This window comes from Marinobacterium aestuariivivens (genome assembly GCF_042661465.1).
Taxonomy (GTDB): Bacteria; Pseudomonadota; Gammaproteobacteria; order Pseudomonadales; family Balneatricaceae; genus Marinobacterium_A; species Marinobacterium_A aestuariivivens.
In genome coordinates, this window is record NZ_JBHSWE010000001.1 from 1,136,747 (window position 1) to 1,192,212 (window position 55,466).

The window sequence follows — 55,466 nt, forward strand, 5'->3', positions numbered from 1 at the left end:
AGCGCCTTGCCGCCGACCTCCAGCAACGGCTTGGGGCGCGTCAGCGTGAGCGGGCGCATCCGGGTGCCGAGCCCCGCGGCCAGAACCATCGCCCTCATCGAACCAGCCACCGCTGCAACTCGGCGCGATCGAAATACCCGCTCGCCTTCATCGCCGGCACCACCCGTTTCTGCAGCCAGGCCACCAGCCGGTCGAACTCCGGATACTGCTCCGCCACCCGCAGGATATAGCCCAGGGTGCGGGGGATATCGGCCAGATAGGCGGCTTTGCCGTCACGCATATCGAGACGGGCGAAGATGCCTACCGCCTTGAGGTGGCGCTGCATGCCCATCAGATCGAACCAGCTGCGGAACATCGCCTCGTTATAGCCCTCCACCATTTCGGCCTTGACCAGCGTCTGGCCGAAACGCGCCATCCAGTCGTAGACCCGCTCCTCGGGCCAGCTGATATAGCAGTCGCGCAGCAGGGAGACGAGGTCATAGGTGATCGGCCCGATCACCGCGCCCTGGAAATCGATCACGCCGGGAGTGCGCTCACGGCTGACCATCAGGTTGCGGGAGTGGAAGTCGCGGTGTACGCAGACCTGGGGCTGCGCCAGGGCGGAGTCGGCGAGCTCCTCGAACAGATGATCGAGCAGCTCCTGCTCGGCATCGGACAGCACCAGGCCGAGCAGTTGCCCGATGAACCAGTCGCGGAAGATCTCCATTTCCCGGCTCAGCATCCCGCGGTCGTACAGAGGCAGTTCGACGCTCCGCCCCAGCGCGCGACACTGCTGGATATGACTGAGGGATACCAGCGCCTTGCCATAGAGTTCGTCGGCATTCTGCTCGTTGAGCACATCGAGATAGAGCGTATCGCCGAGATCCGACTGCAGCATGAAGCCGTGATCCAGATCGCAGGCATGGATGCGGGGCACATGGATATCGAGCGGCGCCCAGGCCCGGGCAATGGCCACGAACTGGCGGCTGTCTTCATGCTCCGGCGGCGCATCGACGGCGATCCAGGTCATATTATGGCTGTGCACCCGGTAATAACGACGAAAGCTCGCATCCCCGGATACCGGTGTCAGCCGCCAGTCCGCGGCAAGGTCGATGCCGAGCTGCTCGAAAGCCCGCTCCACCCAGGTTTGCAGATCGGCCAGACGCTGGTCCATGCTTCAGTACCTCATACGGTTGAGTCGACAGTGAACAGTGTTGAGTGAACAGAACTGAGTTAACAGCTAACAGCAATGAGTGAACAGAAGTCACCGCTAGCTTTTACTGTCAACTGGTTACTGTTCACTTTTTAACTATTCGTTGATCTGGAAATCCTTCATGCATTATGCGGGTCGATGCATTATTATTCCCGGTTCGATTCTACCCGCACCGGGACTCAGCGCCCTATGGTACCGGGGTTTGGCAACAAACAGGAACCCGCGCTCACAGGCTTGCAACTGGATGTGACTGAATGCCTTTCACAAGACGCTCCGCTTACAAACTTACACTGGCGATCTCGGCCGCACTCTTTTCCCAGCTGTCCCTGGCCCAGACACCGGATGGCGGCGCCTGGAGCTGCACTCAGACCCGGGATGGCCAGTGGAGCTGCGATGCCGGCGCTGCGTCGCCACCGCCCGGGCCTGGGGTGCGGAGCCTGCGGCGCAAGCCCCGCAGCCCGGCGTCGGGCCCGGGGTCGCACCGCTGCAGCCTCCCGCCGGACGCAAGGCCGAAGCGGCAACGGCCGAGACGCCTGCCGCGAGCGGCCCGACGGACGGCAGCGCTGCGGAAACCACCGCCGTCGCGATCGCGGTCCCTGTGGACGGCGAAAGCAACCCCTATGCCCATCTCGACTGGTACCCCTATCCCGAAGGCGAGCAGCCGGGTATTTGCCGCGGGCGCTACATCGAGCCCGAAATGGAGGTGGCCGACAGCGGTATTCCCTTCAATCTGCAACCGGTGCTGATCGCCGCCGCCAGTTCCCAGAGCGAGCTCGGCGGCCTGACCCAGCTCGAGGGCGGGGTCGAGGTAAGCCAGGGCGGACGCCAGCTCAGCAGCGAATATGCCGAGTACGACCAGCTTACCCAGCTGGTGCGCCTCGAGGGGCAGGTACGCTATCGCGAGAAAGGGGTGCTGATGGTCAGCGACGCGGCCCAGACCAACCTCAACAACCTCGAGACGATCTTTTCCCGCTCCGAATACGTCCTGCATCCGCAGCATGCCCGCGGCTATGCCGAACGCATTCTGCGCCTCGAGGACGGTCGCATCCGCATCGAGGACGGGGCCTACACCCAATGCGAACCGGGCAGCAACAGCTGGCGCGTGGCTGCCGACAGCATCGTCCTGAACACCGAGACAGGTTTCGGCACGGCCCGTGGCGCGACCCTCGAAGTGCTCGACACGCCGGTGCTGTACATCCCCTATTTCTATTTCCCGATCGACGACCGGCGCGTGTCCGGTTTCCTCTACCCGTCGATCAACTACTCCAGCAGCGAAGGCCTCGACCTGGCGGTGCCCTACTATTTCAACCTGGCACCGAACTACGACGACACCTTCACGCCCCGTATCCTGACCGAACGCGGCCTGATCCTGGAGAACGAGTTCCGCTATCTGAACGACTGGTCCCACAACGTGCTCAGCAATGCCGTGCTGGTCGACGACAAGGTGACCGGCGACGATCGCTGGCTGCTCGGTTTCGACCATGAGGGCACCCCTGGACCGGCTGGGATAGCTTTGTCGACTACACCGCCGTCAGCGATATCGACTTCTTCGACGACCTGGATCCGACCAACCTCGAGGTCGGCTATCGCAGTCACCTCAACAAGCTCGGCGAGCTGCGCTACGAGGCGCTGAACTGGAGTTTCACCGCCCGCGCCCACAGCTACCAGTCGCTGACCGAAAGCGAGAAGTCCCCCTATCGCCGCCTGCCCCAGTTCCTGCTGGAGGGCGAGGTGCCGGAGCTGCCCGCCGGGCTGCTCGCCGACTATCAGGCCGAATATGTGCACTTCGACCGCGATGACGAGGACCCGCTGCTCGAGCCCGGCGACGAGGTACAGGGCGACCGGGTCCACCTGGCCCCCGCCATCAGCCTGCCGCTCGAGACGAGCTGGGGCTATATCAGGCCGTCGCTCAGGCTCTGGGCCACCCAGTACAATCTCGACAAGCAGCAGCCCGGACTCGACGAGAAACCGAATGTCGCCACCACCCTGACCAGCGTCGACTCGGGCCTGATCTTCGAGCGCGAGGCCGATTTCGGCAACCGCCGCTACCTGCAGACCCTGGAGCCGCGGCTGTTCTATCTCCACGTCCCGCACGAGGACCAGGACGACATCCCGGCCTTCGATACCGCGGAGCTCGACTTCCGCTACGACAGCCTGTTCCGCGACAACCGCTTCAGCGGGCGCGACCGCATCGGCGACGCCAACCAGCTCAGCCTTGGGGTTGCCAGCCGCTTCTATGAGGACAGCGGCCTCGAACGCTTCAGTGTCGCGCTTGGCCAGGCGTTCTATTTCGACGACCGCGAGGTCCAGCTCGACCCCGCCACGCCGGCGCAAACCGACAATCAGTCCAATTTCGCCCTGGCCGCGAACTGGAAGGTGACGCCGGACCTGCGCGTCAACCACGACAGCGAACTGGACAAGGGCAACCTCGAGCCGGTGGGCCAGAACTACCGCGTCACCTTTTCGCCGGGCGACGGCTCGCCGGGCGACGACCGCCTGCTCTATGCCAACTACCGCCAGAAGGACAACGAGCGCGAGCAGACCGATATCGGCGTGCGCTGGCCCCTCAACGAGCAGTGGAATGTGCTGGCCCGCTGGCGCCAGGACCTCGAGCGGAACGACACCCTTGACGCCCTGCTGGGGGTGGAATACAAGGACTGCTGCTGGAAGGTACGCTTCGGTTACCGCGAATGGCTCAAGGACGACGATGGCGACCGCACGTCGGACCGGGCCGTGCTGCTGCAGTTCGTGCTACGCGGACTGGGCTCCCTGGGCGACGACGAAACCACGCTGTTTATCAGAGAAATTACCGGATTTGACGAGGATAAGGATGAAGAGTTTTAAGCTAGCCCTGCGTCGGTGCCTGCTGCCGCTGCTGTCTGTCGCCCTGCTCAGCACAAGTGCCGCAGCGGAAGAGGTGCCGCTTGACCGCATCGTCGCCATCGTCAACGACGACGTCATCATGCAGAGCGAGCTCGGCAACCGCACCGAGCTGATCCGCGCCCAGCTGGCCGCCAGCCAGACCCGGCTACCGGGCGAGGGCGTGCTGCGCAAGCAGGTGCTGGACCGGCTGATTCTCGACAGCATCCAGCTGCAGATCGCCGAGGAGCAGGGGCTCAAGGTTTCCGACCGTCAGCTCAACGAAGCGCTGGAGCAGATAGCCAGCCGCAACGGCATGACGCTGGAACAGTTCCGCGAAGCCCTTATCGCCGAAGGCCAGGATTACGCCAGCGCCCGCGAGCAGATCCGCAACGAGCTGCTGCTCAACCAGGTGCAGCAGAGCAACGTCAACCGCCGCATCCGCGTCTCCGAACAGGAGGTGCAGAATTTCCTCGAGTCCGAGCAGGGCCAGCAGGCGGCGAGCCCCGACTACCTGCTCAGCAACATCCTCATCGCGGTGCCCGAACAGGCCACGCCGCAGATGCTGCGCGAAGCCGAAAGCAAGGCACTGGAGATTTATCAGCAGCTGCAGGGCGGTGCCAGCTTCGCCGAAACGGCCGTGGCCAACTCCAATGCCCAGAACGCCCTCAATGGCGGCGATCTGGGCTGGCGCAAGAGCTCGGAACTGCCGGAGGTCATCGCCACCATCGCCGGCACGCTCGAGCCCGGCCAGTTCAGCAAGCCGGTGCGTACCGCCTCCGGCTTCATCATCGTACAGCTGCGCGACCGGCGCGGCGGCCAGCAGACCCTTGTACCCCAGACCCTGGTCAGCCATATCCTGCTGAAGCCGACCGAGATCCGCAGCGACGCCCAGACCCGCCGCCAGGCCGAAGAGCTGTACCGCCGCCTGAAGGACGGCGAGCCGTTCGAGCAGCTGGCACGCCAGTACAGCGACGATACCGGCAGCGGCTCCCTCGGCGGCGATCTCGACTGGACCCAGGAGGGGCAGATGGTGCCGGAGTTCGAACAGGTCATGAACGACACCGCCACCGGCGCGATCAGCGAGCCGTTCGAGTCCCGCTTCGGCTGGCACATCCTCTGGGTCCGTGACCGCCGCACCCAGGACATGAGCGAAGAGATGCTCGAAAGCCGCGCCCGCTTCAGCATCCGCCAACGCAAATTCAACGAAGAGCTGACCAGCTGGTTGCGGGAAATCCGCTCCCAGGCCTACGTCGAACTCAAGAACTGAGGACATTCGGGTGAAAGCGCAGACCTCCACAGTACGCCGCCTGGCCATCACGCCGGGCGAGCCGGCCGGCATAGGCCCCGACCTCTGCGTCCAGATCGCCCAGCAGACCCAGCGCCACGAGCTGGTCGCGATCTGCGATCCGGAGCTGCTGCGCCGACGCGCCGAGCAGCTGCACCTGCCGCTGACCATCGAGCTGCTGGACCCGAACGAGGCCCCCTGCCCGAACGCGGCGCGCTCCCTCAAGGTGCTGCCGGTGGAACTGGCCGCGACCTGCATCCCGGGGCAACTCGACCCGCGCAATGCCCGCTATGTGCTGCGCACCCTCGAGATCGCCGCCCATGGCTGCCAGCAGGGACTGTTCGACGCCCTTGTCACCGCACCGGTGCACAAGGGCGTGATCAACGATGCCGGCATCCCGTTCAGCGGCCACACCGAGCTGCTGGAAACGCTGACCGGCAGCGACAAGGTCGTGATGATGCTGGCGACCGAAGGGCTGCGCGTGGCCCTGGCCACCACCCATCTGCCGCTTCGCGAGGTCCCCGGTGCCATCACCGCACCGCTGCTGCGCCAGGTGATCCGGGTGCTGCACGACGAGCTGCAGCGCTCGTTCGGCCTCACCGATCCGAACATCCTGGTCGCGGGGCTCAACCCCCATGCCGGCGAAGGCGGCCACCTCGGGCGCGAGGAGATCGAGGTGATCGAGCCGGTGCTGGCCGAACTGCGTCAGCAGGGCCTGCGCCTGACCGGCCCGCTGCCGGCCGATACCCTCTTTACCGAAAAATACCTGAGCCAGGCCGATGCCGTGCTGGCGATGTACCATGACCAGGGGCTGCCGGTACTCAAGTACAAGGGCTTCGGCAATGCCGTCAATATCACCCTGGGAATGCCGATCGTACGCACCTCGGTCGATCACGGCACCGCCCTGGACCTGGCCGGCAGCGGCACCGCCGACAGCGGCAGCCTGCAGGCCGCCATCGACTGCGCCGCCGAGATGGCGCGCAACCGTCAATCCGATTCCTGAGGCTTCATGAGCAAGAAACCCGTCGGCCACAGGGCCCGCAAAAGGTTCGGCCAGAACTTCCTGCACGATGCCGGCATTATCCGCCGCATCATCCGCTCCATCGCCCCGCGCGAGGATGACCACCTGGTCGAGATCGGTCCGGGCCTCGGCGCCCTGACCGAAGAGCTGCTGGCCGAAGCCGGCGCCCTCGATGCGATCGAACTCGACCGCGACCTGGTGCCGGTGCTGCGGACCAAGTTCTTCAACTATGGCGAGCGCTTTCGCATCTTCGAGACCGATGCGCTGAAGTTCGACTTCAACGAATTGAAGCAGGACGGGCGGCCGCTGCGGGTGGTGGGCAACCTGCCCTACAACATCTCGACACCGCTGATCTTCCATCTGCTGAGCCACGCCGGCCTGATCCGGGACATGCACTTCATGCTGCAGAAGGAGGTCGTCGACCGCCTGGCCGCCGAACCCGGCACCAGCGACTACGGCCGCCTCGGCATCATGACGCAGTACCACTGCCGCGTCGATCCGCTGTTCATCGTGCCGCCCGGCGCCTTCGACCCGGCGCCGAAGGTCGACTCGGCGATCGTGCGGCTGACCCCGTACGACAGCCCGCCGTACCCGGCGAAGGATCCGGTACAGCTGGAGCTCGTCGTGCGCACCGCCTTCGGCCAGCGCCGCAAGACCCTGCGCAACAACCTCAGAACGCTGCTCGATGCCGACGAACTGGAAGCGCTCGGCATCGATCCGGGCCTGCGACCGGAGCGACTTACGTTGGCAGAATTTGTTAAGATCAGCGATTTCCTAAGCGACAAGCAAGAATCGAGGCACAATGGAGCCGAGTAAATTGGGCGATAACGTTCAGATCGACGTCACCACGAACTACCTCAGCGAGCAGTCGGATCCGGACAGCAAACGCTTCGTGTTTTCGTACCATATCACCATCACCAACCGTAACGACCGCAGCGTGCAGCTGCTGAGCCGCCGCTGGCTGATCATCGACGGCAACGAGCATGCCCAGGAAGTGGTCGGCGAAGGCGTGGTCGGCGAACAGCCGCTGATCGAGCCGGGCGAAAGCTACAGCTACACCAGCGGCACCGTGCTGGCGACCCATGTCGGCAGCATGCAGGGTCACTACCATATGCGCGATGCCGAGGGCATTGAATTCGACGCCCCGATCGCGCCCTTTACCCTGGCCCAGCCCCACGCGCTGCACTGAGCGCCCGACACTGATGGCCACTTACGCGATCGGCGACATCCAGGGCTGTTACGACCAGCTGCAGGGTCTGCTCGGGCAGATCGGCTTCAGCGGCTCGGACCGCCTCTGGCTCGCCGGAGACCTGGTCAACCGCGGCCCCGGATCCCTCGAGACGCTGCGCTTTATCCACAGCCTGGGCGATCGCGCCCGCATCGTGCTGGGCAATCACGACCTGCACCTGCTGGCGATACACTACGGCGCCACCCGCCCGCGCCGCAGCGACACCCTGGACGAGATCCTCGATGCGCCGGACCGGGACGAGCTGATGCACTGGCTGCGCCACCAGCGGCTGTTGATCCAGGATCCGGACCTGAATTACGTCATGGTCCACGCCGGCATTCCGCCGGCCTGGTCGCTGAAGAAAGCCAGGCGCCGCGCCAGGAAGTCGAGCAGGTGCTGCACGGCACCCTGGCGCGGGAGTTTTTCAGCACATGTACGGCAACGAGCCGGACCACTGGTACAAGGGGCTCGAAGGCTGGGCACGGCTGCGGGTGATCACCAACTACCTGACGCGAATGCGCTTCTGCGACCACAACGGCCGCCTCGACTTCAGCGCCAAGGGTGGCCCGGAAACCCAGCCCGAGGGGTTCCTGCCCTGGTATGCCCACAAGCGCAAGGCGGCGAAGCATCGCATCATCTTCGGTCACTGGGCGGCACTGGAAGGCGGCGCCTCGGACCACAACCTGTTTTCGCTCGATACCGGCTGCGTCTGGGGCAACAGCCTCACCGCGATGCGGCTCGAGGACCAGGCGTTCTTCTCCCACGACTGCAGCTGCAACCGCAAATCCCACACCACCGAGGTTTCCCACGATGGATGAGTTCAAATGCATCTCCAGCCAGGAGGCCCTGGCACTGATCGAACAGGGCGCCACCGTCGCCGATATCCGTGATCCCCAGAGTTTCGAGCAGAATCACATCAGCGAAGCGGTGCACCTGAGCAACGAAAACCTGCAGGACTTCATCCGCGACAGCGATATGGACAAGCCGCTGATCGTCTGCTGCTACCACGGTTACAGCAGCCAGAACGCCGCGGCTCAGCTGGCGCACCTCGGCTTCGACGAAGTCTACAGCCTGAACGGCGGCTTCGAGGGCTGGCAGGCCGAACATCCGGACAAGTGCAGCCGCTGATGCAGATCTATCTGGTCGGGGGCGCGGTACGGGACAAACTGCTCGGCTATCCGGTCTACGACCACGACTGGGTGGTGGTCGGCGCCACCCCCGAACAGATGCTCGCACAGGGTTATCAGCCGGTCGGCGCCGACTTCCCGGTGTTTATCCACCCGAAAAGCGGCGAGGAATATGCGCTGGCCCGTACCGAACGCAAGTCGGGCCGCGGCTATACCGGCTTCCAGTACCATGCCAGCCCCGACGTCAGCCTCGAGCAGGACCTGCTGCGCCGCGACCTGACCATCAATGCGATGGCCGAGGCACAGGACGGCACCCTGGTCGATCCCTATGGCGGACGGAGGGACCTGAGCGGCGCATCCTGCGCCACGTGTCGCCGGCCTTTGCGGAAGATCCGCTGCGGGTACTGCGGGTCGCCCGCTTCGCCGCCCGGTACGCCCACCTGGGCTTCGCGGTGGCGGAAGAGACGCTGGCTCTGATGCACGAGCTGTCGTCGGGAGACGAACTCGACTACCTGACCGCCGAACGGGTCTGGCAGGAGTTCGACCGCGCGCTCGGCGAGACCTCTCCCGGCGTCTTTATCGAGGTGTTGCACCGCTGCGGCGCGCTGAAGACACTTTTTCCTGAACTGGCGCAACTGCCCGAAGCACCAGGCTGGCCACGACTGGCCACCCTGCTGCCCCGACTACAGGAAAAGCACGAACGTTTCGCCCTGCTACTTGCCGCCGCGCTTTGCGAACGGGAGACGGACGGCGCGACCGCAGAGGTTGAAAAGCTGTGCCAGCGCCTCAAGTCACCGAAGCTTTACCGCGATCAGGCGCTGCTGATCTGCCGCGGCCATCGCCCGCTGTTCGAACTGCCGCAGCTCGACGGCGATGCCCGTCTGGGCCTGGCGCAAAATCTCGACCTGTTGCGCCGCCCGCAGCGCATCGACAGCCTCGCGGCCTGCTTCGACCGCCTCGCCCAATGGCTGGGAGTGAAAGTGGACAGTGAAGCCAGACTGCAGGCTCTGCACGGTGCCCTGAGCGGAATAGAACCGAAAACACTGATGCAGGAAGGCTTCAGCGGCAAGGCCCTGGGCGACGAGCTCAGACGCCGCCAGCAGGAAGCCTGCGCGAAGCTCGAATTCGGTGAAGGGTGATCGTAGGGTGGAATGAGCCCGCGAATTCCACCGGTGAGTCGCACTCCGGTGAGTCGCACTCCGGTGAGTCGCACTCCGGTGAGTTGCACTCCGGAACGCTCGGAATACCGGGACCGAATTGTCGGCATTCCCGCCTTCGGCGCTCATTCCACCCTACTTGACCGCTTTCGAAATCACCTTCCCCTGCCAGACAAAATCCACCGGCCATAGCCGCTGCTGCTGCTTGTCGTAGGCCTGCCAGAGCTCGGCATAGGTGCGCCCGGCCTTCGGATGCGTTTCCTCCGGTGCGATCTCGGCCAGCGGCCGCAGCACGAAGGCATTCTTCAGGATTTCGGCACGGGGCAAGTCGACGCCATCCACCTTTCCCCTGAGATCGTCATAGGTCAGGATATCGATGTCCAGCGTCCGCGCGCTGAACTTCGGTCCCTGACGGCAGCGCCCATTGCGGTCCTCGATTTCCTTCAGCACGCGCGACAGCTCCCCGACCGCCAACCCGGTATCGAAGCCGGCCACCAGGTTGTAGAAATGATCACCGTCGAAACCGACCGCCTCGCTTTCGAACACCGACGACAGCGTCAGCTCACCGAAGGCAAGCGCCAGCGCATCCAGGCCGGACGCAATATTGCGCTCACGCTCGATGTTGCTGCCGATACTGACGTAGACCCGCGCCATCAGAAGGCCTCTCCGCGCTCGATCAGCACCCCGACGTCGCTCGCCCCCGGATCGCGCCGGGCTTGCCGAGACGCAGACGCAGCCAGCGCACGCCGAACTCCTGCATCAGGATCTGGGCGATCTCCTCCGCCATGGTCTCGACCAGCAGAAACTCGCTCTCTTCGATAAAGGCGATCAGGCGCTTGGAGACGGACTTGTAGTTGAGGGTGTTCTCGATATCCTCGGTCGCGGCCGCATCACGGATATCGGTACCCATTTCCAGGTCCAGGCAGACCGTCTGACGCACTTCGCGCTCCCAGTCGTAAATGCCAATGACCGTTTCCACCTGCAGCTCGCGTATGTAGACTATATCCACGGATGACCTAATAAGTATCTGATTTAGCTGTAAATTCTATGACATTCCTGTCATGTCTTTCCCGATTCTTTCCCAGTGAAACGGGATTGAGTCGCGTCGCCTCGTCCAGGTGATCCGGTGCGAGGTGCGCGTAACGCATCGTCATCTGAATACTGCTGTGTCCCAGAATGCGCTGTAACGTGAGTATGTTACCACCGGCCATCACGAAGTGACTCGCGAATGTGTGCCGCAGAATATGGGTTGAGATCCCTTTGGGCAAGTCTAGCAGGCTGTTAAGCAGCTCCCGCGCCGACGTTTCGCAGCGTCGGAAGGGAGGCTTGCCGCCCTCGGACAGAATCAGGTCGTAAAGCTCCCGGTTGATCGGTACCGCTCGGGTCTTCTTGCTCTTGGTCTGGGTGAATATCAGCCGGTTCGGGTGGATGCGCTCGCGGGTCAGTGCCTGGGCTTCGCTCCATCGTGCGCCGGTCTCCAGGCAGATCCGGATCAGGATCGCCACGTCTCGGTGGGGATGGCTCGGCAGATACTCCAGGAGCGCCCGGATCTGATCATGGCTCAGGAACGGCCGGTCGGCTTCGTGGGTCCGAATTCGCTCGATAACCTGGACCGGGTTCGAGTAGTCGATGTGGCCCCGCTTGTTCAGCCAGTTGAAGAGGCTCTTCAGCGCTTGCACATCGTTATTGGTGGTCGTCACCTTGGCCGACTTCATCCGCTCGCTGGGCCACTGGCTGATGGCCTTTGGTGTGAGCTGACAGGCAACCGGATCGTTGAGGTCATCGCAGATGCTCTTCAGGATACGGGCATACTTCCAGCCGCTGCTGATCGTCGGGCAGTGCTCCTGCTCCCAAATCTCGATCAACTGACTCAGGCGACGGTTGTCCGGCGGCTTCGGGTTCCAGGGCTTGTTTTCGATGGCGCTGGCGATCACATGCGCCTCGAAGCGCGTCGCCTCGGCCTTGGTTCTGAAGCGGCGGATTACCCGCTTGCCGGCGTGACCTTCAGGCCGGACGTCAACTTTCCATTTGTCACTTTCTTTGCTGATCGACATACCTATCCGCTCTCAATACCTGAAATCCGTTTCAAATTGGCAACACTTTCGTCTGGACATTCTGAAAATGTAAGCCATATTTAACAGTACACAATCGGATGTGACAGGTTCTAGGAAGGATTGTAAGCCAAACATAACACTCTATTGTGAAAGCGACAGGGAGGTGCACGACATGTACCCCAAGGCGATCTATGAGTTGCTGCCTTTGCTCTACTTTCTGGCAGGGGTCTGGGCCCTACTCCGACTTGACCACATAGCGGGGACACTAGCCGGTTGCCTTCTTATAATGGCATCGCTGATAGTACGCCACTGGCGACGAACCCACCGTCGAGCCCAAAAGTCTACCCGCCGTCCGCGTGGACTTGCGGTTACTCGGTAGCTATAACGCTTACGATAGCCCCCTTTGCCAACCGCTCAATCGAGCGGCCCTGCCCCTGCGTCGTTGGCTAATCCCCACCGGCGTCGGCTGGCAGGCGACCGGATTCGTTGAGATCGTCGCATATGCTCTTCAGGATACGGGCATACTTCCAGCCGTTGCTGATCGTCGAGCTGTGTTCCTGCTCCCCGATCTCAATCAGCTGGCTTAAGCGGCGGATTACCCGCTTGCCGACGTGGCCTTTAGGCCAGACGTCAACTTTCCACTTACGACCGCCTCTGCTGATCATCATTTGTAGGCTGTATAGCTTTCGAAAAAAGTACTGGCGTACCAAGCCTAAAACAATATTATCGGCTCTTGATCTTATTTATAAAAAAGGAATAAAGTCAAAATTTTTAAATTAGATGGAGAACCCTGGAAGGGTACAAGGCTCTCCTAAATATCAATTAGAAATTGTAGGCAACACCTCCTGAAATGAGGTCTACATCTTCATCATCAAGCTCATATCTTTCGAATTCGAATCGAACAGAAATATGATTAACAGTATAATTTATGCCTGCACCATATACCGGATCGGTACCATCATCGCTAAGGCTTATGCCTGTCCCAGCGAGATTAAGGTCTGCGTCCCAATTATGGAAGCCTACTTTTGCATATAGATCGACGTATTCATTAATAGGCACCATACCCAAAGCAGCCACACCAACGGTATCAGCTTCTAATTTGAGAGTATCCACTCCGTCCTTAAACACAGCCTGGCCTAGATCAGTGTAGAAAAATTCTGCCGCAAAGTAATCGTTAACGCGATAGCCGGCAAAGACTTTGTAACCTTTATCTGTTTCGTCGAAGCTGATTCCAGCATTACTAAGCGCTCGCTTATCCGAGCCAGATAGATTTAACTCAGTATGACCATAAGACGCTCCCACATATGCACCTTCAGCCATTGCAATTGAAGGCGAAAGCAGCGCCACTATGCTAAGTCCCATTAAAGCCTTTTTCATATACTTATCTCCTTGTATATAAAGTCAACATAACGCAACTGCGAAACTACATCAAATCTTGATTACCAGCAATAGGAATTTTTCCTATTCAATTAATAATTCGAAAGCATTAGTCAACTGTCAGAACTCCATGTTCATCGCTCTTAGCTCGATTAGTATAGGTTCGAGAAATTGATGTTTTGTTACTCTCAATGGTCACTTTGTATAGTTCTTCTCGAGGATGACTAAATGCCCGGTACTTGTACTTTGAGAGGCGGTTATGATACTCACCGATAGCGCCGTATATCACACCAATAACAGCATCGTTATGAACCGCCCCGGCTTTACCGGAGACTCCAAACCTTGAGAGGATGGAGTCATGAACTCGACCAAGAAGTATTCCCCCGAAGTCCGTGAGCGGGCCGTGCGCTTAGTGTTTGAACAACAGAGCGAATACCCGTCCCGGTGGGCCGCGATCTGTTCGATCGCCAACAAGATTGGCTGTACGCCCGAAACCCTGAGAGCCTGGTGCAAACGCGCTGAAGGTGCCCAGACCGGCCCCGTTGTGCCTCAATCTGAACGCGAGCGGCTCAAGGAGCTGGAACGGGAAAACCGGGAGCTGAAACGCGCTAACGAGATTCTGCGCAAGGCTGCGGCTTTTTTCGCCCAGGCGGAGCTCGACCGCAAACCGAAGTGATGGTCGCGTTCATCGATGAGCATCGCGCCCGGCATGGGGTCGAGCCGATCTGCGCCTTGCTGCCGATCGCCCCATCGACGTATTACCTGCACAAGAAGCGAGAAGTGGATCCGTCAACGATGCCGGCGCGCCACCATCAGGATCAGGCGCTCATACCGGACATCCAGCGTGTCTGGGAAGAGAATTTCGGCGTCTATGGCGTGCGTAAGGTCTGGCGGCAGTTGAAGCGTGAAGGCATCGACGTCGCGCGCTGCACAGTGGAACGCCTGATGCGCCAGCTCGGGCTCAGGGGCGTGGTTCGCGGGCAAAAACGGTTCTTGACCACAATCAGCGATCCGGCCCAGGAGCGAGCACCGGACTTGGTGAAGCGGCAGTTTACCGCCATCCGGCCCAACCAGCTCTGGGTAGCTGATTTCACCTATGTGGCAACGTGGTCGGGTTTTGTCTACGTCGCGTTCGTCATTGATGTGTATGCCCGCTGCATCGTCGGATGGCGGGTATCGACGACTATGAGGACGGAGTTGGTACTGGATGCGCTGGAACAAGCGCTATGGGCTCGTAAGCATCCGCAGGAGCTGATACATCACAGTGATCGCGGCAGCCAGTACTTGTCGATCCGCTATACCGAGCGGCTGGCTGAAGCTGACATCGACGCGTCAGTCGGTACGACCGGCGACTCATACGACAACGCCTTGGCGGAAACGATTATCGGTCTGTACAAGACCGAAGTGATCCATCATCGCGGCCCTTGGCGAGGCCGGGATGCAGTTGAATACGCCACTCTGGAATGGGTGGACTGGTTCAACAACCGCCGTCTGCTGGAGCCGATCGGTAACATCCCACCGGCAGAGCGGGAAAAGGAGTACTATCGCCAGTTGAATGAGTCAGGTGAGGCTGCCTGACTCAGACAAAAATCGTCTCCGAAGAACCCGGGGCGGTTCAGATCCTAAATTACAGGCTGTTTCCGTCGGGCTCGTTCTTTGCCTCCTGTGGCTCGTTTATGAATCGCTTGAAACGCTCGAGCGCGGTTCGATTGTTGGCATCGATAGTGCGGAAACTCTGGCGGCTGATCACCCTGATCCTGTTCCGGTGCCTGTTAGTGGTGGCGGGGATGATCCTGGTGTCGTTCCTGCTGAAGACCCTGATCAGGATCGGTTTAACCAGCTAGCCGAAACCTTTGCCTCCTACACCCGGCCCACCGCTGAAGGCATCGATCCGGTGGCCGAGCTGCTGGATCGGGGCGCCGAGCCCGCCCTCGATGCGCTGATCTATGTCCGCACCTCGGAAAGGCTGCTGTACCGCATCAGTTTCTATGCCGGCGAACGCCTGGTCGATGAATTCGATCATCACCAGCTGACTGAACTCGGCTACTCGGCCCAATACCGCACCTATGGCCTGCTTATCGAGAAGGACAACCAACAAACGCTTATCCGGCAGCGGTACGGTCGCGGCGGCGCTGTTCGCAACGACGCTATGCTAGGCGCAGGCAGCGCCGCCGCGACCGTGCCGCCGGCCCCGCAGACGGCCCTGTAGCACGTCTCAAATAAATACATCGACTTTTACAAAAGACACACATACAGCTCAGATTGGGGGCAGCCAATGAGTAAGCAACACCTTCCCCGGTACAACGGGAACTTTGAAGAAGACCAGAATGGACGCAATTTCGTCATGCCCTCAGGTGAACTGGCTTCTTTTGAAGACCTGGTGATCCTGGACACCTCGATCGATACGGTTCGACAGCTCTACAAGGGGACTCCGGACGAGGCTCTTTTGAATGACCTTTCGGAAACGCTGGAGAACGCACCGGGCAAGGCCATTTACCACTGGATCGGAAAACCCTGGTTGTTGAGACGGGGCGGAAAGTCGGGCTTTGCCTACCTGCTGCAGAACGTCGAGGACGGCCTGGTGGTGCTGATCAAGAACAACCACATCAAGCCCGACCAGGAAGGGACCCATGTGAAAATCGAGCTGTCGCCGAAAGTGATCCGGGACCAGTACCCGGAAGCGCTGCAAATCATGTTGGACGATATCGCCCGCGCGGCTTGTTCCGACGATCCGCAACCGAACGGCTGTGCGGTGCACCTGGCCTGTGACCTCCAGGGCTGGACGCCCCCGAAGATCTCGCCCACTCCCTGACCTGTCGTTCGCACAAGGTCCATGACCGCAACGGCTTCTCGGATCTTGCCGTCACCACCGGGGAAGTCGCCGCGATCTATGGCCGGGGCCAGTCCTACACTTTCGGTTCCGCGTCGTCGCTGCAGTTCGCAATCTACAACAAGTCCAAGGAGATCTATGCCCATGACAAGGCGGACTTCTTCCTGCCGATCTGGCGTTCGAAAGGGGCCGACGACCTGACCACCAATCTCTATAGAGAAGACGCTCCGGTCTGGCGCTGTGAAGCCCGGTTCAGTCATACCGTGATCAACCAGTTCGCCGACTACAACCAGGTCAACCTCAAGAGCTTCGAGGCTGTGGTGGCGTACCTGGGCAACCTCTGGCGCTACGCGCTGCAGAATTTCCGCCTCGACTGCTCCCGGCACCACGTGCATCCGCTCTGGACCATCCTGGAGCATGACGCCGAGTTCTATCCCCCGTCACCCAGCTTCACGGAGAAACGCATGTACAAGCGACCCGGCATCGGTAACGAGAAGAACGTCGCCCTCGCGCTCGGCAACCTGCTGTCGATCTATGCCCGTAACAACATCAGCGCCCGTCAGGCGTGGAAGTGCCTGAAGAAGTCCGGCATGTGGGCGGACCTCATGGGTTACTGCAAGCAGCGCAAGATCAGCAAGGACGAGCTGTTCGAGATCATCGAGCAGGGGCTGAAGGAACGACGATTAGCGAGCAAAGTAGCGGCTTAACTATCGATTACCTAAGCATTCTAATCAGTCCTGGAGCAATGCCTACCTGAAAGGCATCACTCCAGGAAATCGAATTAAAGAGTCAAAACCTACTTATTTACCTGGCGTACAAATAGGTTTCCTACCTATTTGTACGTCACGCCACAAAAACGCGCGCAGGTGCGTGGACATGCTGGTTTATGTGGCGTTCTCATTGGCCTGCGGCCAATGATGAAACATCCCTGTTTCATGTATTAACCCGCCGGATTAATAACACAAGATAAAAACTTGCCACAACAACTAAAAAGCATTAATCAATCTTTTTCACATGCGAGTAACTGCAGATAAGGCATTACCATACTGGTTGATGCGTCCCCCGTGTTACCAGCTCCACCATCAAAGGAGTGAGAGTGGGAGCCATTATCTTCCGTTGAAACCACATGCTCATGTGTTACGGAAGGATCAATAGTGTGATTATGATCTACTGTTACGGTTTCAGTAACGAACCCTCCAGTATCGTCAGCAGCGAAAGTACCATTTGTTATACCAGTCGTAGCGCCATGATCATGCGCGCCGTTTGCTGCAGCTGTGCCTACATGATTATGGCTGCCTGCATTAGCAGTATTTCCCCCATTAAAGTTAAATGAGTGATCATGATTGCGATTTTCTAGATCCGCGAGGGCGCTTCCAACCAATCCAAACGAAGTTCCTCCGTCAGGGAGACCTACAATGACTCTACCTTGAGCTTCGGCCAACTCCGACCAACCAGATGGACACTCATCCATTGCAAAGAAGGCGATTAAATGCGATGGCGCTGCTGATATAGTGAGCGCAAAGTTAGAAGCCATTTCAGGGTTACTTATTGGCATTACAGTAAGCAGATAGTCCCCAGGCGTCGCACCAGCGGGAATGTATGCTTGGATTAATGTATCCGAAGCGCTTTCTAAATTAAGCTCACCAAACTCACCGAGCATCACTAGAGGGTCATCAGTAAAACCAATTCCTTTAATAGTAATCAATTCATGATTTGTTTGTACTTCTGTAATTAAAACACTCTCCGGACCAGGTATATTAATCTTAGGTTTTGCGGACCAAGCATGCCATGCTAGGGGGTAAGAACTAATGCTACAAAAAAGGCAAAAATCGATCTTCTTCGAATTTCTTGGCTCAAAAATCTGATGAATACTTTTTTTAATATAGCGGCCGTGTTTTTCATAGCTCTATTCCTCATGATTATTATGAGCGTTAAAGAAAGATGAAAAATCTTCATGTTTAGGATGTCGGGTCAGTATTCTCACTGTGGTGAAATGAAGCTTTCTCATTCATTATAAAGCAAACACTATGCCGCTTACATAACTTTATGTTTTTAATAGACTTTATCAATAGAGGGATTTGTGTGTCTGTAATTTATGACAAGTATTATTTACAGTTTCATCATGTTTCATAAAAATCTTTTTGAAACAATAAATTATGATGTTAACCAGTGTAAAGCGATTGGTAAGCAAGGTAGCGGCTTAGATTCGTTCAACCGGACTACTTCAGACCAAGTAGCATTGACTTGTTCGAACTTGAGACTATCATGGGATATACATCAGGTATATCCCAACACAGGAGGGCGTATGGAAACCACCGTATTCAAGAGCAACCGCAGTCAGGCCGTGCGTCTGCCGAAAGCGGTGGCACTGCCCGAGAACGTGAAACGCGTCGAAATCATCGCCGTCGGCCACACACGCATCATCACGCCAGCCGGGGAATCCTGGGATAGCTGGTTCGACGGTCCCGGCGTCACGGCCGATTTCATGACCGAGCGCGAACAACCAGCCGAACAGGAGCGGGAAGCGTTCTGATGCTGAAGTACATGCTCGATACCAACATCTGCATCTTCACCATCAAGAACAAGCCACAGGAGGTGCGCCAGGCGTTCAACCGCCACCATGGACAACTCTGCATCAGTTCCGTGACCCTGATGGAACTGATCTACGGCGCCGAAAAAAGCGCCGCCCCGGAGAAAAACCTCGAAGTTATAGAAGGCTTCGTTGCGCGTCTGGATGTATTGAGCTACGACAACCTTGCCGCTGAGCATACCGGGCAGCTTCGGGCCGAGCTGGCAAGGAACGGCACTCCCATCGGTCCCTATGACCAGATGATCGCCGGCCACGCCCGCAGCCGCGGGCTGATCGTCGTCACCAACAATTTGAAGGAGTTCGAGCGCGTGCCGGGTCTGCGTATCGAGGACTGGGCACCCTCTCGCGGATAGATCCTGCCTGGAAGGTTGCAGCCTGAGAAAAGCTCGGTCATATTGCCCGGTATGAGACAGCCAGTTCGAACATAGAGAAAGCAATGAGACCGTCAGAAGCGTTGCGCCAACATCGGCAGGAAATACGGCAGATTGTCGAGCGTCATAACGCGCGGAATCCTCGCGTGTTCGGTTCCGTCGTGCATGGCGATGATACCGAAGACAGCGACCTCGATTTGCTCGTCGATCCGATCGAGGGTAAGACGTCCCTGATTAGCTTGGTCAGGATCAAGCGCGATCTCGAAGTTGTGCTGGGAGTTCGGACAGACGTGCTCACACCGATGTCGCTGCATGAGCGGTACCGCCAGGACGTGCTGCAGGAAGCCACGCCGGTATGAGTCGAAAGCCTCGCCGGGTACCCGAACGAATCCAAGACATGCTCGAGGCCATCGGCTATATCGAGTCCGACCTTGGGGACATGAGCCGAGACGAGTTCCTGACCGACGGCAAGACACAGCGTGCCGTTATCGAAAGCCTGATCGTCATCGGCGAAGCAGGCAATAAGATCACGCAGTTGGATCCGTCGCTCAAGGAATCAGCGCCGTAGCTTTGGCAACAATTCCGCGATGCCTACGATATGCGGATCATTTTGACCCACGAGTATTTCCGGGTCGATGCCGGCGTGGTATGGACAACCATCCAGGACAACCTGCCGCAACTGAAAGCACAGCTGAATAACTTCCTCGCCGGATACGTTCCACCTGACTAATTCCTTCAAGTGTCCGCGAAGTGTCCGCAAAAATGAGGTACAATGCGCGACAAAGAGTTGGCAAGGCTCGTAAGTGCTTGATAATGCTGGAAAAGGGTAACAATGAGTGCCGTTGAAAGGGACTCATAATCCATTGATGCTACGTTTGGAAACCTTTCCCGATTCTTTCCCGCTTCTTGGTGCTCTATCCGGTCTAGACTAAAAGCGGAGTTCCGTAAGCCTTTGATCTAAAAGCATATAAGGTTCGGTTGGGTTGTATCGGAAAGCAGGTTAGGGTATAGACTATATCCATCGTTTAAACCTGTGGATTGATCGATGTCGGGACCGGAAGCGTTACTGCCCACGCTCATGCTGGCGCTAGCCTATATGCTCGGCTCCATCCCGACCGCTGTTCTGGTGTGCCACTCTATGGGCCTCGCCGACCCCCGTCAACAGGGCTCGGGCAACCCCGGCACGACCAATGTTCTGCGCCTGGGCAACCCCGTCGCGGCGCTGCTGACACTGCTCGGAGACGTCGCCAAGGGCGTTCTCGCCATAGGGCTGGCGACCTGGTCCGGGCTAACGGCGCAGGATACCGGCTTCTGCGGCCTGGCCGTGATTCTGGGCCACCTCTATCCGCTGTTCGGTCGCATGCGCGGCGGCAAGGGCGTGGCCACCACCTTCGGTGTGCTGCTGACCCTGAGCCCGGCCCTGGGTCTCATCGCCCTGCTCACCTGGGTGCTGATCGCGCTGCTGGGCAAGACCGCCTCGCTGGCCTCGGTCGGCACCGCTCTGGTCACGCCACTGGCCACCTGGCTGCTGATGCCCGCACAGCTGGGCACCATGATCCTGATCTGCCTGCTGCTGATCCTGCGTCACCGCGACAATATAAGGCGTATTCTCGACGGCAACGAGCGGCGGTTGTGAAGAGGGTTACGCGTCACCCGGCAACGCCGGCAAGGTATCCATCGGCCAGCGCGGGCGCACGATGATGGCCAGATCGTTGTGCTGGCCGGCCAGCAGGCGCTGGCAGCCGGCGTAGGCGATCATGGCACCGTTGTCGGTGCAAAAACGCGGGCGGGCATAGAACAGTCGCGCCCGCTCCTTGTGCACCATCGCCTCGAGCTTTTCCCGCAGCCGCCGGTTGGCACTGACCCCGCCGGCGATGATCAGCTGACGCAGGCCGGTCTGCTGCAGCGCGCGGCGGCACTTGATCGCCAGGGTATCGACCACGGCATCTTCGAAGGCGGCGGCGATATCGGCCCTGTCCTGCTCACCGAGGTTGCCCTCGGCATCACGCAGGCTGTTGGCGGTATTGAGGGTAAAGGTCTTGAGGCCCGAAAAACTGAAATCGAGACCCGGTCGATCGGTCATCGGCCGCGGGAAACGGAAGCGCGTCACATCCCCTGGCCGGCCAGGCGGGCGACCTCGGGACCGCCCGGGTAATCCAGGCCCAGCATCTTGGCCGCCTTGTCGAAGGCCTCTCCGGCGGCATCGTCGAGGGATTCACCGAGCAGTTCGTACCGGCCGATGCCGTCGACCCGCACCAGCTGCGTATGCCCGCCGGAAACCAGCAGCGCCACGAATGGGAAAGCCGGCGGTGTTTCCTCGAGCATCGGTGCCAGCAGATGCCCTTCCATATGGTGCACACCGATGGCCGGAATGCCGAGACCGAAGGCCATCGAGCGGGCGGTCGAGGCGCCCACCATCAGGGCACCGATCAGCCCCGGTCCCGAGGTATAGGCGATTGCATCGAGATCCCCCTTCTCCAGACCGGCCTGGGCCAGGACTTCCCGCACCAGCGGCAGCAGCTTGCGCACATGGTCGCGCGACGCCAGTTCCGGCACGACGCCGCCGTATTCGGCATGCATCTCGATCTGACTGTAGAGGGCATCGCCAAGCAGGCCCCGTTCGCTGTCGTAAATCGCAACGCCAGTCTCGTCGCAGGAGGTTTCGATTCCCAGTACTCGCATCAGTCGTATCTTCGCCCAGGTGCTATATATAAAGGAGGCGGGTCGCCGCCCGGCGGTCTTCGCCCGGAAAGGTTGGGGGCATTATCGCGCAATCCGCGGTCAAATTCACGGCCTGGACTTTACAGTGTCGTGCCCTGCCGCTAAAATTTTGGCCCTCGCTCAGAGCTGGGTAGCTGCAAACCCATACCAAAGGCCTGAACGGGACACCCGAATCGATAATCAACAGCAAGGTTTTAGATAGAATGCCGAGCGTAAAAGTTAAAGAAAACGAGCCGTTTGACGTAGCCCTGCGTCGCTTCAAGCGTTCCTGCGAAAAGGCCGGTGTACTGGCCGAAGTCCGTCGTCGCGAGTTCTACGAGAAGCCGACGTCCGTTCGCAAGCGCAAAGCCGCTGCCGCCGTCAAGCGTCACATGAAGAAGGTTTCGCGCGAGCAGGCTCGCCGCGTACGCCTGTACTGATCGATCGGGATTGAACGCCCGTCGCAAGCCGATTGACTGAACAAGCCCGGAGACAGCAGCGATGTCTGAACTCAAGCAGCGAATCACCGCAGAGATGAAAGCCGCCATGCGCGCCAAAGAAAAGGCTCGCCTGGGGACCATCCGCATGATTCAGGCTGAGATCAAGCGCATCGAGGTCGACGAGCGCATCGAGCTGGACGACGCGCGGGTAATGGCGGTGCTGGACAAAATGCAGAAACAGCGCCGCGATTCAATCTCGCAGTATGATGCAGCGGGTCGCCAGGATCTGGCCGACCTTGAGCGACAGGAGCTGGAGGTGATTAAAACTTTCCTGCCGCAACCGCTAACCGAAGAGGAACTGGCCGCGCTCGTCGAGCAGGCCATGGACGCCACCGGCGCCCAGTCGATGCAGGACATGGGCAAGGTGATGGGCATACTCAAGCCCCGGATTCAGGGACGCGCCGACATGGGTGACGTCTCGCGACTCGTAAAAGCCAGGCTGGCCGGTTAAACTCCCCGCTGAACCCCTTCAGCAGGTCCGCCATGGCAGGACGCATTCCGCAATACTTCATTGACGACCTTCTGGCACGCGTCAACATCCTCGATGTGGTCGACGGCCGGGTCGACAAGCTCAAACGCGCAGGCAAGAACTACTCAGGGCTCTGCCCGTTCCACAAGGAAAAGTCCCCATCTTTCAGCGTCAGCCCCGACAAGCAGTTCTACTACTGTTTCGGCTGCGGCGCCGGCGGCAATGCCATCGGCTTCCTGATGGAATACGACCGCCTCGACTTTCCCGCCGCCGTGGACGAGCTGGCGCGCCTGGTCGGCCTCGAAGTCCCGCACGAGAACAACAGCCCGCAGCAGGCCCAGCGCGAAAAGCACCTGAAGGATCTCTACGGCATCCTCGACGAGGCCGCGCGCTACTACGAACAACAGCTGCTGCAGCACCCGAACCGCCAGCTGGCGGTGAACTACCTGAAGGGCCGGGGCCTCACCGGGCAGGTCGCCAAGGCATTCGGCATCGGTTTCGCGCCACCGGGCTGGGACAACCTGATGCAGGCGCTGGGCGGCGACAGGGCCCGCCTCGAGGGACTCGAGCAGGCCGGCATGGTTATCCACAACGAGGAACGCAACAGCCACTACGATCGCTTCCGCGAGCGCATCATGTTCCCGATCCGCGATATGCGCGGCCGGGTGATCGCCTTCGGCGGCCGCGTGCTGGGCGACGAAAAACCCAAGTACCTCAACTCGCCGGAAACCGAGACCTTCCACAAGGGCCGCGAGCTCTACGGTCTCTATGAAGCCCGCCAGGCCAATGCCCAGCTGCAGCGCCTGATCATCGTCGAAGGCTATATGGACGTGGTCGGACTGGCCCAGCATGGCATCCGCTATGCCGTTGCGACCCTGGGCACCGCCACCAGCGCCCAGCATCTGGAGCGGCTGTTCAAGCTGGTGCCGGAAGTGGTGTTCTGCTTCGACGGCGACGCCGCCGGCCGCAAGGCTGCCAGCCGGGCGCTGGAAACCACCCTGCCGGTGATCCGCGACGGCCAGGAGGCCCGCTTTCTGTTCCTGCCCGAAGGCGAAGACCCGGACAGCCTGGTGCGCAAGGAGGGCAACGAAGCCTTCAGCGCCCGTCTCGACGAGGCACTGCCGCTGTCGGAATTTTTCTTCCGCTCATTGACCGAAGACGCCGACCTCGACAGCCTGGCAGGCCGCGCAAGGGTCGGTACCGAGGCCCTGGTGCTGGTACGCGCCATGCAGCCGGGACTGCTGCAGCAGATGATGCTGGAGCGCATCAGCGAAATCACCGGTCTGTCGCAGGATCAGATCAACAGCGTCAACAACCTGCAGGAAGCGACGCACCCGGCACCGCGACCCCAGGACGCGCCACCCGCGCCCGCCTCGCCCCCCGCTTCCCCCGTGAATTCGACGCACCGGAACAACGCGCCCCGACGCCGCGGCGCCGCGGGAAAAAGAGCCGGACCTCTACGAAATCGCGATTTCCGGCATACTGCATTATCCACAGGTCGCGGCGACACTTCCCGGCGCCGACGAATTCGAAGGGCTCGAAAGCCGCAACGGCGAGTTGCTGGCCTGCCTCGTGCGCTACTTCCAGCAAACGCCCGAGGCCTCCCTTGGCACCCTGGTCGTCGACTGGCTCGAAGATCCCCGGCTGCAGGAGCTGTTCCTGCGCCTCAACGAGATTGCCTTCGAGAGCGACCTGATCAAGTCCCCGGAGAAGATCCAGGACAACCTTCAGGGCGCCATCCAGCGACTGCTGCGGGAACACCGCCCCGAAAACGAGCTCGACGCCCTGCTGCAAAAGAATCGCCAGTCTCCACTGAACCGCGAGGAAAAGCAGCGTCTGAACGAACTGCTGTCCAGGCGCCACCACTGACGCCGGGCGCCTACGTCCAGGACATCCCGTAGGGTGCCGGTAAGCGAAGCGCACCGCACCGCGCCTTTTGTCTCGGCGCCATCGGTGGGTTTCTGGGACACAGGCGGAAGGCGCACCACCCTTCATAATGCCCCAATCTGGTCTACTTTTAAGTGGGAACAGCAGCGAAAAGCTGCTGTCAACTGGATTTAAATGGAGCGGAAATGTATAATACGCCGCTCACTTTTACGCTACCCATCTTTCATCTTCTCGTAGGGCCTCTATGACAGATACCTCTCAGCAGCAATCTCGTCTCAAGGAACTGATCGCCCGTGGCAAGGAACAGGGCTATCTGACCTATTCCGAGGTAAACGATCATCTGCCAGAAGATATCGCCGATCCGGATCAGGTCGAAGACATCATCCGCATGATCAACGACATGGGCATCTCGGTGACCGAAGAAGCGCCCGATGCGGAAACCCTTCTGATGACCGAAGGCGACTCCGCCGAAGAGGCCGACGAAGATGCCGTTGCGGCCCTGGCGGCCGTCGAGTCCGACGCCGGACGCACCACCGACCCGGTGCGGATGTACATGCGTGAAATGGGTACCGTCGAGCTGCTGACCCGCGAAGGCGAAATCGATATCGCCAAGCGAATCGAGGAAGGTATCCGTGAAGTCATGTCCGCCCTGTCCTGCTTCCCGGGCTCGGTCGAGACCATTCTCGCCGCCTACGAGGCCGCGATGCTGGAAGAGGGTCGCCTGAGCGATATCTTCAGCGGCTATATCGATCCGGACGACAGCGACTTCGTCATGACTGTCCCTGAAACCGACGAAGTCGAAATCGACGAAGAAGACGAGGACGACGACGAGGACGAAGACGAAGACGGCGAAGAGGCCTCCACCGACGACAAGGACCGCGGCCCCGATCCCGAGGAGGCCCGTCAGCGCTTTGCCAACCTGCTGGACAAGCTGGAAGCCGTTCACGCCGCAGTCAGCACCCGGGGCCGCGACAGCGCCGAGACCCAGGAAGCCCTGAAAGCCCTGGGCAACGCCTTCTCCCCGATCAAGCTGTCGCCGCGCTACTACGACCTGCTGGTTGCCCGCGTACGCGACTTCATCGACCGCATCCGCGAGCAGGAACGCGCCATCATGCGCATCTGCACCCAGCGCTGCCAGATGCCGCGCCGCGACTTCATCAAGACCTTCCCGGGCAACGAGACCAACCCGGACTGGTTCGAAGAGATGATCGCCCGGGGCGACAGCTACGCCGGCGCCATGCAGCGCAACCTGCCGGAGCTCAAGCGCGCCCAGAAAAGACTGCTGCAGATCGAGGAAGAGTGCCGCATCCATCTGGCGGAGATCAAGGAGATCAACCGCCGCATGTCCATCGGCGAGGCCCGCGCCCGTCGTGCCAAGAAGGAGATGGTCGAGGCGAACCTGCGTCTGGTGATCTCGATCGCGAAGAAGTATACCAACCGCGGCCTGCAGTTCCTCGACCTGATCCAGGAAGGCAACATCGGCCTGATGAAAGCCGTGGACAAGTTCGAATACCGTCGCGGTTACAAGTTCTCGACCTATGCCACCTGGTGGATCCGCCAGGCGATCACCCGCTCGATCGCCGACCAGGCCCGCACCATCCGTATCCCGGTGCACATGATTGAGACGATCAACAAGCTCAACCGCATCTCCCGCCAGATGCTGCAGGAGATGGGCCGCGAAGCGACCCCGGAAGAACTGGCCGAGCGCATGGACATGCCGGAAGACAAGATCCGCAAGGTGCTGAAGATCGCCAAGGAACCGATCTCGATGGAAACGCCGATCGGCGACGACGAAGACTCGAGCCTGGGCGACTTTATCGAGGACACCACCCTGTCCTCACCGGTCGACTCCGCCACCGGCGAAGGCCTGCGCGAAGCGACCCGGGAAGTCCTGGCCGGGCTCACCGCCCGCGAAGCCAAGGTGCTGCGCATGCGTTTCGGTATCGACATGAACACCGACCACACCCTCGAGGAAGTCGGCAAGCAGTTCGACGTCACCCGCGAGCGTATTCGCCAGATCGAAGCCAAGGCCCTGCGCAAACTGCGCCACCCGAGCCGCTCCGATCACCTGCGCAGCTTCCTCGACGAAGGCGGCTGATCCGCGACCGGCATCATGACAAAACGCAGCCATCCGGCTGCGTTTTTCGTTTCCCTAACCTCAACAAATTCAAACAGCTATTGGCTCAGCCCGGTGCAGTCGCTATAATTTGCGTCCTTTCGGGGCCTATAGCTCAGTTGGTTAGAGCAGTGGACTCATAATCCATTGGTCGCAGGTTCGAGTCCTGCTGGGCCCACCACTCACTCGCGGCGCTGTGCTCCGCGCCTGCAAATCCGCTATTTGATCAATCGGCAAAGCTGTCGTCTCGACAGTCGTTCCTTTTTCATTGACTATGCTAACTACTCAACAGCGTGCGCGCTGAGAGGTGTCGGGACTTTTTGTTTTCCGGCGACGAATCCGGACCGCAGCTGCCCGGGCTGCAAGATACATGGACTGATGTAGTGATCGTTACCCTGCTTCCGCTGTTTTCCCTGTTGTTGAGCTGCTTCATCATGATGATGGGCTTCGGTCTGACCGGTCTGTTGATGCCGGTGCGGATGGGGCTCGAGGGGATGAATACCGACACCATCGGCATGGTGCTGTCGATGTATGCCGCCGGCATGCTGTTCGGCGGCCTCTATGCCCGGGTGATGATCATCCGCGCCGGGCATATCCGCATGTTCGCCGCCGTGGCGGCGCTGGCGGCGATCAGCGTGCTGGCCTGCGGCCTTTCGACCAATCCCTGGCTCTGGGGCCTGATGCGCATGCTGATGGGCTTCTGCATGGCCTGTGCCCTGGCCGCGATCGACAGCTGGCTGAGCGAGAGCGCCAGCCAGGAGACCCGGGGACGAATTCTGGCGGCCAACCAGATCGTCATCATGGGCGCCTTCTTTGTCGGTCAGTTCCTGATCAACCTGTCGAGCCCGTCGACGACCACCCTCTTCATTGTTGCCGGCATGCTGTTGTCGCTGGCGCTGATCCCGATCGTGATGAGCCGCAAGGCGGGACCGTCGGTGGCCGAAGTGCGGGCGATGTCGATGATGGCCGTGTTCCGCCTGTCCCCGCTGGGGGTGGTGAGCTGTTTCTTCTGTGGCATTCTCTACAGCGGCATGCTCAACATGCTGCCGATCTTCGCCGGCAGCCGCGGCATCGAGGGTTTCGAGCTGTCGCTGTTCATGGGCGCCGCGGTATTCGGCGCCTTTATCCTGCAGTTCCCGGTCGGCTACCTGTCGGATCACTTCGACCGGCGGACCGTGCTGTTCGGCCTGCTGATCGTCACGATCGGCGCCAGTGTCGCCGCCCCGCTGCTGGCCGCGCTCGAGTACCGCTATCCGATCATGGCCGCGGTCGCCGTCATCACCGGCATCTTCGCCTGCCTGTATCCGATGAGCATTTCAGAGACCTTCGACAAGGTCCTGCAGAGCGACATGGTCGCGGCCATGGGCGGCCTGATCGCGACCTATGCCCTGGGCAGTATAATCGGCCCCTATGCCTCTTCGCTGGCCATGAAGACCTTCGGCAACGATGCGCTGTTCGGCTTTCTCGCCGTAATGGAAGCGCTGCTGCTGATCTTTGTCGTCTACCGCATGCGGGTACGCGACGCGCTGCCGGTCGAGGATCAGGAGAAATACGTTCTGCACGGTGTTGCCGGTGGCAGCTCGCTCGAAATCGACCCGCGCTTCGAATACGAGGAACCCGAGCGGCCGCTCAGCCCCGAGGCCGAAACCGTGGTCAAGGTCGCCCAGAACAATCCGGGCGCCGCGGTCAAAATGGCCATCGCGCTGGCCGAGAACTCGCCCGAGCAGGCCGCCCAGCTGGCCGCCGCCCTGTCGTGCGTCGAGCAGGTCGATATCGCCCGGCTTTACGCCGCCATCACCGAGGCCGCGCCTGAACTGAGCCTCTATATCGCCGAGGCCCTGGCCGCGGCATCGCCGGAGCAGTCGAACGAGCTGATCGACTGGCTGATTCGGGAGCGTCCCGATCAGCTGGCCGAGATTCTCGTGGCCATCGCCGAGGCGTTGCCGGAGCAGAGTGTCGAAATCATCGGCAACGCCGCCGAAACCATGGCCGAGGAAGCCCCGGAAATGCTGTTCGACATGGCGGAAACCTACGCCAGCCATATGTCCGAGCAACTCGAGGAGATGCGCCCGGTGGACCGTGCGGCTTCTCAACCGGAACATCTGGCGGCGGAGCTGTATGCCCGTCTCGCCGAAATCATCCCGGAACGCGCCGCCGACCTTGCCTACAAGGTCGCCGAAGCGATGCCGGAAGCGGCTATCGAAGTGGCCGAAGCCTATGTGCATACCCTGATCGAGGAAGAGGCGAAGCAGGAAGCCGTCGAGACAGACCTCGATTCGGAGATGATCAGCAGAAGCTGGGAGAAAGAGGAGGAGCCCAGGGGACCGAGCGCCGAAGACGAAGCCCGGATCGCCGGTGCCCTGACCGACTTCGTCAACCACGTCACCGAGACGATGCCGGAGCAGGCGGTGAAAATCGCCGCAGTGCTGGTCGAATCCCGTCCCGACCTCGCATCGGACCTGATCGAACGGCTGCAGTCGATGCATCAGCTGGACAACACCCTGGCCTCGGACCTGGACGAGCGCCCGGCGCCGGACATCTTCGCCGATTACCCGAGGGAAGAGCAGGAAGAGCGTGACGCGTCACGATCGTAGGGTGCCGGTAACCGCCAGGGACGGTGAAAACCCCGGGAATGCAGGAGCAATTACCGGGGAAGCGGAGCGCACCGCACCGTATTCCGAGGCAATCGGTGCGGTGCGCTCCGCTTACCAGCACCCTACATTCAAGAACCTCTCTCAGTCACTCCTGATCCGCAGGTAACGCGCAAACCGCGGCAGCCCGTTGACGGTCAGGCCGTTGTAGCGATAAGTGACACGCGCCCCCAACGGCGGCGGGGCTTCCCGGTCGGCATCGTCGAGGCCGCTGCCCAGGCGGAAACGCCGGCCGCTGTCGTCCTCCACCAGCAGGGCGCCGACCAGGCCGTTGTACTTGCCCTCCCCCGGCAGATAACCGATCACGATGGCTTCGGCATCCTGGTGACGCTTGTACTTGAGCAGTTCGTCGCTGCGGCCGGCGCGATAAAGCGCGGCATCCCGATGCAGCATCACGCCTTCGCCGCCCGCCGCCACGATCCGGTCGAGCATCAGCTCCAGCTCCTCCCGGCTTCCCGGTCGGACTTGCTCGACGATCTGCAACCGGGTGTTGGCATGGTTTTCCAGGCGCCGCCGCAGCTCGGCCTGACGCCGCCCGAAACTACCCGGAAAAGCCGGCAGGTCGAACACCATAAAGCGCACCTCGCGCCAGGCCCGCGCATCAGGCTCGTATGCCCGGGCCAGGGCCGAGACCTCCGCAAAACGGCCCCGGCCAAGCCAGAGTTCGCCATCCAGCGGCTGATCGGGCCAGCCGTGCGTGAAAGCATCCGGCACGGAAACGGCATAACCGCCACGCGTAAGCAAGCGCTTACCGTCCCACCAGGCCCTGACACCGTCGAGTTTCTCGCTCGCCCAGTAGTCGCCAATCTCGATATCGCCGCGGTATTCCTGCGCCAGCATCAACGGCACCGGCGCGGCCACGACCTCGGCCAGCGGCGCCGCTGCGGACAGCACGCCCAGCACAAGCATGAGGGAATCACGGGAACAGGACATGAGACTTCCTCCCTGAAGTTTCGTTACGACGCCGGATCCATGGCGTCTGAAGGAAAGGTAGCTGCCGGCGGGGGATATGCCAATGCGGGGTGACGCGTTACGCACCGTCTACAGCGGTAGTGCCCCACTTGACCAGATCCTGGGCTATGCGCTGCCTGAACTCGTCCGATATTCGGGCATCGTCCAGGAGGTCTACCTTAAACGGAAGGTCGGATTCGGCGAGAGACTCCCCCGCTTCGGCCAGCGCCCCAAAATCGAGCGGCGAATCAGCGTGGAGCAGCAGATCCAGATCCGAACCGGTTCGTGCCTCGCCCCTCGCACGCGAACCAAAGGCGAACACCACAACATCCGGCCCCAGCGCCTCGGACAGCAGCCTCATCACCAGCCGCCGCTCCGGTTCAGACACTTCAGTCCGCATTTCGCTGTACCAGCTCTTCCTTGAGCTTTTCGGCATCGGGCAGAAAGCTCACCGCGACCCGGTAGACCTCTTCCGCCTTGCTCTCGTCGTAAATATGCGACGTTTCGTTGCGCGCCCGATGATAGGTAATCCAGTTCTGGGGATTATCGATCAAGCCATATTCGGCGGCCATGCGAAACAGCTCGCGTCTCGACAACATCACCACCGAGGCCTCCCCCTGGTCTTCGATGAGCTGACGACGCACCATCTTCCAGCAGAGCTCATAGGTATATTCGAAGCGCTGAATCACCGCATCGCGGATAAACTCATCCTTGGGTTGCTTCAGTGCCAACGCCAGCGAGGCGACCGCTTTTTCCAGGGTGTCAGAATCAGAGTCATATCGTTTGGTTACGGGTTACGGGTTACGGGTTACGGGTTACGCGATTATCAATGCACCCGGCTGGATCGGTGCAGCGGATCCCGGATCTCGTGCTGCGGCTGATAGCCGCTGACCAGCTGCAGCAGCAGCTCGCGCAGACCGTTGCAGTCGTAACTGTCGCAGCAGGCTTCGATCCGTTGCAGCAGCGGCTGCAGCCGGACGAAGGGCAAGCTCTCCTCGCTGGCCTTCATGATCATCGGATGGGATGTGCCGGCGACATTGTCGCCGATCAGCAGTTCCTCGTAGAGCTTTTCGCCGTCGCGAAGCCCCGTGTAGCGGATGCCGATATCGCCGTCCGGATGGGCCTCGTCCCGTACCGAAAAACCGGCAAGCCGGATCATCTGCTCGGCCATTTCGCGGATTTTCACCGGCGGCCCCATGTCGAGCACGAAGACATCGCCGGATTCGGCCATGGCGCCGGCCTGGATCACCAGCGCCGCCGCCTCCGGAATCGTCATGAAATAGCGCGTCATTTCCGGGTGGGTGACAGTGACCGGCCCGCCATTGACAATCTGCCGGCGAAACAGCGGAATCACTGAGCCCGACGAGCCCAGCACATTGCCGAAACGCACGATGGCAAAGCGCGTCCGGTGACCGGGCCCCCGCCAGCGCCTGCAGCACCAGCTCGGCGCAGCGCTTGGTGGCCCCCATCACATTGGTCGGACGCACCGCCTTGTCGGACGATATGAGCACGAAATTGCGCACGTCCGCCGCTACCGCGGCCTGCGCGATCGCCAGGGTGCCGAGCAGGTTGTTGCGCACGCCGACCACCATGTTGCGTTCGACAATGGGCACATGCTTGTAGGCGGCGGCATGGTACAGGGTTTCGACCCGGTAATGCCTGAGGGTACGCTCCAGCAATGCCGGCTCCGTGACCGACCCCAGCACCGCCGTCAGCTCGACGCCCCATTGTACGCAAAGCGGCAGCAGCTCCTGCTCGATGCGGTAGAGCCCGTATTCGGAGCTGTCGAACAGCACCAGCTGCCCGGGCTGCTGCGTCAGTATCTGCCGGCACAGCTCGGAACCGATCGAGCCGCCGGCGCCGGTGACCATCACCTGTTGCCCGCGAATATTCTCGGCCATCAGCTGCGGATAGGGCGCCACCTCCTCGCGCCCGAGCACATCGGCGATCTCGATCTCGCGGATATCGCTGATATTGACCCGGCCGCTGGCGATATCGGACAGCCCCGGCAGCGTCAGCACCTTGATCGGGAGCTTTTCCAGCATCGCCAGCAGCTCGCGGCGCCGGGTGCGACTGGCCGACGGCATTGCCAGCAGCACCTCGGAGACCTCGAAGCGGTCGATCAGCCACTCGAGGCGATCCGGCGGGTAGATCAGGAGCCCGTGCACTTCGAGCCCCACCAGTGCCGGGTTGTCGTCGACAAAGGCCACCGCACTGAGATCGCTGGCGCTTTCCAGTGCGGTGGCCAGCTGGCGGCCGGCGGACCCGGCACCGTAGATGATCACCCTGTCGCTGCGGGCGAGCCGCTGCAGGCCGCCGGGAAACTGCTGCAGCAGCAGCCAGCGGGCCAGCAGACGGCTGCCGCCGATCACCACCAGGGCAATGAACCAGAAGATCGGTATCACCGACCGGGGGATGCGCTGCTCGAAGCCGATAAAGTAGGTCAGCGTCGCCCAGATCAGCACGAACAGCGTCACGGCCTTGAGTACCGTCCAGAGCGCATGCGGCCCGATATAGCGCGTCACCGCCCGGTACAGCCCGAGCCGCACGAATACCGGCACCGCCACCAGTGGCGCGACCAGGTACGCAGGCCAGTGCATGAACCCCTGAGCATCCCACTCGCCGTAACGCAGCGCGAAGCTCATCCAGCAGGTCAGCGCCAGCGCCAGCACGTCAAAGCCGAGAAACACCGCCCGCTTCCGGTTGCGCGACAGCGCCAGCACCGCATTGAGCATTGATCAGTCCTTTTTCCGGTGACGCATTATGCGCTACGAGTTACCAGACATTGTAGGGTGCTGGTGAGCAACGCGAACCGCACCGCTTGCCTCGGAATACGGTGCGGTGCGCTTCGCTTACCGGCACCCTACGGTCAACAGCGCCCCACATCCGACCGTCCCAAATATCCGTCACCGCTTTTGCTGCTTCGCCGTTTTCTTCAGCCACTCCAGCGCGCCTTCGGTTTGCGCCCAGGTTTCGCGCATGGCCTCGCGGTAGAGCCAGGCCTGGTCCTCGCCGCCGGGCCTGAAAAAACCTTCCCGCATCTCCGGCTTGCGGATGCGCTTGAGCGTCAGGTAACGCACGACCTCCGGAAACGCTTCCAGCGCGTCCGCCAGCGTCTGTGCAGCGCCCGGCAGATCGCCCAGCCGGTACAGCGCCAGCACGGCACCGAAGCGCGTCTCGACGCCGATATCATCGCCATAGCGCCGTGCCAGCGCCAGCGCTTCCGAGTTTCGGTCCGTCTGCAGATAGTCGTTGATCAGCATCCAGCGAAAACCGTGGTTATCGCTGGGATTGAGCTGCAACAGCCATTCGACGACCTGCTCCGCCCGCGCTGCACGCCCGGTGTCCTTGAACAGGTAGGCCAGGCGCTCCAGGCTGCGCAGGGCGGGCCGGTTCTCCGTTGCCCCCAGGGCAGGCCGGCGCCTTCCGGCACCGACTGTGCGACGATATTGCGGGCACGCAACAGCACCTTTTCGAGCAACTGCTGCACCGCCGGGTCGCCCCAGAGCTGATCATCCATCAACAGCGCCGCCAGGTCATCCAATATATCCAGGTCGTCCCAGGCCTCGGGGTAGCGCCGCAGCACCTTCATCCAGCGCTCGAACGCCTCCGGTGCCCAGACATCCTGCTCCGGCACCGGCACAGGGCCGGTACCGAACGGCTTGTCCAGCGGACAGACCCTACGCCAGGCAGCCGCAACCTTCTTCAGCGACGTCGGCGCAAGCAGCACACCGCCCGGAGGCTCGTCGTCTTCAGCCATCATACCCTGGTAGCCGTAGGGGGTGACCGGCCGGGCCTGCATAGACGCCATCCAGTCGAGCAGCTCGAGCAGGTCGTCGGAACCGGTCATGCCCAGCATCATCTCGAGCGGATTGTCGGCAAACCCCTCCAGCATCCGGATATTGGGATCTTCCGGCAACAGCCCGGACTTCAGCAACCGGCGACGCCAGAAATCGGCCCGGGGCGCCACCTCGTCCAGGCGCCCCTGACTCACCAGCAGCTGCACTTCCAGCACACCGAGGCTTTCGCTGTGGGGCGTATCGCGCTGCGCATGCTTGAACGCCTGCCAGGCGGCTTCGTGATCGCCCTCGTCCGCCAGCACCGTGGCGAGGCGCTGCCAGGCAGCGCCACGCAATTCCGAACGCGGCGCCTGCTGCACGATGGTATCGAGGAGCCGGCGCTTCTTGCGGTTGAACCCCAGGGCGTCGTAACAGTTGCACAGCAGGTTCAGCGCATAGTCGTGCAGCAGGGTCGACTTCGGCGCCTGGGCAACGGTCAGCATCGGCTCCAGCAGTGCGGCGGCCTTGCGGTACTGTGCCTCTTCGAAATGACCGACCGCAACCTCGATCAGGCCTTCGAACGGCACCTGGTGACTGGCAATCGCCTGCTCCAGCAACCCTAGCTCCTGCAGCGCCGGAATCGCGGTCACCCAGATTACGCCGGCGTTGAGCGGCAGTGCCAGATCCGACGGCAGGCGCTCGCAGCACTGCTTGTACTTCATCCCCGACCCGCAGGGACAGGGATCGTTGGGCTTGAGCTTGGGCAGTGGCCTGGGGCGGAAGCGGTTGCCGGGCAGCGGCATGTACTTCCAGATCTCCCGTGCCAGGTGACCGGCCAGCAGCTGCAGCCCCTCGGGCGAAAAACCCTCGTCGAACGGCGACTCGCCCAGCAGCTCGAAGGTCACGTAATGATCGAAGTTATCCCGCAGCCAGCGGCTGAAACGCTCGAAATTCTCGTGCTCGAAAATCTGCCGCGCAGCATCCTGCAACAGCTCTTCGAGCAACAGCGGGCCTTCTTCGGGCTCGAACTCGGTCACTGATCACCTTTTTCTTGATAGTCTGTAAGCACGAAAGAATACCGGCCCGGGTCGGCTGGCGTAAAGCTGGGAGGGATGAAAGGGGGTTACGGGTCAACGCCAGGGGTGGCGTGTGTGCTGGCAACGCAGGAGCAGTTGCCAGTATACGGGTTACGGGTTACGGGTTACGGGTTGCCAGTGCACCTTTCCCAATCAAATCCCGGCTCGCCGGGACTGCCACTGCCGATATTCTGACGGGCGTAAGCCATAGCGTGCCAGCACCCCCTCATGCAGCCGGCGCAGTTCGTCGATGATCAGGGCGCGCACATTGTCCCGGTCGGCGTCTGGCACCTGCTTCTCGAGCGCTTGCCCGATCAGGGTCAACGGATCTTCGGTGTACTGAACCACCACCGCATGAATGGTTTGTTTGATGAGATCGCGATAGGCCAATCGCAGCGGATCCGGTTCGGCCAGATCCTGTTTGATCGCCAGATACTCCTGAGTGGATCTTTCATAAGCCCAGACATACAGATCGCGCAGCAGTTCGATGCGCGTCAGTTCGTACACCCCCAGCATGGCGCGGCTATAGGCTTGTTCCGAAACATCGAGAAACGTCAGCGGACATAAATTGGCCTCGATCAGCGGCAGGTTGGCTGCCAGCCGGGAGGTTCGCTTGTTCACATCAGCGAAGGGCTGCAGATAAGGCAGATGCACCAGCACGAAAAACGACTGTTCGAAAGGATCTTCGATCTGGCGTGCCTTGGCCAGTACCAGATCCAGCAGCTCCTCGATCATCGCAGGCACGGCAAGCGGTCGAAAAACACTCTTGCCAATCTCCACGGCATGCTGACGAATTCTGCCTTCGTCCGCGGGGTTGGGCAACAGGTTTTCCGACAAGGCGCTATGCAGATTCAGTACGGTGAAGCGGTTGAACTCCACGGAATCCGCATTTTCGACCAGCAGCTCGATCGCCGATTTGTGGTTCAGGATCATCTGAGTTTCCATCGCGGCCTTGCCCCGGGCAGCCCTGCCACTCTCGATAAGCCGGCGGGTATCGAGCCGTGAATAGGTGTTCCCCTCCAACTGACTGGATGCCCAGGACAGATCGATCAACAGCCGGTTGAGGATGGCCCGGCCATAGGTACCGGCCGGCAATTCCGTCTGCCGGGTATCCCCCATATTCCACAACTGCCGGCGCAATGGCGCGGACAGATACCAAGTCCGGTTGGGCTGATAGGACTCGAGAAACTCTCGCTGATAGCCAACCGGCTTACGCGCTTCGACCGGCTGATCGATATAGGCAAGAATATCCTGACTGTCGGCAGAAAGTGGAATATAGTCCGGATAACGCTTCCCGGCCTCCCCGCCGCCAATCGCAGGAATCTGGATTGCGACGCGATATCGCCGGGCACGTCCCTCGCCGACAGCCTCGATGCGCCCATCATCGATCAACCGGCGGAGCCAGCGTTGTGCGGTCCGGCGGGCGATATCGGGATGACGCGCCAACAACTCGCTCAGAGACAGACCGTCGTCTGCATCCCGGATCGATTCAAGTAAATGGCTAATCGATGACATCAACTGGCGCCGTTTCGCTATGAATGGCGCAATTCTGGCGCAGTTTACGTAATCGCGCCACTTTAGTGGCGCGATTTAGCGCATAGTTGGCGCAACTTTTGGCAAGCCATCGCAATTGCCGGACACTTTGGCCTCCATGGATGGTGGAAGGCCACCCCGAGGAAAGATTGAAATTGCAGGAGCAAATTTCAGCGAATCGTGCCGTTCCCACCTCCCCCTGCAATCACCACCGATGACTCCTTTGGCCCGCTCCCCAAGAATGCTACACTTGTGTTAATTACTAACACACGAGGCCATTCCATGCCCAGAACAACGAGCGTCACTATTGGTGCACAACTGGACGACTTTGTACGGAAATTGATCGAGTCAGGGCGCTACGGCTCAACCAGTGAGGTCGTGCGTTCCGCCCTGCGGTTGCTCGAACGCCAGGAAAATCAAACGGCAGCTCTGAGAAGCGCTGTAGAAGCTGGAGATCGAAGTGGGGAAAGCGACTTGTCACTGCGCGACATTGCCGCTCAGGTGAAACAGAAACACGATGTATAAGCTTTCCAATCGTGCGGCAGAGGATTTCGCGGCTATCTACGAATATACCTTGCTTAACTTCGGTGCTCGCCAGGCCGATGTTTACACCGATGATCTGGAGAGCACCTTTCGTCTCCTGTCCAGTTCTCCGCTTATGGGGCAGGAGTGTCGGGAGATTGCAGATGGGGTTCGCCGTCACGATCACCAACGACACGCCATTTTTTACCGACGCCGTGAGCACGATATTTTTATCGTCAGGATACTCCATCAACAGATGGAGCCGATGAGACATTTCTTTGAGCTTTGACGCTGCGGTCTATAAATCGAGGAACGAAGCGAAAAGCGCCACCTCCACACCACCTGACCCGTAACACCTGACTTCTACCTCGAATCTCCGCCGCTTGGCCGTCCCCGGTCGGCCCGAAGGGCGCTGCTAAACGTAGGGTGCCGGTAAGCGAAGCGCACCGCCCTCAAACCTCCTGCAGCTCCGCCGCCCCGGACTTCAGCCACCACGCCAGCCCGACGAGTGGCGCATAGGCCAGCGCAATGCCCGGCAACGTTGCCACCACGCCCGCCACCATCAGCGAAGCGATCGGCAGCAGCCAGAGCAGATTGATCCCAACCACCGCCAGGGTCACCCCCGGTGGCTGCCCAGGCGTCGCGCCGCATACTGATAACCGTGGCTTCGATGCGCTTCCGCCAGCGGCATCCCCCGAAGCAGACGCCTGATCAGCGTCAGCGTCGCATCGGTGACGAACACCGCCAGTAATACCAGCCAGCCGGCCAGCAGCTCGAACGACTGATACGCGGCCTGGATCGACAGCAGACCCAGCATCAGGCCGATAAAACCACTGCCGGCATCGCCCATGAAAATCCGCGCCGGTGGCCAGTTCCAGACCAGAAAACCCGCCACCCCGGCCGCCAGTAACAACATCGGCCACCAGGCTTCGACACCTGCGCCGGCCATCACGGCAAGCAGACAGCCCCCGAGCGCAACGGTAACTGCCTCTACTCCGGCAATGCCGTCGATGCCATCCATAAAGTTGTACAGATTCAGCAGCCAGACCAGATACAGCAGCGCCAGCCCGTGCCCCAGCCATCCCAGATCGAATTCGACCGCGTAGATCACCACTGGCGGCAGCCCACCCAGCCAGAACAGCCCCCATCCAGCCGCCAGGAAATGTACCGCCAGCCGCCAGCGCGCCGCCACCGACTGCCGGTCGTCCACCCAGCCGATCAGCGCCACCAATACTCCTGCCCCGACCAGCCCTATCAGTACCTCGTCCGCCATCAACCCCTGCGAAAAAAGCAGGCAAAGGCCTGCCAGATACACCAGCACCACCGAGACCCCGCCGCCGCGCGGTGTCGGCAGCATATGGGAGCTCCGCGCATTGGGCACATCCAGCATGCCCCCGGCCAGCGCATAGCGCCGCAATGCCCCGGTCAGCAGCGCCGCCAGCACCGCAGCCCCCGCCAGCAGCCCCAGCATCCCTCCGGCCTCAACCACGCCCCGGCTCCCGCGATGCGCCATCCTTTGTACCTGTAGGAGCCGAGCCCTCTCGGCGAAGCTCTTTTTGCCTGTAGGAGCCGAGCCCCCTCGGCGAAGCTCTTTTTGCCTGTAGGAGCCGAGCCCCCTCGGCGAATCTCTTTTTCGCCTGTAGGAGCCGAGCCCCCTCGGCGAAGCTCTTTTTGGCTGTAGGAGCCGAGCCCCCTCGGCGAAGCTTTTCCTTGCCAAAGCCACTTCTTGTCGATACCTTCCTTTCACTCCGCTCCAGAAAATCATCCACAGTCCTCTGGATACCCTCCTCCACCGATAATGGAGGTTTCCAGCCAAGGGTCTCCATCGTATGCGTGATATCCACCTGCAACGAATCACAAAGCCTGGAAGCCATGCTTCCTCGCCCGGCCAATTCAGCGGTTTTGCGCAATAGAGAAACCGGAAAAGGAAACAGCCTCGAACGCTTGCCCATCGCCTCGCTGATAATGGTGATCAGCTCTGGCGTCGAGAGGTCATGATTGTCGGAAACCAGGAAGGTCTGATTGGCGGCCGCCGGATGATCGATGCAGGTCACGATCAGATCCACGAGATTGTCCAGCCCCACCAGACTGCGCCTGTTCTGGACCGATGCCAACGGCAACGGAATGCCGCGCTCGATCCATTCAAGCAGCGTTCTGAAGTTGGCCTTCACACCAGGCCCGTAGACAAGCGGCGGTCGGATAATGACGACCTCCATGCCGGTATTCTTAGCCAAGGCCAGCAGCCCCTGCTCGGCTTCCCATTTGGATATTGCATAAGAGTCTGTTGGCCCGCAGGCATCTCCGGCTGTAAACGGCTTCCCGGCAAGCGTCGATTCGCCGTTGACCTTGATCGAACTCAGGAAAATAAAGCGCCCAACTCCGGCCAGTGCCGCCGCGCGTGCGAGCTCAAGCGTCGCCGTGGTGTTCACCGCCCGAAAGGCTGAGAGCGGGTCGGACGCATCGTCGTCCATGACATGCACGCGGGCGGCGCAGTGAACAAGGATATCGGTCTGCTCAAGCGCTCTATGTACCTGTGCGTTTAGCTGTAAATCGCAAAGATCGAATAACGGGGTATCTACCCGATTATCGGTAATCGGAGAGCGCGAAGCGCATATCAGCTGCACAGTACCCGCCCCGATCAAGCATTCGCATAGGGCTGAACCGACAAATCCGGTGCTGCCTGTTATGAGCAGGGTTGCCCGATCAGTGGACATCACAGGAGGCCCAAACAGTAATCTCCGCCTGGAGCTGCAAAATCATATTCCGGGCTAGCACAATAACGTTGCGGCTCATCAATTCACCGTCCTGGAGCCTGAGCGCAAAAAATACTTCAGCATGCTGACCATAAACCAATAAAAATGCCGGGAAAAAAGTCGCTTGTTGGCCTGCCGACAGAGATGCACCGCTTTGAGATGTGGCAGGTAAAGCACCGGCTCACCCAACTGGTCACGGGCCCGGCGGCAGATATCCACATCCTCCAGATACATGAAGAAGCGTTCATCGAACCCATGCAGCTGCTGGTACAACTCGGCTTTGAACAGCAGGAAGGCTCCGGAGGCCCAGTCTACCTGGGTGGGTTCGTCGATTGTCGTCTTGTCGTAGGCGGCGGGATTGGAGCCCAGCAGAAATCCGCGCGCAAAATCCAGCAGCGACGGGAAACGCTTGATGTTGAAATCAGGCCGGGTCAGATCGCTGTCCTGGAACAGGTTGATGGTCACCAGTCGGGCGGCGTGCTGTTCCGCCGTGTTTACCGCCTCCAGCAGCACATCAGGCGCTATGATCAGGTCCGGGTTATGCAAACAGAAGTAGTCACCCGACTGCATCCCGAGCTTAGACCTGCAATATTCAAACACCGCATTATTGTTGGCACCGAAACCCATTGGCGACGACGCCGCCAAATAGTGCATTGAGGAAGTAGCCGAAAGTTCCCGCAAAAAAATAGAAGCCTTATTGTCACGAATCACAATTTCCACATCTTTATTATTTGCCAAATGCCTTATCGCAGAACAACCTCCAATCAAGTCTTCGTGCCCGTGAGACACTATGGAAATAAAAACCCTATAAGAAAACTTCAACTTTTTGGCCCCATACGCCCTAGCAACCCATCAAAAAAACCATTAACAGATGCTTTAAAGTGACCTAGCCTATTACAACTAGGCAGAAGCGTATATAACACCACCCCTATTAGTGACTTAACAAAAATCTCCAACCTTAAAATGACTGATAGATTTTTATAGTAAACTGAAATATATATAGCATTCCTTAAAATAAAGTAGTGCCTGAATGGACTACGCAATGAGACATCCTTTCCTAAAAAACTAACAAAGCTATCACCTAAGTAATGGTTAACATAAACACTACCATAACCTATTACTTGATATCCTTTCTCTAAACTTCGCCAACACCACTCGAAATCAACCCAATCGATAAAAAAATCTTCCCGCATATAACCTACATCATGAAACACCCTACTTGGGATTATCATTCCTGATGATATAAGCTGGGAAACAACATTTATGCCCTCAGCTGGATATATCTTTTTATAACCAGGCGACAACTTAATAAATGGCTGAACCTTACCGGAAACACAATCTCTATAAGCAGGACCAACTACAGCATACTTTATATTAGAAACCTCCAAATTATTTATACATTCATTCATCTTTTCGATATAATCTGGCGGATAAAGCGTATCTTGATCGCTAAGCCATACATAGTCAAAACCTAAACTTAGTGACTTTCTTATACCTATATTCTGAGCCGCTGATATTCCAATATTATTATCTAGCCGGATAACGCAGACATTAAAATAATCTATATCTATATAGTTTAAAGACCCGTTATCAACAACAATCACATAAGGAGCATTCGTCCTTATACTCTCAAGAACCGATAAGAAACTAAAAACTTCAGGGTTGTAAGTGACTAAAACACAACATATATTCATATATTATTCGATATAACGTAGAAAAATTTAAAAGCTATAGAAATCAATCAATTTCTCGGTAGCGTTTTTTCTCGAAAAAACACTAATGGCGGCCTTGGATACTTCCTCCCGATGTGCGCTCATCAACAGTACATCATCTTCATTTAAACCTAACACTTCATCAGGATCTACGATATTCCCTATAAACGCCCCATACTCATTAACTTGTTTAATAGCCTTTCCGGTAACAACGTGTAGACCGGTCATACTGTATTCAGCAAATTTTACAGGTGACGCAACCCAGTTGATTGTATTTTCTTCTCTTAACATGAATGCAATATCAGCAGCATTAAGAATACCTCCAACTTCACTCAGCGAAGCAGAAAGCACATTAAATCTTGAATTAAGACCCATTGGAATAAGCGACAAAAAAAATTCAGGATTACTAGTAACAATCAACGCTTTGAACTTCTCATTCCCACTAAGTACAGAAGCCATCATTGATAGAGTTTCTGGAACACATTGCCACGGAGCCGATGAACCAACGTAGACCAATACGATGTCGCTATTACCATAATCTAGCCTGGCTCTAATCTGTGCTCTCAAATTCGGATCATAGTAGAATTTACTCTCATCGGCCAAGCATGGAAGAATCATATAAGATTCACTAGACATATTTGGCGCTTGACACTCACGCAAAGCGTCTGAAACAAAAATAGCTTTATCACAACACTTTGAAACAGACTTAAGCCTATGTTTGATCATCCTAATTCTAAGAGGCGAAAGCAACCGTGTAGACAATCTCGCACCTTTTATAATCACTGAGTATTCACTTAAACTGTCACCACGAGCATCCCATATCAGTTTAAAATCAAGTATCGATTTAATCCTTGATGCAATAAAAGCAGAATATTCAGTTCTCGCATGGATGAAACTTGGCCTTCTACCATTGAGGTAAAAATGTAGCAGCAGCAATAGGGAGTTTAAACAGCTTGAAAAAGGAATTCCAAATCTGACCCCTCTGATTGATCTAATCTCGACTTCGTACTTAGCCTTTAATTCATCTATAACTCTATTTGCATTTAAATATGTTTCGGAAGTAATTGAAAAAGCCCATATATCGATTGAATAGCCACAATCATTTAGCTGGCGAACATGACTTATTACCTGAGACTCAAAAATGGTTGGAGGAAGACCTTCAAATAAAAGAAATATCCCTCGTTTATTAAACTCTTTTCTCTTACTAAACATAAAAAATACCAAATAGTTAATAATCTAATTATTAACCCGACGACAATTTCGTTCTGCCGAAATATGTAAATGAATACGAACGCACCCAAACTCCGTACAGAGCAACAAGTACTTTTCAAACGGCAAGTGTACTACGCATAAAGGCTGCAACACCGGTAAGAAGGAAGCAAAGTGGGTGCCAATACTGACGGCACGTGACCGTAGTGCCGGCGAAGCCGACTTCGTGCTTGACCACTTCACGCCGAAAAATGTCGAGTGCCGCCTGCTATCCCGGCTAAACACGGATATCGTGCTCTGTGGCAATGGCCAACTGACCTTTGAGGGGTCGCCGGCCAAGCATTACATCATGCATCAGGTGATCAATGCCAACTCCGGCGAACACGTCAAGGGCCCGGCCTTCCACATCCAGGGGTGAACGGCGATCAACAGCGTCTAAATGGTTGGATTCAGCGAATCCACGGTGTAGCCACCAAATATCTGTATCATTACCTGGGCAGGTACCTCTGGGTTGGTCAGCATTGTGCGAAGTTTCACCAACCGTTTAATTTCATGACAGATTTAATCATTAGGGAGAAGGTTCTATATATATACCGAACATAGCCAAGTAGCTCATATGAACCATACTTCATAGCGGCTGCATTTAACCGCTAGGTTAATATGACTTGGCACTATGGGTAATCAGGTACTTTTACCTTTCCAGGTAGGACAAGGCTCACCATCGCTATCACCCAACCTCGATTTGCAAAGTAGCTAAGCACCAGATAAAGCGGAGTAGATACAATGAATGCAATAGCCAGTCGTAAATAAACATTATCAAAATGCATTAACAGCCAATAGGCTGGGACCATACTTATCGCCGCAACACAAAAAGGCCGTATAGCAGCAACTGAATATTCCAAAAGCTTGGTGTGGCATAAGGGTCGGACCAATACAAACCAGCCAGGAAGAAACAGAGTCACCGATAAGCCCAACAACGCCCATGCCAAACCAAGTGAACCAAACTGCGAGCCTGCCCACAGAACTGGCGGTACCACACAGAGCAGGCCAAGGTTCCACTTTAGTGAAAGGTCGGCACGACCCAGGCCTAGTAACAGACTGCCAACGAGATTACCGATAGAGCGTAAATAGCCCCATACTGCCAGCAGCCTCAGCAGATCAACTGCCGACAGCCACTTGTCCCCAAGCATGATCAAGATCAGTTCTGGCGCAAAGAACGCGATGCCAACATATAAAGGGGCGTTGACTGACGCCGTCATGTTGAGCGTTTTAAGGTAGATCGCGCGAACCATAGGAAGATCGCATTGTACCTGTGCGATCAGTGGAAATCCGACACGAGTGACTATCGGGTTAACCATAAACTGCAATTGAAGCACCAAGCTACGTGGCATGCTGTAAAAGCCCAATTGAGCTGCGACAAGCAGACGACCACCCAGCAGAAGATCAATGCTCATATTGATCTGATTGATTACGTTGTTGGCTACCAGCGCGCTACCAAAACCAAGGTAAGAACGTACATCAGAGAAGCGGCAGCGCCACATAGGAGCCCATCCGCGAGCGAGAAATAGCCATGCGAACGAAGAGCTGCTCGCTGCACCAACTATACTACCCACTATCAGTGAATATACGCCCCACCCAGCAGATGCAGTTATTACCGCTGCGATAAAGCCCAATAGCGCTGCCCCGATCTCAAGTTGAATAACAGGACGGAAGTCGAGCGCTTTTTCAGCTGCCATACGCACTTGTTGACCCAAGGCTCCTATTACAACGGTACTGGCACTTAACATCAACAAGGGTGTGAGCCTGTTATCATTGAAATAACCGGCAATAAACGGGCTGGCCATAACAAGCAATACTGCCAGTAAGACACTCATGCCGACGTTCAACCAAAACAGGCTTGAACGTTGCTCAGAAGTGACGTCTTGGCGCTGCATATAGGCACTATTCATTCCCAGATCGGCAAACAAGCTGGCAAAGCCCAGTACCACTGTAACCATGGCCATCAAGCCGTAGTCATCCGGCGTCAGCAGTCGTGCCAATACCGCAACCTGAGCAAGCTGCAACAGAGTACGAACCACCGCGGCTGTCGTCGTCCAACGCACAGCAGATAACGTTCTGTGCTTAAGACTCACGGTTTTCTCGCAGTTACAAAATAGCCTGGTGCCTCGAGCTCCCAGTCTTTATCAAGTTTATCCAGCAACGGTGCAGTTGTTTGTGCCAAATACCAAAAAGGAAGTAATACTGCCTTGATGACCAAGCGTAAGAGCTTGGGACCACGGATGAAGCGCAGGCTGAAGTAGTTGACCTTTAGCGCAAGCATAGTAAAAAAACCAGCCTGAGGTTCAATAGTCACATCAACAAAACCGGCTCTCTTGAGTATATATCTGAGACCATGGGGTGTGTAACGGTAAAAATCATAAGGTGCCTCATGTATCCACCACTGCCAAGGTACCTGCAAGACAATGCTACCTCCGGCTTTCAGAAGACGATATGCCTCATTGACCATAATATGCGGCTCGCATAAATGCTCCATCACTGAGAGCGAGACCACGGTATCCGCTACTTCTGAATCAATTGGCAGAGGACAGTTGAGATCAGCGATAATATCGGACTTTGTATCGTGAAAGCTATCGACCCAATCCACCGCGATATATTGTTGTGCATGTTGCAGAAAAAATTCTTTATAAGGTGACTCACCTGCACCCAAGTCGTAAAGGGTACCTTTATACAGAGAGATATGTTTTTTTAGAGAGCAGTCTCCAATATTGTAGATCAGCCAGTTATGGGCTCGGCGATTAACGTGATTGAGACTGATCATGAATAGAAAAACTTTCTAATACTTTTAATTATGTGTGCTATTGTGTTTTCGTCAAGACCATACCAGAACGGAAGACGTATAAGACGATCACTTTCCCTTGTGGTATAAATATCAACACCACTAAAGCGCCCAAAACGCTGTCCAGCAGGAGCCGAATGTAACGGAACATAGTGAAAAACCGCGTACACGCCGTCGGTTTTCAAGTGCTCTAACAAAGCACTACGTTCTTTCAAATCACGCACCTTTAAATAAAACATATGTCCGTTCTGACAACATTCTTTAGGGCTCGAGGGGAGTTCAATTTTTCCCTCTTTCTCCAGCATTGAAAGCCCTTGCCGGTATCGCGACCAAGAATCCAACCTATTTCGAGTAATCTCGTATAAACGTTCCAATTGTCCCCATAGATAAGCGGCCTGAATCTCGCTCGGCAGATAACTACTGCCCAAGTCAACCCAAGAATACTTATCGACATCACCACGGAAGAACTGACTGCGATTGGTACCCTTTTCACGAATGATTTCAGCTTGTTTTGTAAAGCGTTTATCGTTGATAATCAACAAGCCACCCTCCCCCGCTAGTGCAGTTCTTGGTTTCATGGAAACTGTAAGCTCCCATATGGCCAATACTGCCTAAGGGACGGTTTTTATAAGTTGACATTATTCCTTGAGCAGCATCTTCGATGACAAAAACCCGATAGTGAGACGCGATATCCATGATAGCATCCATCTCACAAGCAATCCCCGCATAGTGCACCGGTACAATGGCTTTTGTTCTGGGTGTAATTGCAGACTCAATCAGACTTTCGTCTATATTCATAGTATCTGGACGGATATCCACAAAAACGATCTTTGCACCCCGTAAGGCGAAAGCGTTTGCTGTACTGACAAAGGTATAGCTAGGCATTATAACTTCATCGCCCGGTTGAATATCAATAAGCAACGCGGCCATTTCCAGCGCTTGTGTACAAGATGGCGTCAATAAAGCTGCAGCGCAATTCAGATTACCCTCAAACCATTTCTGGCATCGCTTACTATACTCTCCATCACCAGAAATCTTTTTACTACGCATTGCGGCTAAAACATATTGATCTTCGTTTCCAGTATAAGGAGGAACATTAAAAGGAATCATCTGAAACACCTTCGATAAATTCCTTCCCGAAGTTCAGCATATCTTTTTTCTAACTTTGACTCTACGCGCCGGAATCCCAACATAAACCCCCCAAGGCTGGGTGCTTTTGTTCAACAAAGTCATAGCGCCAATGGCACAACCCTCTGCTACTTTGACTCCAGGAAACACTACAGCCCCCGCACCAATGATTACGTATTTCTCAATACAGACTGATTTGAAAATCTCTCGCTTATATTTAGAAGGAATTAGCGAATTTGTAAGTGTCTCACCACTATAGTCATCGGATTGTGAAAATATCTTGACGCCATACGCAAAAGTGCAAAAATCTGATATCTTAATACCCGGCATTCCTCCAGCCAATATACACATTGGAGTAACATGACAATAGCGACCGATACTAACTTCTCCCGATATGACACAAAAATCATCTACTCTTGAGTTATCACCTATTTCAATTTTTTCAGCATCATAAACACTAGCTTTACAACTTACTTTAACATTCTTTCCTAAGCTCTTAAAACCAAAATCCAGTAACTCTTCTTCACTATAATAAGGCATAATTAACGTCAAAGAATATTTTCTAATTGATAAATAAGGCGCTGTTCAGAAAAAGTATTTTTCACCAAAAGTCTATTATTGGCAATATCACTTTCGGACATAGGCGACAAACTAATTTCTGGATACTTGTAGACCTTTACATTGATCCCGTTTAGCATATCCCATGATGTAACATCATCCCGCAAATAGACTTTTTTCCCAACCCTAAAAGCGTTATAATATTCCCCATTCCTTGTTGACGACGGTGAGCAAAAACTGCTATATCTATTTCAGATAGCACCTTCACATAATCTTGATAAGGAATGAAATCACGGAGTGGAATAAATCGCTCGCCAAATAAACACCGTCCAATTGCGGTTATTTCTTCGGCATACTGAGCATCACCATAAGACAAGGGACAAACTACTTTGAATTCTTGATCTTTAAGCCTTGTTAGCTGATATAAAATTTCTTTATGATTGTTGCTGGGATCAGCTGAGTTACCAACCATAACTGTAATTATATTTCTTTCAACATCAGTTAACGCTATCGGCACAAATACATTACTAGGATACATAAGACATTCTTTGTACGTTCCCTTTGCCCCATACCATTTTTTAACTAGTCGAAAATCACCAGGAACATAGGTAATAAAATTACCTATACGTGGGATGACCCAACGTCTAAACAGTTCATTTTTTTCCAGCGCCAATCTCTAATTTTGGCTTCACGTATATAAAGATCGCCTCCCCAAATAACCCAGCTGCACTTTCTCAGCAACCAAGGTTGAAAGGCAAGAATGTAAAAAATATGGCTATTAAACAACCCATGAAGAATTATTTTTTCTGCCTGCCACATCGATTTTGATAACGCTACGGTTTTTTTAAGAAGACAAGGCATCACCACTATATCGGAAGATGGAGTTACATCCTTTTCTGTCACATCACCATAGACAACAAATTCATGGAGACAGCCGTTAAAACGTTTATTAATCAAATTCCTAAAGGGGAAAAAAACTTCTTATCCCAATTGAACAAATGTAGAACCCTGCCTTGACCCATAGTATCACCAAATTATAAGAGGTTCCCTAACCAGTTTTTCCTGTCCACAGTACCAGTAATTTCCCCGTATTTCTCACACAAGACAATGCGTAAAGAACTTCGAATTCAATAATCTTTGGTTTAGCTAAAACCACTTTGTTATTATCTTCCGAAATGGAAATGGCCAGATCCGTATTATTGCGCAAAGCCATACTATTAATCCATAGCGACATAGTTTCTTCCTGCAGGATACAGCTGTCGATCATGACCACCACAGCCTCTTTCCGCAATTATATAAAAAAATACAACAGCACTTCGGTGAACATAACCCCGCGATATTATAAACCCAAATCGCGCCAGGTTTGATCGGGACGAGCGGGTGTGGGGGGATACCGAAAAGACAAGCTCAAGTTGTGCAGAAGCCAAGTTGAGAGCCCCGTTCATCCGGTAATAAAAATCTCGCTTTCAACGTTGGAAGGCAGTGCAGTACCAGTGCGTTATTGCGATAAGTTCCGGAATTTATTGTAGCAGACTCGAAGGCAGTCGATTCTCGGCGGCAAGCCGAATTAGTTTTTGGAGCAGGCTAGCGACCATGATCCGCCGGCGTGAAAGGTGGACTGTCGGCTTCTTTTTTCCAGCACACACACTATAAACGAAATGCCCATAAAATTTGGTCAGACACTAGCAATCAGACAGATTAGCCTTTTCATAGACCGGTAGCAAATAGCTCCGACTCGAACAGAGTACAGCCTTTTTGGTCCTTGAGTGACAGTGACGGCGCTACACCTATATCCGGCCATCGAATGGCCAGGTCAGACTCATTCCAAGCGATGCAACATTCATATTCCGGCGCATAATAATCCGTGCACTTGTACTGAAACTCCGCCACCTCCGACGTCACATAGAACCCATGGGCAAACCCCGGCGGCACCCAGAGCATCTGCTTGTTCTCTTCGTTCAGGTAGACGCCGACCCACTTCCCGAACGTCGGCGAGTCACGACGGATATCCACGGCGACATCGAACACTTCACCGCGTGTGACCCGTACCAGCTTGCCCTGCGGATGCTCGATCTGGTAATGCAGTCCGCGCAGGACGCCTTTGGTCGAGCGGCTATGGTTGTCCTGTACGAAGCTGTACTTGCCGCAATGCGCTTCGAACTCGCTCTGGCGGAAGGTTTCCATAAAGAAACCCCGCTCATCGCCGAACACCCTGGGCGTGATCAGCACCACGTCCGGGATCTCGAGGGGTTTGAACTCCATCAGCCGTGCTCCCCGGATTCCTGAAGCACGCGCAGCAGATACTGGCCATAGCCGTTCTTTTGCAACTGTTCCGCCTGCTGTTGCAGCTGTTCCACGCTCAGCCAGCCCTTTTTAAAGGCGATCTCTTCGAGACAGGCGACCTTCAGCCCCTGGCGCTGTTCGATGGTGGCCACGAACTGGCCGGCGTCGAGCAGCGAGTCGTGGGTGCCGGTGTCGAGCCAGGCAAAGCCCCGGCCCAGCATTTCCACGTTCAGGCTCTGGTCCCGGAGGTAGAAGCTGTTGATGTCGGTGATCTCGAGCTCGCCCCGTGCCGAGGGTTTGATCTCTTTGGCGATGTCGATGACGCGGTTGTCGTAGAAATAGAGGCCGGTCACGGCATAGCTGGATTTCGGTACTTTTGGCTTTTCTTCGATGCTGACGGCGCGGCCGGTCTGGTCGAACTCCACCACGCCAAAGCGCTCGGGATCGGAGACATGGTAGCCGAATACCGTCGCGCCTTCGGTCCTGGCATCCGCGGCATGGAGCTTGTCGGTGAAATGCTGGCCATAGAAGATGTTGTCGCCGAGGATCAGGCAGCAGCTGTCGTTGCCGATAAAATCCTCGCCGATGATAAAGGCCTGCGCCAGGCCATCCGGGGATGGCTGCTCGGCATAGCTCAGGCGGATGCCGAAGCGACCGCCGTCTCCCAGCAGGTGCCGGAAGTTCGGCAGGTCTTCCGGGGTCGAGATGATCAGTATCTCGCGTATGCCCGCCAGCATCAGCACCGACAGCGGGTAATAGATCATCGGCTTGTCGTAGATGGGCAGCAACTGCTTGGAAACACCCAGCGTAATCGGGTGCAGCCGGGTACCGGCGCCGCCGGCGAGGATAATGCCTTTGCGTGTCGTCATGAAAATGTCCCTGTGAGTTCCCTGAGCATACGGGTGACGCCCGGCTGCCACGGCGGCAGCTGCAGATCGAAGGCGCGCTCCAGGCGGCTCGTATCGAGCCTTGAATTGTGCGGACGGGGTGCCGGCGTCGGGTAGGCAACGGAGGGGATCGGCTCGATGCTCTGCACGCGCAGCGATTCGCCCAGGCTGCGCGCCTGCTCCAGCAGAAAGCGGGCGTAGCCGAACCAGGACACCTCACCCGCAGGTGCCAGATGATAGAGGCCCGAGAGCTCCGGTTTCGCCAGGGTGCTGCGCAGGGCGTGCGCGGAGACATCCGCCAGCAGTTCCGCGCCGGTCGGGGCGCCGACCTGGTCATCGATCACCCTCAGTTGCTCGCGTTCCCGCGCCAGACGCAAGATGGTCCTGGGAAGTTATGCCCGGTGGCCCCGTAGACCCAGCTGGTCCGGAAGATCAGATGGCGGCAGCCGCTTTCCCGGATCGCCTGTTCGCCCGCCAGCTTGCTTTGACCATAGCGGTTGAGCGGCCCGGTTGCGTCGCTTTCCCGCCGGGGCCGGGTGCCGCTGCCATCGAACACGTAATCGGTGGAATAGTGAACCAGCAGAGCGCCGAGCGAGGCGGCTTCCACGGCCATCGCGGCAGGTGCATCGGCATTGATCCGAAGCGCCTTTTGATACTCCTCTTCGGCCCTGTCCACCGCGGTATAGGCCGCGGCGTTGACGATGATATCCGGTTTCAGACTGCGGATCGTGGCGCGCAGCCCGTCGATATCCTCAAGATCGCCGCCCAGTTCGGCGGTGCCGGACCGGTCCAGAGCGGTCAGGTCGCCGAGCGGTGCGAGCGCGCGCTGCAGCTCCCAGCCGATCTGGCCGTTCTTGCCGAGCAGCAGTATTTTCAGCGCCATCAGCCCTCGGCTCCGTAGTTCCGGTCGATCCAGCGCTGGTATTCGCCGCTCTTCACGGCGTCGATCCAGGCGGGGTTCGCGAGATACCACTGCACCGTTTTGCGCAGGCCCGACTCGAAGGTTTCTTCGGGCACCCAGCCCAGCTCGCGCTGCATCTTCGAGGCATCGATGGCGTAGCGCTTGTCATGGCCCGGGCGGTCCCTGACGAAGGTGATCAGTTCCCGGCGGGAGCCCGCCGCAGCTTTCGCAGGCACCCCTTGGCTGCTGCTGTCGCCGGTCGAAGGGGGACAGAGCTCGTCCAGCAGATCGCAGAGCGCCTGGACGACCTCGAGATTCCGCTTCTCGTTGTGACCGCCGATATTGTAGGTCTCCCCGTCTGTCCCCGGGTCAGGACCCGGTACAGGGCCCGGGCATGATCCTCGACATGGAGCCAGTCGCGGACCTGATCGCCTTTGCCATAGACCGGCAGCGGCTTGCCCTCCAGGGCGTTCAATATCACCAGGGGTATCAGCTTTTCCGGAAACTGGTAGGGGCCGTAGTTGTTGGAGCAATTGGTAATCAGAACCGGCAGGCCGTAGGTTCGATGCCAGGCCCGCACCAGATGATCGGAACTGGCCTTGCTGGCGGAATAGGGCGAACTCGGCGCATAGGCCGTCGTTTCGGTAAACAGGCTGTCGGTACCGTCCAGGTCGCCGTATACCTCGTCCGTGGAGATATGGTGAAACCTGAAACCGGCCTTGCGCCCGGCATCCAGTCCCGACCAGTAGGCCCTGGCCACTTCGAGCAGGGTGTAAGTGCCCACTATGTTGGTCTCGATAAAGGCCGCAGGCCCATCGATCGAACGGTCCACATGGCTTTCGGCGGCCAGGTGCATCACGGCATCGGGCGCGTGGATGTCAAAAACACGCTCGAGCTCGGCTCGATCGCAGATGTCGACGCGCTCGAAGGCATAGCGGTCGCTCTGTGACGCTGCAGCCACCGACTCGAGATTGGCGGCATAGGTCAGCTTGTCGACATTGACCAGGCTGTCGCCGGTGTTGTCGATGATATGGCGAATAACCGCCGAGCCGATAAAGCCGGCTCCGCCGGTGATCAGGATTTTCATCCCGGGGTTCCTGTTGAGTGAGTTAGCGGGGTTGACGGTTCTTCGCCCGGGGGCCGTGCTCCTTACACAGTAACTTCGTGCAACTTTGCCAAAGCGGTTCGCTGCGAGGCGCAGCTCCTACGAACGAGGCTCACCGGTTGCGGCCTTGATAATACTCCAGCAGTACTTCCAGGCCGCGCTCCCGGTATCGGTCTTCGAGCTTTTGTGCCAGTGCCCGCTTGGCGCCCGCTTCCCCATGTATCAGCCGGATCCGCTTCGGCCACTGCTCCATACCGGTTACGAATTCGACGAGGTTCTGCTGGTCGGCATGGGCCGAGTAGCCGCCGAGGGTGTCGATGCCGGCGCGGATATCGATGCGTTCGCCGTCGAGTTCGACCCAGCCGCCTTTAGGGCCATACTGCTGGATCGCGTGGCCCGGGGTGCCTTTGGCCTGGTAGCCGACGAAGAGGACATCGTGACGTGCGTCGCCGAGCTTCGCCCTGAGGTAGTTGCGGATGCGGCCGGCGTTGCACATGCCGCTGCCGGCGATGACGACGGCGGGCCGCCGGGTGTCGGCGAGGTGGCGGACGGTTTTCAGATGGTCTTCGTGGCTGTCGATGGTCAGCAGCTGGTCGAAGGTCAGGGGCCGGCGGTCGTTGCGCAGCCGTTCCCGGGCTTCTTGGTTCCACCAGGGCTTGAGTTCGCGGTAGACCTGGGTGAAGCGGCTGGCCAGCGGGGAATCGAGTATGATGGGAAGCGTTGGCCAGCCATTTGCTTTCGCGGCGAGGGCGCCGCTCCTACAAGCGGTGCGGTGCGCTTCCCTGAAAACCGCTCCTGCGTTTTCAGGATTTCCACGGGGTGGCCTTCCACCATCCATGGCGGTCACCGGCCCCCTACGGTCGGTAGTCGAGTCCGCAGAGGTCTGGCGGCACGTATGGATGATGTCTTCGAGTTCGTAGAGCAGTTCCTGGGTGCGGCCGATGCTGAAGGCCGGGATCAGCACGGTGCCCTGGTCCTGCAGCGCCCTTTCGATCGCCCGCTCCAGACGCTGACGGCGGGCCCGGCGGTCTTCGTGCAGGCGGTCGCCGTAGGTGCTTTCCAGTACCAGGGTGTCGGCACGCCGGGGCGATTCGGGCGGCGCCAGCAGCGGCGCATGGGGCGCGCCGAGGTCGCCGGAGAAGACGACCCGGTGCCTGTTGTCTGTCATCCGGTCGTGCAGATCGCATTCGACGTACGCCGAGCCAAGGATATGGCCGGCGCGCTGCAGGCGGATTCGACTCTGAACTTCGGGCGTATCGAGCACTGTAAACCACCGTTTGTAGGGTAACGGCACCAGTCGCTTGTGAATCAGGCCTATAAAGCGTTCGACGTCGCGCTGATCGCGGCTGATGCCGAGCCGGAAGGCATCCTCGAGCACGACCGGCAGCAGCTTTGCCGAAGGTTCGCTGCAGAGTATCGGGCCCCTGAAGCCGGCGGCGAGCAGGTAGGGTATCCGCCCGACATGGTCGATATGCACATGGGTCGCCACCAGGGCCAGGATGCCGTCGAGCGAAAACTCTATCGCCAGCCGGTCCGCCCCGCTGCGTCCGTCACCCGAGGTTTCGGCGCCCTGGAACAGGCCGCAGTCGATCAGCAGACTGTGGCGGCCGTCGATTCGCAGCTGATGACAGGAGCCGGTGACGCCGTTCCTGGCGCCGTGGTGGAGGATTTCGGGGAGTCCATTGGCTAGTCCGTTAGCTTTCCGGATTACGGGTTACGCACTGGTCAGTGATTCCAGCACTTCACAAACCCGAGCTTCGAGCGCTGGCAAGTCGTTTTCTATTGTTTTCCAAACTATTTCCAAATCGACTTTGAAATAGCCATGTGCCACAGCATTCCTCATCTGGTATGCAAAGGCCAGTGGAAGCTCGGGATGTGAAGCTGCAAAGTCGGGAAAATGAACTTCGATATTGTGGCTTGCCTCGCCGATTATCTCCAAATTGCGGATGACGGCGTCCTGCATCATTTCTTGTTGAAGAAATGCTACCTCACTACTATCTGCAACATAGTTTTCGATCCTTTTGATTGCCTCGCGAATATACTGCAGGTAATCAAGCAGTCTCAGCTTGTCACGACTCATACCGGCTTTGCCTCGGCAAGGACCTCATCCCGAAAGCTTTCCGGAAGCGCTTTGGGTGTTAACACATCTACCGGTACCCCCAATAAATGCAGCAGTTCGTGGCGGATGGCGCCTATATCGAAAAGAGTTGTTTCCGGTGTCGGATCAATCAGAAGGTCGAGGTCACTATCTTCGCGATCAATCCCGCGGAGAACAGACCCGAAAACCCGTGCATTGACACCATGGTGACGGGCAACAACCTGTCGTATAACGTCTCGGTGTTGTTCCAGCGCAACTGAAGGTCTCACAGTGGTACACCCTAACGTCTTTTCCACAATGATTGGGGATAGAGGTAGCAGAACGTCCATCAGAAACATTTCAAATCGACAGCAGCGGTATCCTTCTCCTCAAGCTGCATACAGCAGCTCCTGACTCGACTCTATGGATGCTTGCAGATAAGGATTTCGAAGCGGGTTTATCGTCAGCAGATCCACATTTCGCTGCAGGATGTTCTGCAGCCTCTCGAGCAAGCAGAAAAATGCAACCGAATATTCGGCGGGGCTCAGGCCCGGCTCGAACTCAACAAGCAGGTCGACGTCACTGGACTTGTCATCGAATCGCCCGTCGACGCTGGAGCCGAACACCCGCAGCCGGCTGACAGCGTGCTGTCGGCAGGCCGTCGCTATCTGCTCCCTCTTTTGCTCGATCAGCGGAATCATCTGGCACCCCGGAGTCACTGGCGTACGGATTCGCTTGT

Annotated in this window: 59 protein-coding genes, 1 tRNA gene, 10 pseudogenes and 1 other annotated feature (1 of these 71 cut by a window edge); of the genes and pseudogenes, 31 read left to right on the plus strand and 39 right to left on the minus strand. The window is 57.8% G+C overall.

Translation table 11 applies throughout. From position 1 onward, the window contains the following. Nucleotides 1-98, minus strand: a pseudogene (locus ACFQDL_RS05920) (nucleotidyltransferase family protein) (its annotated part extends 124 nt beyond the left edge of the window); the annotation flags it as partial. Beyond that, nucleotides 95-1,153, minus strand: coding sequence for an aminoglycoside phosphotransferase family protein (locus tag ACFQDL_RS05925; protein WP_379908220.1), 1,059 nt, complete (start codon nt 1,151-1,153; stop codon nt 95-97). The gene ACFQDL_RS05925 and the pseudogene ACFQDL_RS05920, both read right to left, overlap by 4 nt. Nucleotides 1,154-1,574: 421 nt before the next feature. On the opposite strand from ACFQDL_RS05925, the gene ACFQDL_RS05930 reads away from it, so the two are divergent. From ACFQDL_RS05930 to ACFQDL_RS05980, 11 genes and pseudogenes are all read left to right on the plus strand, one after another. Beyond that, nucleotides 1,575-2,825, plus strand: a complete 1,251-nt coding sequence (locus tag ACFQDL_RS05930) for an LPS-assembly protein LptD (RefSeq protein WP_379908221.1) — start codon at nt 1,575-1,577, stop codon at nt 2,823-2,825. After that, a complete protein-coding gene (locus tag ACFQDL_RS05935; RefSeq protein WP_379912907.1) occupies nt 2,750-4,036 on the plus strand; it encodes an LPS-assembly protein LptD in 1,287 nt (428 codons plus the stop codon). Before ACFQDL_RS05930 ends, ACFQDL_RS05935 begins: the two co-directional genes overlap by 76 nt. After that, nucleotides 4,023-5,321 (plus strand): peptidylprolyl isomerase, encoded by a 1,299-nt coding sequence (locus ACFQDL_RS05940; protein ID WP_379908222.1) that lies wholly within the window; start codon nt 4,023-4,025, stop codon nt 5,319-5,321. The genes ACFQDL_RS05935 and ACFQDL_RS05940 overlap by 14 nt, the downstream gene beginning before the upstream one ends. Nucleotides 5,322-5,331: 10 nt before the next feature. Next, nucleotides 5,332-6,342 carry a 4-hydroxythreonine-4-phosphate dehydrogenase PdxA gene (gene pdxA, locus ACFQDL_RS05945; RefSeq protein WP_379908223.1) on the plus strand — a complete coding sequence of 337 codons (1,011 nt, stop codon included), beginning with the start codon at nt 5,332-5,334 and terminating at the stop codon, nt 6,340-6,342. Nucleotides 6,343-6,348: 6 nt separating this feature from the next. Next, nucleotides 6,349-7,176: a 16S rRNA (adenine(1518)-N(6)/adenine(1519)-N(6))-dimethyltransferase RsmA gene (gene rsmA / locus ACFQDL_RS05950; RefSeq protein ID WP_379908224.1), complete on the plus strand. Its 828-nt coding sequence runs from the start codon at nt 6,349-6,351 to the stop codon at nt 7,174-7,176. Further along, complete coding sequence (gene apaG, locus ACFQDL_RS05955; RefSeq protein ID WP_379908225.1) at nt 7,163-7,549, plus strand: Co2+/Mg2+ efflux protein ApaG; 387 nt, start codon at nt 7,163-7,165, stop codon at nt 7,547-7,549. The genes rsmA and apaG overlap by 14 nt, the downstream gene beginning before the upstream one ends. A gap of 13 nt (nt 7,550-7,562) precedes the next feature. Beyond that, nucleotides 7,563-7,919 (plus strand): annotated as a pseudogene (locus ACFQDL_RS05960) (symmetrical bis(5'-nucleosyl)-tetraphosphatase); the annotation flags it as partial. A gap of 100 nt (nt 7,920-8,019) precedes the next feature. Then, nucleotides 8,020-8,406: a hypothetical protein gene (locus ACFQDL_RS05965; RefSeq protein WP_379913480.1), complete on the plus strand. Its 387-nt coding sequence runs from the start codon at nt 8,020-8,022 to the stop codon at nt 8,404-8,406. After that, the gene (glpE, locus tag ACFQDL_RS05970) at nt 8,399-8,716 is read left to right on the plus strand and encodes a thiosulfate sulfurtransferase GlpE (protein WP_379908226.1); all 318 of its coding nucleotides are present in this window, start codon (nt 8,399-8,401) and stop codon (nt 8,714-8,716) included. The genes ACFQDL_RS05965 and glpE overlap by 8 nt, the downstream gene beginning before the upstream one ends. Then, nucleotides 8,716-9,192 carry a hypothetical protein gene (locus ACFQDL_RS05975; RefSeq protein ID WP_379908227.1) on the plus strand — a complete coding sequence of 159 codons (477 nt, stop codon included), beginning with the start codon at nt 8,716-8,718 and terminating at the stop codon, nt 9,190-9,192. The genes glpE and ACFQDL_RS05975 overlap by 1 nt, the downstream gene beginning before the upstream one ends. Next, complete coding sequence (locus tag ACFQDL_RS05980) at nt 9,084-9,854, plus strand: hypothetical protein (RefSeq protein ID WP_379908228.1); 771 nt, start codon at nt 9,084-9,086, stop codon at nt 9,852-9,854. The genes ACFQDL_RS05975 and ACFQDL_RS05980 overlap by 109 nt, the downstream gene beginning before the upstream one ends. 153 nt (nt 9,855-10,007) lie before the next feature. On the opposite strand, the gene folK is transcribed toward ACFQDL_RS05980, so the two are convergent. The 3 genes and pseudogenes from folK to ACFQDL_RS05995 all read right to left on the minus strand — a co-directional run bounded on the left by folK (nt 10,008) and on the right by ACFQDL_RS05995 (nt 11,806). Then, nucleotides 10,008-10,526, minus strand: a complete 519-nt coding sequence (gene folK, locus ACFQDL_RS05985) for a 2-amino-4-hydroxy-6-hydroxymethyldihydropteridine diphosphokinase (RefSeq protein WP_379908229.1) — start codon at nt 10,524-10,526, stop codon at nt 10,008-10,010. Then, nucleotides 10,526-10,881: pseudogene (gene folB, locus ACFQDL_RS05990) on the minus strand (dihydroneopterin aldolase). Before folB ends, folK begins: the two are co-directional and overlap by 1 nt. Before the next feature lie 7 nt (nt 10,882-10,888). Further along, nucleotides 10,889-11,806, minus strand: coding sequence for a phage integrase (locus tag ACFQDL_RS05995; RefSeq protein ID WP_379908230.1), 918 nt, complete (start codon nt 11,804-11,806; stop codon nt 10,889-10,891). Here ACFQDL_RS05995 and ACFQDL_RS06000 point away from each other — a divergent pair, their 5' ends adjacent. Beyond that, on the plus strand, nt 11,807-12,010 hold the full coding sequence (locus ACFQDL_RS06000; RefSeq protein WP_379908231.1) for a hypothetical protein: 204 nt from the start codon (nt 11,807-11,809) through the stop codon (nt 12,008-12,010). Between the two features lie 362 nt (nt 12,011-12,372). Here the strand turns inward: ACFQDL_RS06000 and ACFQDL_RS06005 are convergent, their stop codons facing one another. Beyond that, a complete protein-coding gene (locus tag ACFQDL_RS06005; RefSeq protein ID WP_379908232.1) occupies nt 12,373-12,594 on the minus strand; it encodes a hypothetical protein in 222 nt (73 codons plus the stop codon). A gap of 154 nt (nt 12,595-12,748) precedes the next feature. Beyond that, nucleotides 12,749-13,303, minus strand: a complete 555-nt coding sequence (locus ACFQDL_RS06010; RefSeq protein WP_379908233.1) for an outer membrane beta-barrel protein — start codon at nt 13,301-13,303, stop codon at nt 12,749-12,751. A 358-nt stretch (nt 13,304-13,661) separates the two neighbouring features. Between ACFQDL_RS06010 and ACFQDL_RS06015 the strand changes: the two genes are divergently transcribed. The 4 genes from ACFQDL_RS06015 (at nt 13,662) to ACFQDL_RS06030 (ending at nt 16,840) form a co-directional block, all read left to right on the plus strand. Continuing rightward, a protein-coding gene (locus ACFQDL_RS06015) for an IS3 family transposase (protein ID WP_379908234.1) occupies nt 13,662-14,881 on the plus strand; the annotation gives its coding sequence in 2 pieces (ribosomal slippage) (nt 13,662-13,947 and nt 13,947-14,881; 1,221 coding nt in all). Next, nucleotides 13,937-14,053, plus strand: a sequence feature (AL1L pseudoknot). (Overlaps the previous gene by 117 nt.) Beyond that, on the plus strand, nt 14,868-15,512 hold the full coding sequence (locus tag ACFQDL_RS06020) for a hypothetical protein (protein WP_379908235.1): 645 nt from the start codon (nt 14,868-14,870) through the stop codon (nt 15,510-15,512). The genes ACFQDL_RS06015 and ACFQDL_RS06020 overlap by 14 nt, the downstream gene beginning before the upstream one ends. A gap of 135 nt (nt 15,513-15,647) precedes the next feature. Continuing rightward, complete coding sequence (locus tag ACFQDL_RS06025) at nt 15,648-16,115, plus strand: hypothetical protein (RefSeq protein WP_379908236.1); 468 nt, start codon at nt 15,648-15,650, stop codon at nt 16,113-16,115. A 281-nt stretch (nt 16,116-16,396) separates the two neighbouring features. After that, complete coding sequence (locus tag ACFQDL_RS06030) at nt 16,397-16,840, plus strand: hypothetical protein (RefSeq protein ID WP_379908237.1); 444 nt, start codon at nt 16,397-16,399, stop codon at nt 16,838-16,840. Between the two features lie 293 nt (nt 16,841-17,133). Here ACFQDL_RS06030 and ACFQDL_RS06035 read toward each other — a convergent pair whose 3' ends face one another. After that, nucleotides 17,134-17,838 (minus strand): hypothetical protein, encoded by a 705-nt coding sequence (locus tag ACFQDL_RS06035; protein WP_379908238.1) that lies wholly within the window; start codon nt 17,836-17,838, stop codon nt 17,134-17,136. 600 nt (nt 17,839-18,438) lie between these two features. On the opposite strand from ACFQDL_RS06035, the gene vapB reads away from it, so the two are divergent. The 5 genes and pseudogenes from vapB to plsY all read left to right on the plus strand — a co-directional run bounded on the left by vapB (nt 18,439) and on the right by plsY (nt 20,730). Then, a complete protein-coding gene (vapB, locus tag ACFQDL_RS06040) occupies nt 18,439-18,666 on the plus strand; it encodes a toxin-antitoxin system antitoxin VapB (RefSeq protein WP_379908239.1) in 228 nt (75 codons plus the stop codon). Further along, nucleotides 18,666-19,076 (plus strand): type II toxin-antitoxin system tRNA(fMet)-specific endonuclease VapC, encoded by a 411-nt coding sequence (vapC, locus tag ACFQDL_RS06045; protein WP_379908240.1) that lies wholly within the window; start codon nt 18,666-18,668, stop codon nt 19,074-19,076. The genes vapB and vapC overlap by 1 nt, the downstream gene beginning before the upstream one ends. A gap of 83 nt (nt 19,077-19,159) precedes the next feature. Continuing rightward, nucleotides 19,160-19,453, plus strand: coding sequence for a nucleotidyltransferase family protein (locus ACFQDL_RS06050; protein WP_379908241.1), 294 nt, complete (start codon nt 19,160-19,162; stop codon nt 19,451-19,453). A 38-nt stretch (nt 19,454-19,491) separates the two neighbouring features. Continuing rightward, nucleotides 19,492-19,824 (plus strand): annotated as a pseudogene (locus tag ACFQDL_RS06055) (HepT-like ribonuclease domain-containing protein). Between the two features lie 315 nt (nt 19,825-20,139). Beyond that, nucleotides 20,140-20,730, plus strand: a complete 591-nt coding sequence (gene plsY / locus ACFQDL_RS06060; RefSeq protein ID WP_379908242.1) for a glycerol-3-phosphate 1-O-acyltransferase PlsY — start codon at nt 20,140-20,142, stop codon at nt 20,728-20,730. A 6-nt stretch (nt 20,731-20,736) separates the two neighbouring features. Here plsY and tsaD read toward each other — a convergent pair. Beyond that, a pseudogene (tsaD, locus tag ACFQDL_RS06065) lies at nt 20,737-21,776 on the minus strand (tRNA (adenosine(37)-N6)-threonylcarbamoyltransferase complex transferase subunit TsaD). A gap of 242 nt (nt 21,777-22,018) precedes the next feature. Here tsaD and rpsU point away from each other — a divergent pair. The 7 genes and pseudogenes from rpsU to ACFQDL_RS06100 all read left to right on the plus strand — a co-directional run bounded on the left by rpsU (nt 22,019) and on the right by ACFQDL_RS06100 (nt 29,360). Next, the gene (gene rpsU, locus ACFQDL_RS06070) at nt 22,019-22,234 is read left to right on the plus strand and encodes a 30S ribosomal protein S21 (protein ID WP_067298946.1); all 216 of its coding nucleotides are present in this window, start codon (nt 22,019-22,021) and stop codon (nt 22,232-22,234) included. Nucleotides 22,235-22,295: 61 nt separating this feature from the next. Beyond that, on the plus strand, nt 22,296-22,745 hold the full coding sequence (locus tag ACFQDL_RS06075) for a GatB/YqeY domain-containing protein (protein WP_379908243.1): 450 nt from the start codon (nt 22,296-22,298) through the stop codon (nt 22,743-22,745). 32 nt (nt 22,746-22,777) lie between these two features. After that, a pseudogene (gene dnaG / locus ACFQDL_RS06080) lies at nt 22,778-23,998 on the plus strand (DNA primase); the annotation flags it as partial. 247 nt (nt 23,999-24,245) lie between these two features. Next, nucleotides 24,246-24,632 (plus strand): hypothetical protein, encoded by a 387-nt coding sequence (locus tag ACFQDL_RS06085; RefSeq protein WP_379912909.1) that lies wholly within the window; start codon nt 24,246-24,248, stop codon nt 24,630-24,632. Nucleotides 24,633-24,894: 262 nt separating this feature from the next. Next, nucleotides 24,895-26,748 carry an RNA polymerase sigma factor RpoD gene (rpoD, locus tag ACFQDL_RS06090; protein WP_379908244.1) on the plus strand — a complete coding sequence of 618 codons (1,854 nt, stop codon included), beginning with the start codon at nt 24,895-24,897 and terminating at the stop codon, nt 26,746-26,748. Between the two features lie 122 nt (nt 26,749-26,870). Beyond that, nucleotides 26,871-26,947: transfer RNA gene (locus ACFQDL_RS06095), tRNA-Ile, on the plus strand. A 202-nt stretch (nt 26,948-27,149) separates the two neighbouring features. After that, nucleotides 27,150-29,360, plus strand: a complete 2,211-nt coding sequence (locus tag ACFQDL_RS06100; RefSeq protein ID WP_379908245.1) for an MFS transporter — start codon at nt 27,150-27,152, stop codon at nt 29,358-29,360. A gap of 141 nt (nt 29,361-29,501) precedes the next feature. Here the strand turns inward: ACFQDL_RS06100 and ACFQDL_RS06105 are convergent, their stop codons facing one another. From ACFQDL_RS06105 to ACFQDL_RS06140, 8 genes and pseudogenes are all read right to left on the minus strand, one after another. Beyond that, a complete protein-coding gene (locus ACFQDL_RS06105) occupies nt 29,502-30,350 on the minus strand; it encodes a DNA ligase (protein WP_379908246.1) in 849 nt (282 codons plus the stop codon). 97 nt (nt 30,351-30,447) lie between these two features. After that, the gene (locus tag ACFQDL_RS06110) at nt 30,448-30,729 is read right to left on the minus strand and encodes a nucleotidyltransferase family protein (RefSeq protein WP_379912911.1); all 282 of its coding nucleotides are present in this window, start codon (nt 30,727-30,729) and stop codon (nt 30,448-30,450) included. A 28-nt stretch (nt 30,730-30,757) separates the two neighbouring features. Further along, nucleotides 30,758-31,126, minus strand: a complete 369-nt coding sequence (locus ACFQDL_RS06115; protein ID WP_379912913.1) for a nucleotidyltransferase substrate binding protein — start codon at nt 31,124-31,126, stop codon at nt 30,758-30,760. A 68-nt stretch (nt 31,127-31,194) separates the two neighbouring features. Next, a complete protein-coding gene (locus ACFQDL_RS06120; protein ID WP_379912915.1) occupies nt 31,195-31,758 on the minus strand; it encodes a polysaccharide biosynthesis protein in 564 nt (187 codons plus the stop codon). Between the two features lie 82 nt (nt 31,759-31,840). Beyond that, nucleotides 31,841-33,103, minus strand: a pseudogene (locus tag ACFQDL_RS06125) (polysaccharide biosynthesis protein); the annotation flags it as partial. Nucleotides 33,104-33,274: 171 nt separating this feature from the next. Continuing rightward, nucleotides 33,275-33,631 (minus strand): hypothetical protein, encoded by a 357-nt coding sequence (locus ACFQDL_RS06130; RefSeq protein ID WP_379908247.1) that lies wholly within the window; start codon nt 33,629-33,631, stop codon nt 33,275-33,277. After that, a complete protein-coding gene (locus ACFQDL_RS06135) occupies nt 33,625-35,184 on the minus strand; it encodes an SEC-C metal-binding domain-containing protein (protein ID WP_379908248.1) in 1,560 nt (519 codons plus the stop codon). The genes ACFQDL_RS06130 and ACFQDL_RS06135 overlap by 7 nt, the downstream gene beginning before the upstream one ends. 192 nt (nt 35,185-35,376) lie before the next feature. Further along, entirely contained in the window at nt 35,377-36,738 is a 1,362-nt protein-coding gene (locus tag ACFQDL_RS06140; RefSeq protein ID WP_379908249.1) for a Fic family protein, read from the minus strand. Nucleotides 36,739-37,038: 300 nt separating this feature from the next. On the opposite strand from ACFQDL_RS06140, the gene ACFQDL_RS06145 reads away from it, so the two are divergent. Together ACFQDL_RS06145 and ACFQDL_RS06150 are read left to right on the plus strand one after the other, a co-directional pair. After that, complete coding sequence (locus tag ACFQDL_RS06145; RefSeq protein ID WP_379908250.1) at nt 37,039-37,281, plus strand: type II toxin-antitoxin system ParD family antitoxin; 243 nt, start codon at nt 37,039-37,041, stop codon at nt 37,279-37,281. Next, nucleotides 37,274-37,567, plus strand: coding sequence for a type II toxin-antitoxin system RelE/ParE family toxin (locus ACFQDL_RS06150; RefSeq protein WP_379908251.1), 294 nt, complete (start codon nt 37,274-37,276; stop codon nt 37,565-37,567). The genes ACFQDL_RS06145 and ACFQDL_RS06150 overlap by 8 nt, the downstream gene beginning before the upstream one ends. A 163-nt stretch (nt 37,568-37,730) precedes the next feature. Here ACFQDL_RS06150 and ACFQDL_RS06155 read toward each other — a convergent pair whose 3' ends face one another. From ACFQDL_RS06155 to ACFQDL_RS06180, 6 genes are all read right to left on the minus strand, one after another. Then, nucleotides 37,731-37,886, minus strand: coding sequence for a hypothetical protein (locus ACFQDL_RS06155; protein ID WP_379908252.1), 156 nt, complete (start codon nt 37,884-37,886; stop codon nt 37,731-37,733). 8 nt (nt 37,887-37,894) lie between these two features. Then, the gene (locus tag ACFQDL_RS06160) at nt 37,895-38,767 is read right to left on the minus strand and encodes an MraY family glycosyltransferase (RefSeq protein ID WP_379908253.1); all 873 of its coding nucleotides are present in this window, start codon (nt 38,765-38,767) and stop codon (nt 37,895-37,897) included. Then, entirely contained in the window at nt 38,760-39,992 is a 1,233-nt protein-coding gene (locus ACFQDL_RS06165; RefSeq protein ID WP_379908254.1) for a UDP-glucose 4-epimerase family protein, read from the minus strand. The genes ACFQDL_RS06160 and ACFQDL_RS06165 overlap by 8 nt, the downstream gene beginning before the upstream one ends. A 78-nt stretch (nt 39,993-40,070) precedes the next feature. Continuing rightward, nucleotides 40,071-40,769 (minus strand): glycosyltransferase, encoded by a 699-nt coding sequence (locus ACFQDL_RS06170; protein ID WP_379908255.1) that lies wholly within the window; start codon nt 40,767-40,769, stop codon nt 40,071-40,073. Nucleotides 40,770-40,849: 80 nt separating this feature from the next. Beyond that, nucleotides 40,850-41,725 (minus strand): glycosyltransferase family 2 protein, encoded by an 876-nt coding sequence (locus ACFQDL_RS06175; protein WP_379908256.1) that lies wholly within the window; start codon nt 41,723-41,725, stop codon nt 40,850-40,852. Nucleotides 41,726-41,752: 27 nt separating this feature from the next. After that, nucleotides 41,753-42,955: a glycosyltransferase family protein gene (locus ACFQDL_RS06180; protein WP_379908257.1), complete on the minus strand. Its 1,203-nt coding sequence runs from the start codon at nt 42,953-42,955 to the stop codon at nt 41,753-41,755. 394 nt (nt 42,956-43,349) lie between these two features. Between ACFQDL_RS06180 and ACFQDL_RS06185 the strand changes: the two are divergent. After that, nucleotides 43,350-43,448: pseudogene (locus ACFQDL_RS06185) on the plus strand (IS1595 family transposase); the annotation flags it as partial. A 175-nt stretch (nt 43,449-43,623) separates the two neighbouring features. Here the strand turns inward: ACFQDL_RS06185 and ACFQDL_RS06190 are convergent. The 16 genes and pseudogenes from ACFQDL_RS06190 to ACFQDL_RS06265 all read right to left on the minus strand — a co-directional run bounded on the left by ACFQDL_RS06190 (nt 43,624) and on the right by ACFQDL_RS06265 (nt 55,428). Further along, the gene (locus ACFQDL_RS06190; protein WP_379908258.1) at nt 43,624-45,084 is read right to left on the minus strand and encodes an MOP flippase family protein; all 1,461 of its coding nucleotides are present in this window, start codon (nt 45,082-45,084) and stop codon (nt 43,624-43,626) included. Beyond that, complete coding sequence (locus ACFQDL_RS06195) at nt 45,081-45,770, minus strand: class I SAM-dependent methyltransferase (RefSeq protein WP_379908259.1); 690 nt, start codon at nt 45,768-45,770, stop codon at nt 45,081-45,083. The genes ACFQDL_RS06190 and ACFQDL_RS06195 overlap by 4 nt, the downstream gene beginning before the upstream one ends. Continuing rightward, entirely contained in the window at nt 45,767-46,330 is a 564-nt protein-coding gene (locus ACFQDL_RS06200) for a DegT/DnrJ/EryC1/StrS family aminotransferase (RefSeq protein WP_379908260.1), read from the minus strand. Before ACFQDL_RS06200 ends, ACFQDL_RS06195 begins: the two co-directional genes overlap by 4 nt. Further along, nucleotides 46,311-46,898 (minus strand): aminotransferase class I/II-fold pyridoxal phosphate-dependent enzyme, encoded by a 588-nt coding sequence (locus ACFQDL_RS06205; RefSeq protein WP_379912917.1) that lies wholly within the window; start codon nt 46,896-46,898, stop codon nt 46,311-46,313. Before ACFQDL_RS06205 ends, ACFQDL_RS06200 begins: the two co-directional genes overlap by 20 nt. Nucleotides 46,899-46,931: 33 nt before the next feature. Beyond that, on the minus strand, nt 46,932-47,468 hold the full coding sequence (locus ACFQDL_RS06210) for an acyltransferase (RefSeq protein WP_379908261.1): 537 nt from the start codon (nt 47,466-47,468) through the stop codon (nt 46,932-46,934). A gap of 139 nt (nt 47,469-47,607) precedes the next feature. After that, nucleotides 47,608-48,147, minus strand: coding sequence for a TDP-N-acetylfucosamine:lipid II N-acetylfucosaminyltransferase family protein (locus tag ACFQDL_RS06215; RefSeq protein WP_379908262.1), 540 nt, complete (start codon nt 48,145-48,147; stop codon nt 47,608-47,610). After that, complete coding sequence (locus tag ACFQDL_RS06220) at nt 48,096-48,377, minus strand: hypothetical protein (protein WP_379912919.1); 282 nt, start codon at nt 48,375-48,377, stop codon at nt 48,096-48,098. The genes ACFQDL_RS06215 and ACFQDL_RS06220 overlap by 52 nt, the downstream gene beginning before the upstream one ends. Nucleotides 48,378-48,522: 145 nt before the next feature. Beyond that, entirely contained in the window at nt 48,523-48,747 is a 225-nt protein-coding gene (locus ACFQDL_RS06225) for a hypothetical protein (RefSeq protein ID WP_379908263.1), read from the minus strand. Nucleotides 48,748-49,181: 434 nt separating this feature from the next. After that, nucleotides 49,182-49,736, minus strand: coding sequence for a dTDP-4-dehydrorhamnose 3,5-epimerase (rfbC, locus tag ACFQDL_RS06230; RefSeq protein WP_379908264.1), 555 nt, complete (start codon nt 49,734-49,736; stop codon nt 49,182-49,184). Further along, nucleotides 49,736-50,626 (minus strand): glucose-1-phosphate thymidylyltransferase RfbA, encoded by an 891-nt coding sequence (gene rfbA, locus ACFQDL_RS06235; RefSeq protein ID WP_379908265.1) that lies wholly within the window; start codon nt 50,624-50,626, stop codon nt 49,736-49,738. The genes rfbC and rfbA overlap by 1 nt, the downstream gene beginning before the upstream one ends. Continuing rightward, nucleotides 50,623-51,527 (minus strand): annotated as a pseudogene (gene rfbD, locus ACFQDL_RS06240) (dTDP-4-dehydrorhamnose reductase). The gene rfbA and the pseudogene rfbD overlap by 4 nt, the downstream one beginning before the upstream one ends. Next, nucleotides 51,527-52,632: pseudogene (gene rfbB / locus ACFQDL_RS06245) on the minus strand (dTDP-glucose 4,6-dehydratase). The pseudogenes rfbD and rfbB overlap by 1 nt, the downstream one beginning before the upstream one ends. Nucleotides 52,633-52,762: 130 nt before the next feature. After that, complete coding sequence (locus ACFQDL_RS06250) at nt 52,763-54,358, minus strand: MBL fold metallo-hydrolase RNA specificity domain-containing protein (protein ID WP_379912921.1); 1,596 nt, start codon at nt 54,356-54,358, stop codon at nt 52,763-52,765. Nucleotides 54,359-54,364: 6 nt separating this feature from the next. After that, entirely contained in the window at nt 54,365-54,730 is a 366-nt protein-coding gene (locus tag ACFQDL_RS06255; protein WP_379908266.1) for a HepT-like ribonuclease domain-containing protein, read from the minus strand. Beyond that, complete coding sequence (locus ACFQDL_RS06260; protein ID WP_379908267.1) at nt 54,727-55,086, minus strand: nucleotidyltransferase family protein; 360 nt, start codon at nt 55,084-55,086, stop codon at nt 54,727-54,729. Before ACFQDL_RS06260 ends, ACFQDL_RS06255 begins: the two co-directional genes overlap by 4 nt. Nucleotides 55,087-55,116: 30 nt before the next feature. Continuing rightward, nucleotides 55,117-55,428 carry a nucleotidyltransferase family protein gene (locus ACFQDL_RS06265; protein ID WP_379908268.1) on the minus strand — a complete coding sequence of 104 codons (312 nt, stop codon included), beginning with the start codon at nt 55,426-55,428 and terminating at the stop codon, nt 55,117-55,119. Between the last annotated feature and the right edge of the window lie 38 nt (nt 55,429-55,466).

Excerpts from the sequence above, each read along its gene's own strand:
- ACFQDL_RS05925 (WP_379908220.1), bottom strand. The coding sequence starts at position 1,153 with ATGGACCAGCGTCTGGCCGATCTGCAAACCTGGGTGGAGCGGGCTTTC.
- ACFQDL_RS05940 (WP_379908222.1), top strand. The coding sequence starts at position 4,023 with ATGAAGAGTTTTAAGCTAGCCCTGCGTCGGTGCCTGCTGCCGCTGCTG.
- rsmA (WP_379908224.1), top strand. The coding sequence starts at position 6,349 with ATGAGCAAGAAACCCGTCGGCCACAGGGCCCGCAAAAGGTTCGGCCAG.
- apaG (WP_379908225.1), top strand. The coding sequence starts at position 7,163 with ATGGAGCCGAGTAAATTGGGCGATAACGTTCAGATCGACGTCACCACG.
- ACFQDL_RS05965 (WP_379913480.1), top strand. The coding sequence starts at position 8,020 with ATGTACGGCAACGAGCCGGACCACTGGTACAAGGGGCTCGAAGGCTGG.
- glpE (WP_379908226.1), top strand. The coding sequence starts at position 8,399 with ATGGATGAGTTCAAATGCATCTCCAGCCAGGAGGCCCTGGCACTGATC.
- ACFQDL_RS05975 (WP_379908227.1), top strand. The coding sequence starts at position 8,716 with ATGCAGATCTATCTGGTCGGGGGCGCGGTACGGGACAAACTGCTCGGC.
- folK (WP_379908229.1), bottom strand. The coding sequence starts at position 10,526 with ATGGCGCGGGTCTACGTCAGTATCGGCAGCAACATCGAGCGTGAGCGC.
- ACFQDL_RS06000 (WP_379908231.1), top strand. The coding sequence starts at position 11,807 with ATGCGCCTCGAAGCGCGTCGCCTCGGCCTTGGTTCTGAAGCGGCGGAT.
- ACFQDL_RS06005 (WP_379908232.1), bottom strand. The coding sequence starts at position 12,594 with ATGATGATCAGCAGAGGCGGTCGTAAGTGGAAAGTTGACGTCTGGCCT.
- ACFQDL_RS06010 (WP_379908233.1), bottom strand. The coding sequence starts at position 13,303 with ATGAAAAAGGCTTTAATGGGACTTAGCATAGTGGCGCTGCTTTCGCCT.
- ACFQDL_RS06025 (WP_379908236.1), top strand. The coding sequence starts at position 15,648 with ATGCCCTCAGGTGAACTGGCTTCTTTTGAAGACCTGGTGATCCTGGAC.
- vapB (WP_379908239.1), top strand. The coding sequence starts at position 18,439 with ATGGAAACCACCGTATTCAAGAGCAACCGCAGTCAGGCCGTGCGTCTG.
- vapC (WP_379908240.1), top strand. The coding sequence starts at position 18,666 with ATGCTGAAGTACATGCTCGATACCAACATCTGCATCTTCACCATCAAG.
- ACFQDL_RS06050 (WP_379908241.1), top strand. The coding sequence starts at position 19,160 with ATGAGACCGTCAGAAGCGTTGCGCCAACATCGGCAGGAAATACGGCAG.
- plsY (WP_379908242.1), top strand. The coding sequence starts at position 20,140 with ATGTCGGGACCGGAAGCGTTACTGCCCACGCTCATGCTGGCGCTAGCC.
- rpsU (WP_067298946.1), top strand. The coding sequence starts at position 22,019 with ATGCCGAGCGTAAAAGTTAAAGAAAACGAGCCGTTTGACGTAGCCCTG.
- ACFQDL_RS06075 (WP_379908243.1), top strand. The coding sequence starts at position 22,296 with ATGTCTGAACTCAAGCAGCGAATCACCGCAGAGATGAAAGCCGCCATG.
- rpoD (WP_379908244.1), top strand. The coding sequence starts at position 24,895 with ATGACAGATACCTCTCAGCAGCAATCTCGTCTCAAGGAACTGATCGCC.
- ACFQDL_RS06105 (WP_379908246.1), bottom strand. The coding sequence starts at position 30,350 with ATGTCCTGTTCCCGTGATTCCCTCATGCTTGTGCTGGGCGTGCTGTCC.
- ACFQDL_RS06110 (WP_379912911.1), bottom strand. The coding sequence starts at position 30,729 with ATGAGGCTGCTGTCCGAGGCGCTGGGGCCGGATGTTGTGGTGTTCGCC.
- ACFQDL_RS06130 (WP_379908247.1), bottom strand. The coding sequence starts at position 33,631 with ATGCTGATCAACGACTATCTGCAGACGGACCGAAACTCGGAAGCGCTG.
- ACFQDL_RS06140 (WP_379908249.1), bottom strand. The coding sequence starts at position 36,738 with ATGTCATCGATTAGCCATTTACTTGAATCGATCCGGGATGCAGACGAC.
- ACFQDL_RS06145 (WP_379908250.1), top strand. The coding sequence starts at position 37,039 with ATGCCCAGAACAACGAGCGTCACTATTGGTGCACAACTGGACGACTTT.
- ACFQDL_RS06150 (WP_379908251.1), top strand. The coding sequence starts at position 37,274 with ATGTATAAGCTTTCCAATCGTGCGGCAGAGGATTTCGCGGCTATCTAC.
- ACFQDL_RS06165 (WP_379908254.1), bottom strand. The coding sequence starts at position 39,992 with ATGTCCACTGATCGGGCAACCCTGCTCATAACAGGCAGCACCGGATTT.
- ACFQDL_RS06175 (WP_379908256.1), bottom strand. The coding sequence starts at position 41,725 with ATGAATATATGTTGTGTTTTAGTCACTTACAACCCTGAAGTTTTTAGT.
- ACFQDL_RS06180 (WP_379908257.1), bottom strand. The coding sequence starts at position 42,955 with ATGTTTAGTAAGAGAAAAGAGTTTAATAAACGAGGGATATTTCTTTTA.
- ACFQDL_RS06195 (WP_379908259.1), bottom strand. The coding sequence starts at position 45,770 with ATGATCAGTCTCAATCACGTTAATCGCCGAGCCCATAACTGGCTGATC.
- ACFQDL_RS06205 (WP_379912917.1), bottom strand. The coding sequence starts at position 46,898 with ATGATTCCTTTTAATGTTCCTCCTTATACTGGAAACGAAGATCAATAT.
- rfbC (WP_379908264.1), bottom strand. The coding sequence starts at position 49,736 with ATGGAGTTCAAACCCCTCGAGATCCCGGACGTGGTGCTGATCACGCCC.
- rfbA (WP_379908265.1), bottom strand. The coding sequence starts at position 50,626 with ATGACGACACGCAAAGGCATTATCCTCGCCGGCGGCGCCGGTACCCGG.
- ACFQDL_RS06255 (WP_379908266.1), bottom strand. The coding sequence starts at position 54,730 with ATGAGTCGTGACAAGCTGAGACTGCTTGATTACCTGCAGTATATTCGC.
- ACFQDL_RS06260 (WP_379908267.1), bottom strand. The coding sequence starts at position 55,086 with ATGTTTCTGATGGACGTTCTGCTACCTCTATCCCCAATCATTGTGGAA.
- ACFQDL_RS06265 (WP_379908268.1), bottom strand. The coding sequence starts at position 55,428 with ATGATTCCGCTGATCGAGCAAAAGAGGGAGCAGATAGCGACGGCCTGC.